General features: G+C 38.2%; 55 protein-coding genes, 2 tRNA genes and 12 pseudogenes (2 of these 69 cut by a window edge). 36 read left to right on the top strand and 33 right to left on the bottom strand.

All coding sequences use genetic code 11. The features are described 5' to 3' along the window. Positions 1-854 carry the 3' portion of a hypothetical protein gene (locus tag AAZO_RS18285; RefSeq protein WP_013192376.1) on the top strand. The gene continues 424 nt to the left of window position 1, outside the view, so the window shows 854 of its 1,278 coding nt (coding positions 425-1,278); the start codon falls outside the window, past its left edge; its stop codon occupies positions 852-854. Between the two features lie 624 nt (positions 855-1,478). Here AAZO_RS18285 and AAZO_RS18280 read toward each other — a convergent pair. The 8 genes and pseudogenes from AAZO_RS18280 to AAZO_RS18250 all read right to left on the bottom strand — a co-directional run bounded on the left by AAZO_RS18280 (position 1,479) and on the right by AAZO_RS18250 (position 6,021). After that, positions 1,479-2,102 (bottom strand): annotated as a pseudogene (locus tag AAZO_RS18280) (exopolysaccharide biosynthesis protein). Between the two features lie 38 nt (positions 2,103-2,140). Beyond that, positions 2,141-3,016: a lipid kinase gene (locus AAZO_RS18275; protein WP_013192375.1), complete on the bottom strand. Its 876-nt coding sequence runs from the start codon at positions 3,014-3,016 to the stop codon at positions 2,141-2,143. Positions 3,017-3,035: 19 nt separating this feature from the next. Continuing rightward, positions 3,036-3,254, bottom strand: a complete 219-nt coding sequence (locus AAZO_RS18270) for a hypothetical protein (protein ID WP_041641399.1) — start codon at positions 3,252-3,254, stop codon at positions 3,036-3,038. A gap of 273 nt (positions 3,255-3,527) precedes the next feature. Then, a tRNA-Thr gene (locus tag AAZO_RS18265) sits at positions 3,528-3,599 on the bottom strand. Positions 3,600-3,687: 88 nt separating this feature from the next. Further along, positions 3,688-3,773: transfer RNA gene (locus AAZO_RS18260), tRNA-Tyr, on the bottom strand. A gap of 314 nt (positions 3,774-4,087) precedes the next feature. After that, positions 4,088-4,228: pseudogene (locus AAZO_RS44000) on the bottom strand (IS110 family transposase); the annotation flags it as partial. A 106-nt stretch (positions 4,229-4,334) separates the two neighbouring features. Next, positions 4,335-4,583, bottom strand: coding sequence for a hypothetical protein (locus AAZO_RS18255; RefSeq protein ID WP_013192374.1), 249 nt, complete (start codon positions 4,581-4,583; stop codon positions 4,335-4,337). 202 nt (positions 4,584-4,785) lie between these two features. Next, positions 4,786-6,021: a glycosyltransferase family 4 protein gene (locus AAZO_RS18250; RefSeq protein ID WP_013192373.1), complete on the bottom strand. Its 1,236-nt coding sequence runs from the start codon at positions 6,019-6,021 to the stop codon at positions 4,786-4,788. Between the two features lie 984 nt (positions 6,022-7,005). On the opposite strand from AAZO_RS18250, the gene AAZO_RS18245 reads away from it, so the two are divergent. Further along, the gene (locus AAZO_RS18245) at positions 7,006-7,968 is read left to right on the top strand and encodes a DUF1517 domain-containing protein (protein ID WP_013192372.1); all 963 of its coding nucleotides are present in this window, start codon (positions 7,006-7,008) and stop codon (positions 7,966-7,968) included. 162 nt (positions 7,969-8,130) lie between these two features. On the opposite strand, the gene AAZO_RS39160 is transcribed toward AAZO_RS18245, so the two are convergent. The 3 genes from AAZO_RS39160 to AAZO_RS39150 are packed head-to-tail and all read right to left on the bottom strand — an operon-like array spanning position 8,131 to position 9,414. Then, positions 8,131-8,460 carry a hypothetical protein gene (locus AAZO_RS39160; protein ID WP_013192371.1) on the bottom strand — a complete coding sequence of 110 codons (330 nt, stop codon included), beginning with the start codon at positions 8,458-8,460 and terminating at the stop codon, positions 8,131-8,133. Beyond that, positions 8,454-8,693: a hypothetical protein gene (locus AAZO_RS39155; protein ID WP_266886020.1), complete on the bottom strand. Its 240-nt coding sequence runs from the start codon at positions 8,691-8,693 to the stop codon at positions 8,454-8,456. The genes AAZO_RS39160 and AAZO_RS39155 overlap by 7 nt, the downstream gene beginning before the upstream one ends. A 22-nt stretch (positions 8,694-8,715) precedes the next feature. Next, on the bottom strand, positions 8,716-9,414 hold the full coding sequence (locus AAZO_RS39150) for a hypothetical protein (RefSeq protein WP_228371278.1): 699 nt from the start codon (positions 9,412-9,414) through the stop codon (positions 8,716-8,718). Positions 9,415-9,840: 426 nt separating this feature from the next. On the opposite strand from AAZO_RS39150, the gene AAZO_RS18230 reads away from it, so the two are divergent. Next, positions 9,841-10,161 (top strand): iron chelate uptake ABC transporter family permease subunit, encoded by a 321-nt coding sequence (locus AAZO_RS18230; protein ID WP_144031330.1) that lies wholly within the window; start codon positions 9,841-9,843, stop codon positions 10,159-10,161. Next, the gene (locus AAZO_RS18225; RefSeq protein ID WP_041641394.1) at positions 10,158-10,415 is read left to right on the top strand and encodes a hypothetical protein; all 258 of its coding nucleotides are present in this window, start codon (positions 10,158-10,160) and stop codon (positions 10,413-10,415) included. The genes AAZO_RS18230 and AAZO_RS18225 overlap by 4 nt, the downstream gene beginning before the upstream one ends. 248 nt (positions 10,416-10,663) lie before the next feature. Here the strand turns inward: AAZO_RS18225 and AAZO_RS18220 are convergent. Beyond that, positions 10,664-11,773, bottom strand: a pseudogene (locus AAZO_RS18220) (ISAs1 family transposase). A gap of 139 nt (positions 11,774-11,912) precedes the next feature. Here AAZO_RS18220 and AAZO_RS18215 point away from each other — a divergent pair. The 5 genes and pseudogenes from AAZO_RS18215 to AAZO_RS18190 all read left to right on the top strand — a co-directional run. Beyond that, positions 11,913-12,781 (top strand): annotated as a pseudogene (locus tag AAZO_RS18215) (RluA family pseudouridine synthase); the annotation flags it as partial. Positions 12,782-12,873: 92 nt separating this feature from the next. Then, a protein-coding gene (locus tag AAZO_RS31270) for an IS5 family transposase (RefSeq protein WP_085940217.1) occupies positions 12,874-13,613 on the top strand; the annotation gives its coding sequence in 2 pieces (ribosomal slippage) (positions 12,874-13,225 and positions 13,225-13,613; 741 coding nt in all). A 74-nt stretch (positions 13,614-13,687) separates the two neighbouring features. Next, positions 13,688-14,348 (top strand): annotated as a pseudogene (locus AAZO_RS18200) (RluA family pseudouridine synthase); the annotation flags it as partial. A gap of 156 nt (positions 14,349-14,504) precedes the next feature. Then, on the top strand, positions 14,505-15,143 hold the full coding sequence (locus tag AAZO_RS18195; protein WP_013192369.1) for a beta-carboxysome protein CcmP: 639 nt from the start codon (positions 14,505-14,507) through the stop codon (positions 15,141-15,143). 10 nt (positions 15,144-15,153) lie between these two features. Next, the gene (locus AAZO_RS18190) at positions 15,154-15,948 is read left to right on the top strand and encodes a pentapeptide repeat-containing protein (protein ID WP_013192368.1); all 795 of its coding nucleotides are present in this window, start codon (positions 15,154-15,156) and stop codon (positions 15,946-15,948) included. Between the two features lie 1,074 nt (positions 15,949-17,022). On the opposite strand, the gene AAZO_RS35620 is transcribed toward AAZO_RS18190, so the two are convergent. After that, positions 17,023-17,190 carry a WD40 repeat domain-containing protein gene (locus tag AAZO_RS35620; RefSeq protein ID WP_187289520.1) on the bottom strand — a complete coding sequence of 56 codons (168 nt, stop codon included), beginning with the start codon at positions 17,188-17,190 and terminating at the stop codon, positions 17,023-17,025. Between the two features lie 392 nt (positions 17,191-17,582). Between AAZO_RS35620 and AAZO_RS27230 the strand changes: the two are divergent. From AAZO_RS27230 to AAZO_RS39140, 4 genes and pseudogenes are all read left to right on the top strand, one after another. Continuing rightward, positions 17,583-18,512 (top strand): annotated as a pseudogene (locus AAZO_RS27230) (GAF domain-containing protein); the annotation flags it as partial. Between the two features lie 126 nt (positions 18,513-18,638). Beyond that, a pseudogene (locus tag AAZO_RS42755) lies at positions 18,639-18,794 on the top strand (GAF domain-containing protein); the annotation flags it as partial. Next, the gene (locus AAZO_RS39145; protein ID WP_338027214.1) at positions 18,792-19,400 is read left to right on the top strand and encodes a sensor histidine kinase; all 609 of its coding nucleotides are present in this window, start codon (positions 18,792-18,794) and stop codon (positions 19,398-19,400) included. The pseudogene AAZO_RS42755 and the gene AAZO_RS39145, both read left to right, overlap by 3 nt. After that, complete coding sequence (locus AAZO_RS39140; protein ID WP_338027213.1) at positions 19,360-19,881, top strand: ATP-binding protein; 522 nt, start codon at positions 19,360-19,362, stop codon at positions 19,879-19,881. The genes AAZO_RS39145 and AAZO_RS39140 overlap by 41 nt, the downstream gene beginning before the upstream one ends. Before the next feature lie 315 nt (positions 19,882-20,196). Here AAZO_RS39140 and AAZO_RS31260 read toward each other — a convergent pair. Further along, positions 20,197-20,724: pseudogene (locus AAZO_RS31260) on the bottom strand (IS701 family transposase); the annotation flags it as partial. A 137-nt stretch (positions 20,725-20,861) separates the two neighbouring features. On the opposite strand from AAZO_RS31260, the pseudogene AAZO_RS18180 reads away from it, so the two are divergent. Further along, positions 20,862-21,972: pseudogene (locus tag AAZO_RS18180) on the top strand (ISAs1 family transposase). 404 nt (positions 21,973-22,376) lie between these two features. Here the strand turns inward: AAZO_RS18180 and AAZO_RS18175 are convergent. The 3 genes from AAZO_RS18175 to AAZO_RS18170 all read right to left on the bottom strand — a co-directional run bounded on the left by AAZO_RS18175 (position 22,377) and on the right by AAZO_RS18170 (position 25,326). Next, a complete protein-coding gene (locus tag AAZO_RS18175; protein WP_013192366.1) occupies positions 22,377-24,134 on the bottom strand; it encodes a HAMP domain-containing sensor histidine kinase in 1,758 nt (585 codons plus the stop codon). 34 nt (positions 24,135-24,168) lie between these two features. After that, entirely contained in the window at positions 24,169-24,300 is a 132-nt protein-coding gene (locus AAZO_RS41615) for a hypothetical protein (RefSeq protein WP_266886007.1), read from the bottom strand. Between the two features lie 531 nt (positions 24,301-24,831). Continuing rightward, positions 24,832-25,326: an alternative oxidase gene (locus AAZO_RS18170; protein WP_013192364.1), complete on the bottom strand. Its 495-nt coding sequence runs from the start codon at positions 25,324-25,326 to the stop codon at positions 24,832-24,834. A gap of 889 nt (positions 25,327-26,215) precedes the next feature. Here AAZO_RS18170 and AAZO_RS31255 point away from each other — a divergent pair. The 9 genes from AAZO_RS31255 (at position 26,216) to AAZO_RS18135 (ending at position 30,931) form a co-directional block, all read left to right on the top strand. Continuing rightward, a complete protein-coding gene (locus AAZO_RS31255; protein WP_081462825.1) occupies positions 26,216-26,425 on the top strand; it encodes an FHA domain-containing protein in 210 nt (69 codons plus the stop codon). A gap of 84 nt (positions 26,426-26,509) precedes the next feature. Then, positions 26,510-26,947 (top strand): protein kinase family protein, encoded by a 438-nt coding sequence (locus AAZO_RS27215; RefSeq protein WP_049790804.1) that lies wholly within the window; start codon positions 26,510-26,512, stop codon positions 26,945-26,947. 306 nt (positions 26,948-27,253) lie between these two features. Next, positions 27,254-27,481, top strand: a complete 228-nt coding sequence (locus AAZO_RS41610; protein WP_266885998.1) for a transposase family protein — start codon at positions 27,254-27,256, stop codon at positions 27,479-27,481. Positions 27,482-27,676: 195 nt separating this feature from the next. Further along, the gene (locus AAZO_RS31245) at positions 27,677-28,054 is read left to right on the top strand and encodes a protein kinase domain-containing protein (RefSeq protein WP_081462824.1); all 378 of its coding nucleotides are present in this window, start codon (positions 27,677-27,679) and stop codon (positions 28,052-28,054) included. Between the two features lie 114 nt (positions 28,055-28,168). Further along, positions 28,169-28,339, top strand: a complete 171-nt coding sequence (locus AAZO_RS35615) for a hypothetical protein (RefSeq protein ID WP_187289518.1) — start codon at positions 28,169-28,171, stop codon at positions 28,337-28,339. 133 nt (positions 28,340-28,472) lie between these two features. Beyond that, entirely contained in the window at positions 28,473-29,264 is a 792-nt protein-coding gene (locus AAZO_RS18150) for a Nif3-like dinuclear metal center hexameric protein (RefSeq protein WP_013192359.1), read from the top strand. A gap of 301 nt (positions 29,265-29,565) precedes the next feature. Next, a complete protein-coding gene (locus tag AAZO_RS18145) occupies positions 29,566-29,781 on the top strand; it encodes a hypothetical protein (protein ID WP_041643405.1) in 216 nt (71 codons plus the stop codon). A 462-nt stretch (positions 29,782-30,243) separates the two neighbouring features. Next, positions 30,244-30,396 (top strand): hypothetical protein, encoded by a 153-nt coding sequence (locus AAZO_RS35610; RefSeq protein ID WP_187289677.1) that lies wholly within the window; start codon positions 30,244-30,246, stop codon positions 30,394-30,396. Between the two features lie 223 nt (positions 30,397-30,619). After that, positions 30,620-30,931, top strand: a complete 312-nt coding sequence (locus AAZO_RS18135; protein WP_013192355.1) for a DUF6679 family protein — start codon at positions 30,620-30,622, stop codon at positions 30,929-30,931. 177 nt (positions 30,932-31,108) lie between these two features. Here AAZO_RS18135 and AAZO_RS18130 read toward each other — a convergent pair whose 3' ends face one another. The 3 genes from AAZO_RS18130 to AAZO_RS18120 form a co-directional block, all read right to left on the bottom strand. Next, entirely contained in the window at positions 31,109-32,824 is a 1,716-nt protein-coding gene (locus tag AAZO_RS18130) for an MBL fold metallo-hydrolase (protein ID WP_013192354.1), read from the bottom strand. 20 nt (positions 32,825-32,844) lie between these two features. Further along, positions 32,845-32,967 (bottom strand): hypothetical protein, encoded by a 123-nt coding sequence (locus AAZO_RS41605; RefSeq protein ID WP_013192353.1) that lies wholly within the window; start codon positions 32,965-32,967, stop codon positions 32,845-32,847. Between the two features lie 151 nt (positions 32,968-33,118). Next, positions 33,119-33,691: a GerMN domain-containing protein gene (locus AAZO_RS18120; RefSeq protein ID WP_013192352.1), complete on the bottom strand. Its 573-nt coding sequence runs from the start codon at positions 33,689-33,691 to the stop codon at positions 33,119-33,121. A 136-nt stretch (positions 33,692-33,827) separates the two neighbouring features. Between AAZO_RS18120 and rsmA the strand changes: the two genes are divergently transcribed. The 3 genes from rsmA (at position 33,828) to AAZO_RS18105 (ending at position 36,152) form a co-directional block, all read left to right on the top strand. Next, positions 33,828-34,661 (top strand): 16S rRNA (adenine(1518)-N(6)/adenine(1519)-N(6))-dimethyltransferase RsmA, encoded by an 834-nt coding sequence (gene rsmA / locus AAZO_RS18115; protein WP_013192351.1) that lies wholly within the window; start codon positions 33,828-33,830, stop codon positions 34,659-34,661. Between the two features lie 46 nt (positions 34,662-34,707). Beyond that, positions 34,708-35,670 carry a 4-(cytidine 5'-diphospho)-2-C-methyl-D-erythritol kinase gene (gene ispE / locus AAZO_RS18110; RefSeq protein ID WP_013192350.1) on the top strand — a complete coding sequence of 321 codons (963 nt, stop codon included), beginning with the start codon at positions 34,708-34,710 and terminating at the stop codon, positions 35,668-35,670. 158 nt (positions 35,671-35,828) lie between these two features. Beyond that, positions 35,829-36,152, top strand: coding sequence for a DUF3082 domain-containing protein (locus AAZO_RS18105; RefSeq protein WP_013192349.1), 324 nt, complete (start codon positions 35,829-35,831; stop codon positions 36,150-36,152). A gap of 198 nt (positions 36,153-36,350) precedes the next feature. Here AAZO_RS18105 and AAZO_RS18100 read toward each other — a convergent pair whose 3' ends face one another. Both AAZO_RS18100 and AAZO_RS18095 read right to left on the bottom strand, forming a co-directional pair. Next, positions 36,351-37,220 (bottom strand): response regulator transcription factor, encoded by an 870-nt coding sequence (locus tag AAZO_RS18100; RefSeq protein WP_013192348.1) that lies wholly within the window; start codon positions 37,218-37,220, stop codon positions 36,351-36,353. Between the two features lie 55 nt (positions 37,221-37,275). Continuing rightward, complete coding sequence (locus tag AAZO_RS18095; RefSeq protein WP_013192347.1) at positions 37,276-38,877, bottom strand: sensor histidine kinase; 1,602 nt, start codon at positions 38,875-38,877, stop codon at positions 37,276-37,278. Positions 38,878-40,455: 1,578 nt separating this feature from the next. Here AAZO_RS18095 and AAZO_RS18085 point away from each other — a divergent pair. Then, complete coding sequence (locus AAZO_RS18085; protein WP_013192346.1) at positions 40,456-40,734, top strand: HetP family heterocyst commitment protein; 279 nt, start codon at positions 40,456-40,458, stop codon at positions 40,732-40,734. Between the two features lie 502 nt (positions 40,735-41,236). Beyond that, positions 41,237-42,112, top strand: a complete 876-nt coding sequence (gene trpC, locus AAZO_RS18080) for an indole-3-glycerol phosphate synthase TrpC (RefSeq protein WP_013192345.1) — start codon at positions 41,237-41,239, stop codon at positions 42,110-42,112. Positions 42,113-42,417: 305 nt separating this feature from the next. Here trpC and AAZO_RS18075 read toward each other — a convergent pair whose 3' ends face one another. After that, positions 42,418-42,720, bottom strand: coding sequence for a DUF2059 domain-containing protein (locus tag AAZO_RS18075; RefSeq protein WP_041641388.1), 303 nt, complete (start codon positions 42,718-42,720; stop codon positions 42,418-42,420). Positions 42,721-43,143: 423 nt separating this feature from the next. Continuing rightward, complete coding sequence (locus tag AAZO_RS18070; protein WP_013192343.1) at positions 43,144-44,610, bottom strand: aminotransferase class I/II-fold pyridoxal phosphate-dependent enzyme; 1,467 nt, start codon at positions 44,608-44,610, stop codon at positions 43,144-43,146. Between the two features lie 194 nt (positions 44,611-44,804). Here AAZO_RS18070 and AAZO_RS18065 point away from each other — a divergent pair, with 194 nt between their 5' ends. Both AAZO_RS18065 and AAZO_RS18060 read left to right on the top strand, forming a co-directional pair. Further along, entirely contained in the window at positions 44,805-44,984 is a 180-nt protein-coding gene (locus AAZO_RS18065; RefSeq protein WP_041641384.1) for a type II toxin-antitoxin system HicB family antitoxin, read from the top strand. A 22-nt stretch (positions 44,985-45,006) separates the two neighbouring features. Then, positions 45,007-45,213 (top strand): hypothetical protein, encoded by a 207-nt coding sequence (locus AAZO_RS18060; RefSeq protein WP_013192342.1) that lies wholly within the window; start codon positions 45,007-45,009, stop codon positions 45,211-45,213. Here AAZO_RS18060 and AAZO_RS31240 read toward each other — a convergent pair. Further along, positions 45,210-46,003: pseudogene (locus tag AAZO_RS31240) on the bottom strand (IS5 family transposase). The gene AAZO_RS18060 and the pseudogene AAZO_RS31240 overlap by 4 nt on opposite strands. A 112-nt stretch (positions 46,004-46,115) precedes the next feature. Between AAZO_RS31240 and AAZO_RS18045 the strand changes: the two are divergent. Genes AAZO_RS18045 through ychF form a run of 3 tightly spaced genes read left to right on the top strand, consistent with a single transcriptional unit; the run spans position 46,116 to position 47,836 of the window. Then, entirely contained in the window at positions 46,116-46,424 is a 309-nt protein-coding gene (locus tag AAZO_RS18045; RefSeq protein WP_013192341.1) for a hypothetical protein, read from the top strand. A gap of 53 nt (positions 46,425-46,477) precedes the next feature. After that, on the top strand, positions 46,478-46,705 hold the full coding sequence (locus tag AAZO_RS18040; RefSeq protein ID WP_187289517.1) for a hypothetical protein: 228 nt from the start codon (positions 46,478-46,480) through the stop codon (positions 46,703-46,705). 39 nt (positions 46,706-46,744) lie between these two features. Beyond that, positions 46,745-47,836: a redox-regulated ATPase YchF gene (gene ychF, locus AAZO_RS18035; RefSeq protein ID WP_013192339.1), complete on the top strand. Its 1,092-nt coding sequence runs from the start codon at positions 46,745-46,747 to the stop codon at positions 47,834-47,836. 88 nt (positions 47,837-47,924) lie between these two features. On the opposite strand, the gene AAZO_RS39135 is transcribed toward ychF, so the two are convergent. From AAZO_RS39135 to AAZO_RS18025, 3 genes are all read right to left on the bottom strand, one after another. After that, positions 47,925-48,080, bottom strand: coding sequence for a hypothetical protein (locus AAZO_RS39135; protein ID WP_228371276.1), 156 nt, complete (start codon positions 48,078-48,080; stop codon positions 47,925-47,927). A gap of 491 nt (positions 48,081-48,571) precedes the next feature. Then, a complete protein-coding gene (locus AAZO_RS39130; RefSeq protein WP_228371275.1) occupies positions 48,572-48,811 on the bottom strand; it encodes a hypothetical protein in 240 nt (79 codons plus the stop codon). A gap of 187 nt (positions 48,812-48,998) precedes the next feature. After that, on the bottom strand, positions 48,999-50,174 hold the full coding sequence (locus AAZO_RS18025) for a DNA double-strand break repair nuclease NurA (RefSeq protein ID WP_013192338.1): 1,176 nt from the start codon (positions 50,172-50,174) through the stop codon (positions 48,999-49,001). 181 nt (positions 50,175-50,355) lie between these two features. On the opposite strand from AAZO_RS18025, the pseudogene AAZO_RS44635 reads away from it, so the two are divergent. Both AAZO_RS44635 and AAZO_RS44630 read left to right on the top strand, forming a co-directional pair. After that, positions 50,356-51,159 (top strand): annotated as a pseudogene (locus AAZO_RS44635) (6-pyruvoyl trahydropterin synthase family protein); the annotation flags it as partial. A 9-nt stretch (positions 51,160-51,168) separates the two neighbouring features. Further along, entirely contained in the window at positions 51,169-51,621 is a 453-nt protein-coding gene (locus AAZO_RS44630) for a 6-carboxytetrahydropterin synthase (protein ID WP_476691481.1), read from the top strand. 85 nt (positions 51,622-51,706) lie between these two features. Here the strand turns inward: AAZO_RS44630 and AAZO_RS31235 are convergent. From AAZO_RS31235 to AAZO_RS18000, 5 genes and pseudogenes are all read right to left on the bottom strand, one after another. Beyond that, positions 51,707-52,981: pseudogene (locus tag AAZO_RS31235) on the bottom strand (IS701 family transposase). A 76-nt stretch (positions 52,982-53,057) separates the two neighbouring features. Continuing rightward, positions 53,058-53,636 (bottom strand): hypothetical protein, encoded by a 579-nt coding sequence (locus AAZO_RS18010; protein ID WP_049790801.1) that lies wholly within the window; start codon positions 53,634-53,636, stop codon positions 53,058-53,060. After that, complete coding sequence (locus tag AAZO_RS43995) at positions 53,603-53,845, bottom strand: PrsW family glutamic-type intramembrane protease (protein ID WP_420807072.1); 243 nt, start codon at positions 53,843-53,845, stop codon at positions 53,603-53,605. Before AAZO_RS43995 ends, AAZO_RS18010 begins: the two co-directional genes overlap by 34 nt. 322 nt (positions 53,846-54,167) lie before the next feature. Beyond that, positions 54,168-55,088 carry a class I SAM-dependent methyltransferase gene (locus AAZO_RS18005; RefSeq protein WP_013192336.1) on the bottom strand — a complete coding sequence of 307 codons (921 nt, stop codon included), beginning with the start codon at positions 55,086-55,088 and terminating at the stop codon, positions 54,168-54,170. Positions 55,089-55,235: 147 nt separating this feature from the next. Continuing rightward, the gene (locus AAZO_RS18000; protein ID WP_013192335.1) at positions 55,236-56,906 is read right to left on the bottom strand and encodes a DUF3352 domain-containing protein; all 1,671 of its coding nucleotides are present in this window, start codon (positions 56,904-56,906) and stop codon (positions 55,236-55,238) included. A 684-nt stretch (positions 56,907-57,590) separates the two neighbouring features. Here AAZO_RS18000 and AAZO_RS17995 point away from each other — a divergent pair. Further along, positions 57,591-57,671, top strand: the start of a protein-coding gene (locus AAZO_RS17995; protein ID WP_013192332.1) for a M1 family metallopeptidase. The gene runs 2,496 nt beyond the window's last position; 81 of the gene's 2,577 nt are visible here — the first part of the coding sequence; it begins with the start codon at positions 57,591-57,593; the stop codon falls past the right edge of the window.

Below are 57,671 nucleotides of genomic sequence, written 5' to 3'. Positions count from 1 at the left end.
AAGCAGCCAAAAATCATGCTTTGGGTGGTCTTAACTCTCAAGGGAGTGAAAATCTCGATCATGAGGGATTAGTAACATCTAGTATTAGAGAATCACAGCCACCCTTAATGAAAGAAGTTCCTATAGATGGACCACCAAGGGATGCTGATGCTTTACCAAATGATCCCATGGGTAGTCCCCATCCAATTCCTTGGCAGTGGATTATGACGACACAAGAAGCAATTGGTGGTCAAGGGCATTCTGGAGTGCGGTACTATCGCAGCATACCAGTGGTTTCTCCTGATGGTAGATATGCTGTTTATAGCCGTGTACAACTGGAAGTCAACCCAGAAATGCACAATAGCCGAGTGACTAGCTTATTGTTTATAGAAGACCGACAAACCAAGAGTTTGCGGGTAATAGCTAAAACGGCTAACGTTAATGATCCTTTATTAAAACAGGCTGTGTCGGAAACACAATCTCAGGCTGAAGGGAAAATAGCGGTCTTAGTTCCGATCAGTTGGTCTCAAAAAGGTGATCGCTTTTTAGCCCGCAAATTTCTAGGCATCTTTAACACAGCAGATGTAACAGACCAGGCTGTAATTTGGGATCGACAGGAAAATAATGCCAAAACAGTTGCTCCCATCCAAGCTGACGATGAGCATGAAAAAATAGCAATATTGTTAGGTTGGAGTAAAAAACAGCCCGATAATGCCCTATTCCGATCTGGTGAACTAGGTCAAGAAAATTGGCCTCTCGTGCAAGTTGCCAGCGATGGTAAGACAGTGAATGTCACCACAGACGGAGATCAGCCAGTAACTTTTGGTGTTACAGAGTCACAAATTTGGGCAGAACCACAAGTTGCTTCCAGATAGCTTGAGTAACAAAATGAGCCTCATTCCTTATTTATTCCCTCTTTCTCAAATTCATCCTGATGTAACAGACACACAGAGGGAAGTATATATACCTTAATTGATTAACCGCCCTCAGGTGGAACTGGGGGTTTAATTAAAACATTTTACGACTTTATACAAAAAACTGTCTGCTTAGTCGAAACCTTCCGGATATACTTATATCCTAGATGGATAAAAAAATAGTAGATGCACCTTAATTAGATTTTAGCCCTCAGCTGAAACCTGAGGGTTTTATTTTAGCAACTCTTAATTGCTTAATTCTGTATTATTGTCAGTAAAAAGGTCCTTTAAAATATAGAACTTTTCTGATTTAAGTCAGGACTCTGATAAAGCAGAAGATGGAAAATTAACTTTTCTGTTCATTGACCTCAGCTTTTTAACCTGGGTGCTATATCATAGCAAGCCTCTGATGGGGATGGTATATTTTTTTTTGTAAAAATATACCATCACAGGAATGTGGATTTTGAATTAGGGACTGACAAATCTAAAATCCCAAATCAAAAATGCCGTAAATGTGAAGGGCTGGCAACTGAATAAAGATAATTATCTAAATCTACCCATATCTAGTCAATAAGTATGCTATACTTATTGACTAGATATGGGTAGATTGACTATATCAGAGAGTAACCCGGGAGCCAACCATAGCGCATAACCAATAAACCCAAAGAACAAGGTAATCAAAGCTGTAATCACATAGCCGATACATATCAGCAAACCATCAGATTCAATAGTTGCAACTGCCAAAAGTAAAATACCAATAGTGGGCATAGGATTGCTAAAAGGAATGGGCGCAATTAGTAATATTGTCAACCAAGAAATACAAAACCCATTGATTTGCCAGCTTAAAGGATGAGAAGCTATTTGTTTAAAGCTGAGACAGCTGATTTTCTCCAATACCCTAGTAACTCGACACAGGTTTTCTAAGATGATTTGAGCAAAAGTCCGAGGAAATTGATAGTTAGCGGTTTTTTTAGGAAGCTAAGGCGATCTTCTGCCTAAAAGCATCTCTACAGATAACAGCAAGCAAGCAGCCCCAAAAGGCCCAGTTAAACCTGGGCGCATAGGGAAGAGAAAAGGTAAGACCAATAATGCAATTACTACACTAAAACTCCGTTCTCAAGTTTGCCCCAAAATATTGCCCAGAGTTAGTGGCTGTTCGGCTAAACGTTGCACTAAAGACTGAATATCTTGAGAAAACCTCAAATTCATTGTCGTGCTACTTTATAGGAATTGCCACATTACACTCATTATAAAGGAGGGACTAAAACACTGATAGCCCTGGGCATCACCCGAAACAAAGCCGGAGTATACCTAGTAATTTCCCCATCTGTATTAATAGGATAGGGTCTAGGAGTATAAATCTCAATTTCCTGACCTTGGATTGCCCGAACACTCCGCCAATGAATATGTCTACCTTGACGTATAGCAGGCAATAACGGTATGATTTGCCACCAATGGTTAATTTCTACACTATAAAGATCCAATCGTTGGTCATCTATAGACGCATCATGAAATACAGCCATCCCACCACCATAATACCGCCCATTCCCCACAGCAATTTGTACAGTCTTAACGTGAAATGATTCGCTATTGGTGCGAATTTCTGCACTAAAAGGACGAGATTTCCAAATTACCTGCAAAGCAGCTGCCGCATAAGCAAATATTCCCCAATGGCGTTTCACCTCTTTAGTTAATTGTTGAGTAATTTTTACACTCAAACCCAGACTAGCAACATTAAAAAAATACTTCCCATTTACCCAACCCAAATCAATACGTCGCAACTGTCCACCAGCGATAATTTGACACGCTTCTGGTAAATAATTAGGAATACCTAAAGTTCTGGCCAAATCATTAGCAGTTCCCAAAGGTAAAATACCCAAAGGTAACTGAGTATCAACTATGGCATCGACAGCAGCATTAAGAGTACCATCTCCTCCACCAATAATTACCAAATCAACTTCCTGCTGGTATCGCTTAATAACATCACCCAAATGTTCAGGATTCTCTGTAAACTCTTCAATCACATTAAAACCCAGCGCCTCCAAACAACGAATAGCAGCCAAGAGACTTTCTTTTCCTTGGCGAGAATGATAATTTACTAACAGCAGAGCGCGGGGATTCATGGGGCGTACCTTTTGTAGTTTAAATATAAGGGTTCTCCATGTCTTTCGACCTTGCTTGAGTTTTAATCTCAAAGCTTGGTAAAGCGATTATCAAAATCAGAAACAAATGAGGTTTGATCTGGTTAAACCTTAAAACTCCCAAGTTTTCCAAGCGTTTCTTAAACTTCCCAGTTGCACCAACAATAATTACTGGACTACCTTTTTCACAATGTTCAGCGAGACTTGTATCGTACAGCAAATAATTTCTACATGAATGCTGACTGCAACGGGGCAGCGAATAGTACGTTTTAAGTTTCACCTACCCACACAGACCGACCACCTCATGGACTATAAGCAAAATCTCAAAATAACCAGGCGAGCGCAAAATGAAAACTTATTAATTAAAATCTCTATCTTCCTCCAATGGTACAAAATTGGTATCATTTAGCCGTTAAGCAAGTACATACAAGAGTATTTCTATAATCAGCCTAGAACCTCCACAAGCCTGTCATAGCAACACTTTACATCAGAAAGCCCGTGACGAGGATTGAACTCGTGACCTCACCCTTACCAAGGGTGTGCTCTACCACTGAGCCACACGGGCATAAATCTGGATTTGGTTTCTGAGTTATAAGTTACAAAGCTGATAAGTTTACTCGGCACTCAGCTATTGTAACTCACATCTCTAGAAGTGGTGGGCCGGGCTGGATTTGAACCAGCGTAGGCGTAAACCAACGGATTTACAGTCCGTCTCCATTAACCACTCGGACACCGACCCGTTTTGTCCCACTTTTTAAAATATTAGCAGCAGGTTTTAGATTTGGCAAGGGCTTAAGAAAAATTTTTTTGAGAAACTTCAGATGCCTTGCAAAAAGATGGTTTTAGGTCAATAGGGTTCAGTTAAGGAAAATTATCTGTTTAGCCGGGATTTCTTCTAAGAAACTTCTTGTGCTGTAGGGTTAACGATATACATACATGGCAACCAAGTTTGTAAGCAGATTTCTTGAGGTTATGAATCATACGCTCCTTATGCTTCTGTTCCTAATAATCAGTACTAAGCTATTGATAAACCTCACTAGTAGACTACAGGTAATAAAAAAGACGAGCTAATTTATGAGCAGTAGCAGTTATCGCCTTGGGAGCGCCAAGTTGAGCTTTTTGACGACTACAGAAAGCGCCAATAGCAGATTGGGAAAGAACTGCAACCGGAAAAGCAGTGACAGCAGGATTAACCCTTCAGGTTCAGCAGTCGCACCCTTCCGGACTGCCTCCCGAAGACTGCGCTGCCTCACAACTTGACGGGTTTTAGAAGTACTCCCTTCCCACTAAAAGAATAAGGTCATAGTAATAGGGTAGAGGGATAATGCTTCTGCGTAATGTGGAATCCCACACCCCTAATTTCATACTGGGAAGGGAGTAAGAACTTTACCACCACTAAATTACGACTACCAGGACATAAACCTAGCCAAGAGACAAAATTTTCGACACTTTTAACACGCCGATCTCGATAGGTAGGCAAAACCTTTGGGTTTCTTTCTCCTGCAATTATCCCTTGGATAACTTTGATTCCTGTCAGACCAGTAGACATATCTGAAAACTATTCAAGCCTCAAGGTATACTGTGAGTTTTTCCAAAAATCAAAGAGGATTCCTCTATTTCTGTTTAAAGATAAAACTGGCTGAGATTATACACCTAAATAATTGAAAAAATTTATATCCTAATCCTCAAGGAGGATAGCTGTAAAAACTCTTTGAATGGTAAGCTGATAACTGGTGAATGATAACTACGCTCTAATTCAATAAACAAGAATAACGAGACTCTGGATTATATAGCCAACGGTGATATGTTTTCCGTTTGGCAAATTCTTGTCCTTGACGACCGAGTTTTTCTCGTAGTTGTTTGTCTTGACATAAGCGTTTAAAAGCTTGCAAAACTGCATAGCCAGAATTGGGATTTACCAACAGGCCATTTTCTTCATGGTGAACTGCATCTAAAATACTCCCTAAACGAGAGGCAATTATGGGCTTACCAAAGTATTCTGCCTCTAAGTAAACCATGCCAAAGTTATCTATACTTTTATCTTTGTCTTCCCACAAAGTTAGCATGGAGAAAATGTCACAGGCTACATAATAACTAGCTAATTCTCGTTCTGGTACATGGCCTGCAAAGTGTACTCGTTTGTCTACCCGCAAGCGTTGGGCTTGGGATTTTAGCTGTTGTTCACAAGGTCCGGTGCCACAAATTATGTAATGGACATCTATGCCTATAGTTAATAGTAAAGGAATGTTATCTATGATGCGGTCAAAGCTTTTGTGTTGAACTAATCTACCAACAGAAAGAATCAGAATAGCTGTTTCAGGAATATTATAAGCTTGACGTAACCGGATACGTAAATCATCGAGATGACTGGGACTGGTAGGAGTACCAAATTTTTCTGGTCTTACTACTGGGTTAATTACATGAGTAGGAGTATCTAGCCGAAAGTTTTTTCTTAAAATATCTCGAATATAGGAACTGTTGCAAACAATTCCTTCGGCTCTTTTGAGGGTAAGTTTAAATAGTGATCGCCACAATGGATTACGTAAATTACTAACTAAATCATTACCGTGGAGGTAGATAAAAAAGCGAATAGGTAAGATATAACTTAGTATAAGTAAGGCGGGGAAATCGTAACCGTGACACCATTCAATGTAGCGGTAATGATAACGGAAATAAAGCTTTATGGCTAGTAATACGGAGCCAATAATATTGAATATGGGCTTCACTAATTTAGTCAATAATGTACTAGTCCAGAAAGTAAAGTTAGGCCAACGATAAACAGGAAAATTTTGAGATTTATCAAATATTCTATCTCCTAAACAACTAGCGGTTAGGACGATTACTCTTTCTGGGTCTTGTAAACAGCGATTATATATATATTCTCCAATGACAGCTTCTTGTGGCTGAAATATGCGGGAGATAACAAGGATATCTGGATAAGCAGTTTTCTCCCTAATATGTGTCCCTATTTGTGAAATATGTTCCATAATTCAGGTTCTAAATAAACTTCAAATTCTCAAGTTGATTGTTAATAGTTTTTGTGAGCTTCGAAATGGTATATTTTGTAATCTTAAACAGATAGGGTGTCAAAAAATGTAGTCAGATTTTTATAAAGTCGGAATGATTTTGATGTACACAATAAATTCACTTCAGCCTGAATGTGGATTTAAATGAGGCTAATACATCACATTACAAATGAAGGAAGGACTATGAATTTTGCATTACCTGATCTTATCGGAGTGTTATCCAGCAATTTCTGAGGATAATACTGATGTCATTAATAAATTTAATCGCTCCAACACTATAGCTTTATACTCATAAATATTCATGCCAAAATGCCAATAAAGATCGGTACTTTGATACCTAAATTAAGGAAGTTTATAACTAATTGATGATGACTATTAGCTCATTGTCTACATCTTTGAATCCTGTATTAGTTAAGATAAAAATAGTATTACTAATTATATTGGTCACTGCCATAATAACTTTAAACCCCTGCCCAACTTTGCTAGGGTTTCTTTCCTAATCCGGAAAAAAATAATCACGGTAAGAAAAGATTTTGACCTCAGATTACGCAAGCTATCGGACGTCAAAATTGTACTACATCTTTATTTAAGTGCTAATACTGAGTTATTATTAAATAATTAATTGATTCCAAAGTTCTGCACTTGCAAAGATGTTTTGCGGTAGGGTTATCAACGCAAGAAATCCCCCCTCTGTTGACTGCCAACCCAAGATAAGACACGGTAGATTGAATATATAGCTCATACCATTTTGGATTTATAATTTTGGACTTTGAATGGTGAAATTGTTGCTATGTAACGTTTTCATATTTTCATCTGTCGCTTTCTTTGTTCCAATGGGTATAAGAATCTCAAATGTATTTGCTTGTAGTTGGTGGTGTCTCCTACGTTGTTAAACTCCTAGCAGTGGGGGAGAAATCTTAAAAATAGTGTTTTTCTGTGATAATTATGCGTAAGAAAATACAACAAATACTCAAACCGCTGTTAAAAATCTCTGTTGTCCTCAGTCTCGTGTTAGGCCTGGCTTTGGGTAATGCTGATAGTGCTTTAGCAGCACGTACAGGTGGACGAATTGGTGGCGGTTCTTTTAGAATGCCATCTAGCCGCACTTACACACCACGCACCTACGCACCTCCTAATGGTGGGGGTTATTATCCTGGTGGTGGCGGTTTTGGTTTTCCGTTCTTGATTCCTTTTTGGGGTATTGGGGGTGGCTTTGGTGGTGTGTTTACAATTTTAATATTCTTAGCGGTCGCTAACTTCTTAGTCCAATCTTTTCGTCGTGTCACCAGTGAACAAACTGAAGATGTAGGTTATGGTAGTAACCCCGAAGTTTCTGTTACTAGCTTACAAGTTGGTTTGTTAGCACAAGCGAGAGAGTTACAAACGGAACTCAACCAAATAGCCGAAAAAGCTGATACCAACTCTCCAGAAGGGAAAGCAGAAATTTTACAACAAGTGAGTTTAGCTTTATTACGTCATCCTGAATATTGGGTATATGCAGGTGGTAGTACACAACAGGTAAAATTAAACTCAGCGGAATCTCAATTTAACCACTTGTCATTAGCTGAACGCAGCAAATTTAGCGAAGAAACCCTATCCAACGTTAACAACCAGCTAAAATCTGTTCTGGCTAAAGAATTAGCAGGAGATGTAGATAACCCTACCCGTCTGATTAGTGAAGGGCCTGGAGAATATATTATTGTGACCTTACTAGCTGCAACTTTGGGTAAATTTGCAATTGGAAAGATTAACAGCAGTGACGAATTGCGTCAAGCTTTACGAAAAATTGGTGGTCTTCCCGGTGAGCAAGTTTTAGCAATTGAAGTTTTGTGGACTCCCCAAGCAGAAGGAGATACTTTGACTTCTGATGATCTATTTGCTGAGTATCCTGATTTGACGTTGGTTTAAATTTGAAACTTTGAACATTACTCGCTTTGTGAGTCTGGAAGTTGTCAATTGGTTTGGGGAAGTGTTCAACGGTAAACCTGAGTCCCTTTCCCCTTCCCCATGTCCCACCAAACTAAAATAAAACCTGTATCAAATTAGGAATTAATTACTTGATGGAGATGGTTATTGATTTTGCTCGGAAGAAGCAGGTTGTTCCAAACGTCGCCGCCGTCTGGTAGATTTAGGAATACTTTCATTATTGGTACTGACGGAGGAAGCTGGAGTGATTTCCCGTCTTCGTCTTCTTTTCCTTATCTCTCCTGAAGATGAAGCAGTATTAGTTGCTGTTTGATCTGTTCTTCTTCTTCTGAGAGCTTCTCGTAAACGCTGTCCTCTATTTGTTGATGGAGTGGAAGCAAATTCCGTTGATACTGCTATATTTCTACGACGACCAATTCTTCTAGTTGCTGTAGTTGATTCTTTGGGAATATTTTCACTAACGGATGTTACCAATCTTCTGCTGCATCTTGGGGTTTCAGCCTTAGTAGATTCAGCGTTTCTTTGTTCTGATTCTCTTTGTTTCTTGCGTTCTTATATTTGGCAATCTCGTTGAGAACCGGCGAGATCGTATATTCAGTACCAATACTGACACCTTGTCTACCCCCTGAACTGGGTTTGAGTTTCCATTTTTGCGATCGTTCCAAATGTTCTGCATCCAACTTCTCGTTACCACTGGAGCTCAACAACCGCATGTTAGTAACATTACCATTAATCCGTATCAACAGCCACTTTAACGCTGCCCTCTACACCTCTTCTCTTCGCCCAATCTGGATAATTTGTATTGCACTCCCGACAAGCAGCACGTCCATTGCCACTACCAGAGTTAGTACCTACTTTGGGAGATGTAGGTGCAGTTCCAACTTCTGAACCACTACCAGTAGCACTACCACGATTATCAGGAAGTCCTGATGAGTTAGATATTCCTACGGAATTTCCACCACCACCGGAAGAAGCTTGAGACGGTTGAGAAACTTCTTGATTTGCTCTCTCATCTCTAATTCCTACCAACAACTGACTGAGATTATAACTGGATTGTGAAGATGGTTGAACGGCAGTTATTTCAGTAGATAAGGGTTTAATAGCAGTATCTTTTGACCAAGAAACTTCTTGAGGCTGAGTATCTACTTTTTTTGGTGAGATACTTTCCTTTGTAATCGAAGGTAAAGGTTTGAGAGGTTCTGTTTTCGGAGCCAGAGTCACAGCAGGTTGAGACGAAACTACTGTGTTTTTTTGTCGTTGCGGCAAAACTACGCTCGGAGAGAAATCAGAATTATTATTTGTACTGGTGAAAATCTGTGAATTATCAACAACTTTAGGTTTTATGTCTTCTTCTGGTTGTTGTATAGGTTTTATTTCTTCCGGTGGAATCTTTACAAAAGTAATTTCTACTGGCTCTTCTTGGGGCACTGTCGTGAGTAGATTCCTAATAGCAGAAGCCAGCAACCCAATATGTAGAGTCAACGAGCCAATGAAACTATAGGTTAAAAAGGTGGTCCGTGTCTTTAATTCGTCTTCTCGCTACTCTAGGTCTGTACTGGAAAAATTCATAATTTATTGCTACCTATTTTCAGTAACTTTAGCAGATTAACAGAAATTATCTACAAATATTAATTAATCACTTTTAGCTTTTATATTTGTGAATGTTAGCTATAATCTCTTGCCGGGAAATAATTACAGCAATTTTAACCACAGGATAGACTGTATCCATTTCCAGAAATGTAACAAAAGATTCATAGAGATTTTCATTTGGTCTAATTTTGAATTGAGAAGTTATAGCAACTATAGTTGCTGAACTAGTTAGGAAATCTACTACCAAGGGCTTGAAAATCGGACATGGATATCAAAAATCTGTTTACAGCAGGTGGTGTGGTGATGTGGCCGCTGCTACTGTCTTCTGTATTGGCGGTAGGGTTAATTGTTGAACTTATTAAGTTTTGGGTAACAATCAGTACCCGTCAGCAACTGGTACTCAGAAATGTGTTGAATCTCTATCGTCAGAATAATGTGGTAAGTACAATTGATACACTTCGAAAGAATCCAGATATTTCTGCCCGTGTCCTCCTAAAACCCCAGGAATTACCTGTAGGTGTCATGACACCAGTGGTTGGTGCTCCCTTTTTTGTCTACTTGGCTAAATCAAAGGTGAAAAAATGAAGGCTGATTGGTTGGTTATCCGTTCCTCAGCGATGTCTTTTCGTATAGATCGGCGTGTACCAGTCATGCTGTTTTTTTTACTAGCAGTGATTGGGGTAGCAATGGTAATGAACGTGCTTAGGGGTGAATATCCCATCTCAGCAGTGGATATTATGAAAACTTTATGGGGTGTAAATACGGGAAATCCTGACCATGGGAATGATCGGTTTTGTCGGTTTGATTGCACCCCAGGGGAAACGCACCTTATTTCCTAATAAAAACTAATGAGGATTTTAAAATCATCTATATATATAAGTGCAAAGCTTAATGGATATATAAACGAAATCAATCAGTTTTTTATTAAGCGATGAATTAGCCTATCTCCAATTGAATAACTCTTAGCTAAGGATAAATGAGCTAACTATTCATCCATAAATAAGTAAACTTATCTGTAAAAATAAGTAGAAGAAAATATTAAGTAAATTGTTGACAAGTTAGTTGAGGCTAAAGCTAAAACTCTTTCTCAAGAGTTATTATCCATTGCTGCCAAAAACTGTTTATTTTTTATCCCCCGCTTCACGGGGTTCTCTTTACCCAAAAGATCGACTGCTATCTGCCGCATTACTGCAAAGTTTTGTGGAGCATTATCTTTCCTAATCCGGTAGTCATCTTGTTTTAAAGCTACATCTAATACCCAATGCAATGAATTTTCTATTGCCCAATGGCTGCGGACAGAATTAGCCAATTGTTCTACATTTGACTCAAGACTACTAATAAAATAACGAGTCTCTACTGTTGTTTTATCATCCACTTGTCCGATAGGTTCTACCATCCCAACACTTTTTAGATTTGACCAAACTGAATCAGGGTCAAGCTGAAATCCCATTCCAGGTAACATCACATAGTTGCGGATTCCATGACGACCATGCCCTATTGCTTCGGGTTTATATGTGCTATGTTGAAGCTCTGGAAAACCTGTACTTATCCCTGACTTAAATAGCTGTTCTACTGACTCATACAGATTACCTTGGTTCTTTTTTAAAGTGATTACATAATCTGCATTTTCTTGCGTAATTAACTTTACTATGTCTTTGTGACACCCGATGGCATCAATCCTGACAATACATCCAGCTAATTCTAAAACCTTTAATAATTCGGGAATTGCTGTAATTTCATGTGACTTCTCATGCACCTTCACCTGTCCCAACACTAATCTATTTGTAGTTGCCCATACACTTACCATTTGGATTGCACTCTAGTCACTATTTTTACCATGAGAACTACATAAAGTTTTCCCGTCAATTGCCACAACTTCACCATCCCTTATCTTATGTACTGATTTGATCCAGTTCAAGAAACAATTTTGAAATTTTTGCGGATTCAATTGTGCAAATACCCTTCCAAATGTGTCCTGGGACCGGAGCCCATTTCCTAGTTCTAAAAAGGTTTTTAACCACTTATATTTTGTGCAGCCATACAGTTCAATTGCCACCTAACTATCTGCTCCACAAATTACTGCACAAATTCCAATGGTAAGAATGTCAATTAACTTGTGTCGTTTCCTCCCCTCTACTCTTGGATCTTCCATCTGTGCAACGTGGTCAGTAATCGTGATTTTGGACTTGAGCTTCACACTTTTTGGGACTTTCTTCTTCTACTTTTACAATGACTTTACCATCAGAGCCTCATTGGTCAACCTCCATATCATCAGCCCCCCCTACCTTTCTCGTTTCTTAATATATATGTACCATATTTACATGCGTTCGCCATGACCCCGCACCCCGATAGCAGAAGCTATAGCTTACGGTTTAATGCGGCAACTGACCCAAAATGAACTTTATGCTCGTGAAGGTAAAATCTATGGAATTTTGCTAGTTGAATTACCTAAGGGTGAACAAAGAGTTATTAAAGCTTTTTCCGGTCTTTTGAATGGTTTTAGTGTAGTTTAACGTTAGGTTTACCCTATTCCCGGACGTCAACAAGTTGCATTAGCTGAAGCTTGTAATTTAGCTGAGTTAGAAATAATTAAACAAGAAATAATTACTCTCAAACAACTTCCAGAACGAGAACAATATCAAAGATTATCTACTGAATTTAAACAGCAGTTAGAATTCATCAACTCGCGACATAGCCTCAGTAAACAACAACGACAGGAAAAAAGCCAACAATACCACGAAACCCTCCTAGGAGAAAACCTAGAAATTGCTTTAACACAACTGGAAACTGAAAGCCGTCAACAGGGAATTGAGCGAAAGTACTTCAAACGTTGTCAAAATGAAGTTTTGCAACCTTTACAGCAGATAATAACAACCTCAGATACGAGAATTAGGGAACTGAAACAAAAGCGGAAAGAAATATCAAGCGTATTACAGACACAAAAGGTATGGACGCTGCATATAGCCTCACTAATTCTTATGGACAATCTCTATCTTTATAACAATTACTACTAGGGGGAACACCCACCGGAACGGGGGAATATTGCGCTCCTAAGTTTTTAAATTATGCAGCGACTCATAAATTAAAACCCCTAGCAATGGCGGAATTTTGGTGGGGTGAATCTTCGGTACAGGATAAAGTACAGGGAGAATTTTATGGTGCTTGTGCAGAAAGATGTCAACCATTAATGGGGTTCTTGCTCTCAGAGGCTATTAATAAAGTAAATGGAAAGGGGAGTAGAAAAGGAATGTTAGAAGGATAGGATACATAAAATGTAGTGTATTTACATAGCTACTGATGGAACGAAAGTCTTACCCCACAGACTTAACTGATATGGACTGGGAAATCCTGGCCCCATTGATTCCACCAGCCAAAGAAGGAGGGCATCCACCCACAACAGATATGGGTGAAATATGTAATGCCATCTATTTTCATTTGAAAACTGGATGTCAATGGAATATGCTTCCAGGTGACTTCCCGCCAAGGTCAACGGTATATAGCTATTACAGGAAATGGCAGGGCCAGGGGGTTTGGGAAAAATTCAACCATACATTGGGTGGTCAAGTTCGCTCGAAATTAGGTAAATCAACACAACCTATTGCGCTCGCCGCAGACAGTCAGTCGGTCAACACTGACCAAAAAAAGGGGATGTGTATGGTTTTGACGGATGTAAAAAGGTAAAAGGAAGAAAGGGGCATACTTTAGTTGATAGCCTGGGACTTATGTTGAAACTTGTTGTTAGTGAAGCGAATGCCCCAGAACGAATACTTGCTGCCTATGCACTAATGGAACTGCTAGAGGAACCCACAGAATTATTGGAGAAAGTCCAAGTTTTATGGGTTGATTCCGGTTATGACGGTGATAAATTTGCACTTGCAGTTTGGTTCATGATTCAAGCTCATGTTGAAGTCATAGGATCTACTGAGCAAGAATTTAAAGTTTTACCACAACCCTGGGTAGTAGAAAGAACATTTGGGTGGTTTAACCAATATCATCGTCTAAGCAAGGATTATGAGCGCTTAACACAAATGAGGTAAGGGGCTATATATGCTCTTATGACTAGAATTATGCTACTTCCTCTTGTCTCCTAAACATTTACTTTATAAATCATCTCTCAGGATTAAAATCGAACTTTGCTAATGAGAAAGAGAACAACATCATTTATGAAGACCAATGGTTAATTGCTGTGAATAAACCAGCTGGATTGCTTTCTGTTCCTGGAGGTTATGCAGACACCCAAGATAGCGTTCTGAGTTGTTTACGCAATGTGTATGATTTGGAACTGATCACAGTGCATCGTTTAGATCAAGAAACTTCAGGTATTTTATTATTGGCACGCGATTGCACCACCTATTCACAACTCAGTCAGCAATTCGAGAAACGACAAATTCACAAAATTTATGAAGCCATGCTTGCCGATTCCCTCACTACTGACCAAGGTATCTTACGATTTACCACTGTGGGGAAATCCAGAAAATCGACCTTATCAACAAGTTGATTTAGAACGAGGTAAACCCAGCGTGACACAGTTTCGGGTCATGGGGAAACAAGGAAAGTATACCCATGTAGAATTGATTCCCCTCACAGGACGCACCCACCAGTTACGGCTTCATGCTGCTGATGTTCGAGGATTGGGAGTAAAGATTTTAGGCGAGCGCTTATATGGTTGCAATGCTGATGCCAGTCGATTACATCTACAGGCCAGAGAAATCAGTTTTCAACATCCCCAGTCAGGGGAAAATATACATCTACAGACAGTCACACCATTTTAACAAGAAGCAAGGGTTTAGGGGTCTAAGGTGATGATAAAATCCTCATCTTCATCCTGTTCATCCTGGAAATCCTGATTCAGAAATATATTATTTGTACAGATGTAACCTTTATCGGTAAACTCAAATATTGCATACTTGTGACTGGAGAGTAAAACTTTGGGTATAGAACTACGCAGTTTCGTATTTCTAGACAATCTGCAACCGCAACATGCCGCATATATGGGAACAGTAGCCCAAGGTTTTTTACCATTACCAGGGGATACATCCCTGTGGATTGAAATTTCACCCGGTATTGAAATCAATAAAATTACAGACGTAGCCGTCAAATCTGCCTCCGTTCGTCCAGGAGTACAGGTAGTAGAAAGGCTGTATGGACTATTAGAAGTGCATTCTGGCTCCCAAGGGGAAACACGAGCCGCAGGCCAAGCCATTTTAGCCATGCTGGGAGTGAAAAAAGAAGACTGTCTCAAACCCCGTGTAGTTTCTAGCCAGATTATTCGCAACATTGACGCTTACCAAACCCAACTCATCAACCGTACACGCAGAGGCCAGCTACTACTGGCAGGACAAACCCTGTACGTGTTAGAAGTTGAACCAGCCGCTTACGCCGCCCTAGCAGCGAACGAAGCCGAAAAAGCAGCCCAGATTAACATTTTAGAGGTGCAAGCCATAGGAAGCTTTGGCCGACTGTATTTAGGGGGAAATGAGCGGGATATTTTAGCCGGTGTAGCAGGAGGGTTAGCCGCGCTCGCAAATGTACTAGGCCGCACACCTCAAAGTCAGCGTCAGGAATAAAGGAGCAAAAATGGCAAATCCAGAGCATTTAGCCCTACTCCAATCAGGTGCAGTTACCTGGATAGAATGGAGAAAGCAAAATCCCCAACTAGAAATTGACCTCAGCACCGCTAACCTGCAAGGGGAAAACTTCCGGGGTGCAAACCTACAAGGAGTCAATTTAACCAAGGTAGATTTCAGTCACGCTTTATTGGTGCGAACCAATTTGAGTGGTGCAAATTTGAGTATTGCTAATCTCCATCAAGCCAAGTTGATAGAAGCTAATTTGAGTGAGGCTAATTTGAGTATTGCTAACTTGCGTAATGCAACACTGACACAGGCTAATTTGAGTCAGGTAAATTTAATCGGTGCTGATTTGAGTGAAGCAAATCTTATAGGTGCAGCAATTACAGGTGCTAACTTAATTGGTACTGATTTCAGAAACGCCAACTTAAAAGATGCCGATTTAGCAGCAGCGAAACTCATCCGTAGTAACCTTTCTTTTGCTAACCTCGTAGGAGCTAATTTAATTACCACTGACTTGAGTGGAGCTAATTTGTATGAAGCCGAATTAATGCAAACTTACCTTTACCAAGCTAATTTGTATAAAGCTAATTTAACGAACTCACATTTAGGAAGTTCATACTTATTCAGAGCTAATTTGAGTGAAGCTAATTTGACGAATGCTGATTTAACTTGTGCAAATTTAACAGGTGCGAATCTTAGAGGTGCGAATCTTAGAGGTGCGAATCTTAGAGGTGCAAATTTAACAGGTGCAAATCTTAGAGGTACAAATTTAACAGGTGCAATTATGCCAGTTATGTAGGGTGTGTTTAGAAACAGCAAAGTTATTACTGCTAAAGATAAGTTATTTCAATGAGACTTTGACGAAAAATGTAAATTTACTGAATTTTATCAAAAATCCCAGCTTGATTCTCAATAATATTAAGAATTAGTTGCAGCATAGTCACGAATTTACTCTGGTCTTGACTTCTTGACTGGTTATGGTAATGTAGGGTTGAAAATAATCCAAGGGGTTTTTATATCCAAAAACCTCTCAATCAGGATTTACTGGATATGAGATATAGGTAGTTACACTAATTGGTGTCAAAGTGATCGCTCATCCCTTATTTAACCAAAGGAAGAGTAAAATAATACTTGCAGTTATTAACACGCCGCCTAAAACAGCAAAGAAAAACTTCAGTTTACTGTAGGGTCTTTCTCCTTGTACTTCTCTAGTCCGAGCATTAATCATCAGCTGAAACCGGCGATTTTCGTAACGATAGGAACTCAGCCAAACAGGTAACAAAATATGTTTAAAAGTAATTTGTTGATAATTAGTAGAAATATCACCAACCCTCTATTCATCACCACCGTTATCTCACCTTACCGCTAAATAAATATTATTATCAATCGTCTTTTTCGCCTTCAAAAATCCTTCTTCTAAAGAAACTTGTGATCACTGTGCCTCAAACCCCTCTAAATAGGATGGTTCGTAAGTTCGCAATGATTCTTTGAGATGCTAAGGTTCCAAAGCATGAAGTCTATTAATCCCAGATTCCATAACCACAACTGTCACAGCCCAACAAAATGGATGTACTTAGTAGATAAGACTAGTAGAACTGCTCAATTGACTAGAATTTATTGGAGCTAAATAGGAATTACTACTATTAAGTTAGATATACAGTTAATAAACACGACTAAGTACGAAATTTCGGTTCTTAGGTTATTTTGATTGAAAACCTGGTTCAAAATCATTGAAAGCTTTATCCTCAATTACTATAAAAAAAATGAAAAAACATTTTGAATAAACAGACAAATGAGAAAATCTAAACAGATACTTTTGTGCAGTTTCTATTGCCATGTTTAGTACCAAAGACCTTAAATTGGACGAAATTGACTATTTAGCGATAGTAGCAGGAATGACGGTTTTATCTACGCTGGCTGTGGCGATTTGCTCGCCGTTGGGACTGATGTGAACCCCTAAAACTGCGGCTTTGTATCCTGTTAAACGGTTATGTTCTTGAATAGTCAAAATTACTCTTTGCAGGGCATAATCTACTTGCATCTGGAGATTTGCATCTGTGCTTTTGAGATATTAGAGAAGTTGTTTGCCTTTAATTATTTGGAGGAGGGTATCAAAGGCTTTGTTAGAGGCATATAATGCTTCTGAGGAGAGGACGAGCACTCTCACCTCACTAATTGCCGTTTGCTGATATTGGTTATAGGCTACCAGTCCCAGTTCGATCCCTCAACTGTTCTAAAGTATAAGCATTACCATCATTTTCCATGATGGATGGTGTTTTTGTGTTGATGATGGAAAAATTGATTTAATTCAGTAAAACTATACTTTATCACTACTGAGAATATTCACATAACATGGACTCTGTAGACTATCCTGTTGCCTATAGTTGCTATGTTTAGGATGGTACTGTTAAAGTATGCAAACAATTTTGGCATTATTCCCGAACATCAATATTTTTCCGAACCCTTGCTCTCTGGTTTGTTACTAATTTAGCAGACAAAATTGAATATAATTTGGCAGGTACTCCTTGCAAAGTCGTGGTTGAAGAGAAATTGCTGTGTTCTTATCCAGATAATTTACAGGAACTGTTTCCAACTGTCGCATTACTACAACACATCAATGCCCAGAGTTATGTAGGTGTCCCCTTACTGGATCTTAATCAACAGGTGATTGGCAATCTCTGCATTATTGATGTCAAATCCTTTCATACCGATGAACGCACCAAAGCACTCTTGAGTGTCTTTGCAGCAGGAGCTTCTACTGAACTACAACGGAAATGGGTAGAGGAGGAAAAACGCCATGCTTACCAGGATCTAGAATTCCGAGTTGAAGAACGAACCGCAGGACTTGTGACAGCTAATAACGCCCTAGAAAGTGAAATTAGGGAACGGATCACAGTGGAAGCAACAATGAGGGTGATGGCAGAACGGGAAAAAGCAATTAACGGCGTGATTCTGCGAATGCGTCAAACCCTAAATCTAGACTCTATTTTTAATATCACCACCACAGAATTAAGGCAGGCAGTTAAATGTGATAGCGTCTTAATATACCGCTTCAAACCAGATTGGAGTGGGGAATTAGTTTCCGAGTTTATCAGTGAAAATTGGAATATTTTGTTACCCAGACGGGCAAATGATCCCAGACTTACGCAGATAGCTGTTGATAAACCTAATTGTATAACCACTCAAATCAGCAGTTTAGAACTACTAAGCAGTGATATCTATTTACAAGACACCCAAGGCGGCATTTATCGCCAGAAAAACCGCTATTGTTGCGTCAACGATATTTACACAAACAATTTTGAACCATGCTATCTTAATAGACCTATTGCAAAATTGTTTCTGTGGTATGATAGAGACTTTTAGATTTATTTTATGTACTTTTGGTGTTCTTTGCGCTCCCTAATTCAAACATAACCGTGTAACTCTAACTTTTGGCTAAAACAAACACATGGCCCCATTATACCATAAAATTAATTCTGCAAGAGGTGTAATATTCTCCAACAATTACAAGCAGGAGCTTATATCATTACCCCCATCTTCTGTGGTAAAAAACTCTGGGGCTTGTTAGCAGTTTATCACAATGACGCTCCTCAAGAGTGGCAAGAAGCAGAAATCGGTATTGTCTCCCAAACTGGCAATCAGTTGGGAGTCGCAGTACAACAAGCAGAACTATTTGGCCAAACTCAACAACAAGCTGAGGAATTCAAACAGGCTAAAGAAACTGCCGATGGTGCTAACGGAGCTAAAAGCAAATTTTTCGCCAACATGAGCTATGAGTTGCGTACCCCACTCAACGCTATTCTCGGCTTTACTCAGTTGATGCAGCAGGATAAATCCCTCAGCATTAATCATCAACGTTATATTGAAATCATTAACCAAAGTGGCGAATACCTACTAGCACTGATTAACGATGTTCTGGAGATGTCAAAAATCGAAGCTGGAAGGGTTACACTCTCGGAAATAGAGTTTGATTTACACAAATTGGTCCATAGTCTAGAAGCCATGTTCCAACTTAAAGCACAATTAAAAGGCTTAAAACTAAGTTTTGACTGTGATCTGACTGTACCTTATTCCATCAAAACCGATGAAAACAAACTGTGTCAGGTACTCATTAACTTGCTGGGAAATGCCATCAAATTTACCGACAAAGGCAGTGTAAAGATGCAAGTAAGAGCAGTGACAGGCGGAACAGAGACTCACAGAAGAAACAATCATCTCTCCTCCTACACCCTCCCATGGCCTCTGCTTTGAGGTTGAAGATACTGGATATGGCATTGCTCCAGAAGAATTTGGTGATTTATTTCTGGCATTTCAGCAAACACGAACCGGAGAAAAATTAAAGGAAGGAACAGGTTTAGGCTTACGGATCAGTCAGAAGTTTGTGCAATTAATGGGTGGTGAAACTACGGTTCAAACCACACTAGGTCAAGGCAGTTGTTTTACTTTTTATATTCAGCTTGCATTAGCTGAGGAAGTTATCAGTTCTAATTCCATAATTCCCATTGATGGTGCAGTTAGTATTGCTCCTGGACGGAAGTATCTAATTCTGATTGTGGAAGATAATTCAGCCAATCGCCTACTACTTAGCCAAATCTTGATGCAATTAGGTTTTGAAGTGCAGGAAGCTGAAAATGGAGAAGAAGCGATCGCACTGTGGCAACAATGGCCACCACACTTAATCTTTATGGATATGCAGATGCCTGTTCTCGAAGGCTATGAAGCTACTCGATAAATTCGCCATCAGGAACAAGAATTAAGCATTGGGCAAAATAAACTTATACAAAAATCATTGCTTTGACCGCAAGTGCTTTCATATAAAAGCATCAAAAAACTTTAGAAGCTGGCTGTGATGACTTTCTCAGCAAACCATTCCTCTGGGAAGGAATTCTCAGAATCTTATCCCAGTATTTACAAGTTGAATATATATACGAATCAAATCCAGTTAGTAAGGTAGCTAATTCTTTTCCTCAAGCATCTGACTTTATTCTTGAACCTGCCGCTTCAGCTATCATGCCAATAGAATGGATTAAGGGGACGTAAACAAAAATCAAGCCCAAATGTAGCCCAAACTGGCTTGATAAGAAGGAAACACGTCCGGATTCAAGTTGAACTAATCAATAAATAGAAAAGATATGACTGTTCTCAACGCTTCTAAAGCTGCAGTAAAAGTATTCAAAGGTTTCTTAGCCCACCTTGGTCTTAATCCTCCAGTCCACTGATGGCAAAGAATAAAAGTGTAGGCACAGAAAACCAAAATAAAATGGCGCAGTCAACTGCTTTTATCTCCAACTTGATATTCTTTGAGTCCTAACCATCCCTTGGCTTCGCTGTAAACAACTTCTACCCAGTTTCTTGGAGAATATGTATCAACTATCCATTGGGGTGTGACAATTGATGAAGAAATATTGGGCATAAAGTAGTCAATATCAGTGGCTTGAGAGAAAGTAGAACCATTGATGATGATAGCAATATTGCCCTTTCCAGTTAAGGGTGATATTTCTACTTCTTTAGTTACTACCCATAATGTTTTGGGTTTATCTAACTCCAGTTGAATTTGTGTAAAAGCCTCTTGGGGTCAGGGCGAACGCATGTAAATATGGTACATATATTAAGAAACGAGAAAGGTAGGGAGGGCTGATGATATGGAGGTTGACCAATGAGGCTCTGATGGTAAAGTCATTGTAAAAGTAGAAGAAGAAAGTCCCAAAAAGTGTGAAGCTCAAGTCCAAAATCACGATTACTGACCACGTTGCACAGATGGAAGATCCAAGAGTAGAGGGGAGGAAACGACACAAGTTAATTGACATTCTTACCATTGGAATTTGTGCAGTAATTTGTGAAGCAGATAGTTGGGTGGCAATTGAACTGTATGGCTGCACAAAATATAAGTGGTTAAAAACCTTTTTAGAACTAGGAAATGGGCTCCGGTCCCAGGACACATTTGGAAGGGTATTTGCACAATTGAATCCGCAAAAATTTCAAAATTGTTTCTTGAACTGGATCAAATCAGTACATAAGATAAGGGATGGTGAAGTTGTGGCAATTGACGGGAAAACTTTATGTAGTTCTCATGGTAAAAATAGTGACTAGAGTGCAATCCAAATGGTAAGTGTATGGGCAACTACAAATAAATTAGTGTTGGGACAGGTGAAGGTGCATGAGAAGTCACATGAAATTACAGCAATTCCCGAATTATTAAAGGTTTTAGAATTAGCTGGGATGTATTGTCAGGATTGATGCCATCGGGTGTCACAAAGACATAGTAAAGTTAATTACGCAAGAAAATGCAGATTATGTAATCACTTTAAAAAAGAACCAAGGTAATCTGTATGAGTCAGTAGAACAGCTATTTAAGTCAGGGATAAGTACAGGTTTTCCAGAGCTTCAACATAGCACATATAAACCCGAAGCAATAGGGCATGGTCGTCATGGAATCCGCAACTATGTGATGTTACCTGGAATGGGATTTCAGCTTGACCCTGATTCAGTTTGGTCAAATCTAAAAAGTGTTGGGATGGTAGAACCTATCGGACAAGTGGATGATAAAACAACAGTAGAGACTCGTTATTTTATTAGTAGTCTTGAGTCAAATGTAGAACAATTGGCTAATTCTGTCCGCAGCCATTGGGCAATAGAAAATTCATTGCATTGGGTATTAGATGTAGCTTTAAAACAAGATGACTACCGGATTAGGAAAGATAATGCTCCACAAAACTTTGCAGTAATGCGGCAGATAGCAGTCGATCTTTTGGGTAAAGAGAACCCCGTGAAGCGGGGGATAAAAAATAAACAGTTTTTGGCAGCAATGGATAATAACTCTTGAGAAAGAGTTTTAGCTTTAGCCTCAACTAACTTGTCAACAATTTACTTAATATTTTCTTCTACTTATTTTTACAGATAAGTTTACTTATTTATGGATGAATAGTTAGCTCATTTATCCTTAGCTAAGAGTTATTCAATTGGAGATAGGCTAATTCATCGCTTAATAAAAAACTGATTGATTTCGTTTATATATCCATTAAGCTTTGCACTTATATATATAGATGATTTTAAAATCCTCATTAGTTTTTATTAGGAAATAAGGTGCGTTTCCCCTGGCTTCGGGGTAGTCTCAACAGTTCTCCTGTTGGCGGACATCTTCCTTTATAGTAATAGCTGGGAGCTGTGGAGGCAATTCCAGAATTAGGGTTGAGGAAATCTGAAAGCTTAATTTAGCATCATGCTAATTTAATTTTTCTGCTTAATCGGAAGTTTAATAATAAATTCTGTTCCTTTTCCGGGTACAGTTATATATTGTAAACTACCTCGATGCGTTGCAGTCACAATTTGATAACTGATTGATAAACCTAATCCCGTTCCTTTACCAACGGGTTTTGTTGTAAAGAAGGGATCAAATATGCGATTGCGAATTTCTGCTGGTATTCCTGCCCCATTGTCTGCAATATGAATTGTAATAAACTTGTTATTTATCATTTTCGTTTTAATGATAATTTTTTTATTAATAGAAGTTGTTTCTATTAAATTGTTATCTGCTGTATAAGAATCCATAGCATCAATTGCATTATTAAGAATGTTCATGAATACCTGATTTAATTGACCAGGGTAACATTCAATTAACGGTAAGTCGCCATATTCTTTAATAATTTCAATTTCCGAGTGCTGGGGTTTTTCTTTAATTCTATGCTGGAGAATTAATAAGGTATTATCAATTCCTTCATGAAGATTGACTTCTTTCATATCAGCTTCATCAAGTCGAGAGAAGTTTCTTAGAGATAAAACAATTTCCCGAATTCTTTTAGTTCCTACTTCTAGAGAAGCAATAACTTGATTTGTATCTTTTAGAATAAATTCCAAATCTATATATTTAATATAATTCTCAATCTGATGAACAGGTTGAGGATAATGAGTTCTATATAAATTTATCACAGTGCTAAAATTTTGTAAATACTCCTTTAGAGGTTCAATATTACCGTGAATAAAGTTAACTGGATTATTAATTTCATGAGCAACTCCGGCTACTAATTGCCCTAAACTTGACATCTTCTCTGTTTGAATTAATTGAGTTTGAGCTTCCTGAAGTTCTTGTAGGGTTTTTTCAAGTTCTTGAGCTTTTAGTGTTAGTTGTGCTTGGGACTTTTTGAGCTTAATTTCTGTTTTCCGTCTATCAGCGATTTCAGTTTCTAAGTCCTGATTGAGTTGAAATAGTTCAGTAGTTCTTTCAGTAACCCTAGATTCTAGACATTGATAAAAATCAGACAACTTGCTAGTCATCTGATTAAAATTATTTGCTAACTGTTCAATTTCATCATTAGTTTGAATATCTAAATGGTAATTCAAATCTCCTGCACCAATTTCAGCTACTCCAACTTGGAGTTTATGCAGCGAGCGAATAACAGGAAGAATAAAAATTAATTGGTATAGCAATATTAAAAATATTCCTATAATAGCTAAAAGCATAAAATTTGTGTTGATTCTTCTGATTTCTCTAACATTTGCATTGGCTATATTATACTCTTTTAGAGTATCTTGAGAAATGGCAGATAAATGAAAGCTAATATCTTTTACATAAGCGTTAATTGCTTTGATATCTTCTTGGGATTTCACTAAAGTGACTATATTATTATCTAGACCATTAGCTAACTTTGTCAAAAAAGTGTGATGACGACGGACAAGTAATACTTCTGGATCTTTGCCCATCAATGTTTCTAACTTATCAAGTTCAATCCGAAAATTAGACATTATTTTCTGAAATTCTATCATATTTTGAATGTTGTGATCCAAAATCACAAAATCCTTAAGAACTAGAACTTGATTTTTTAAAAACTTTTCTAAATTATTAGTAATGTTGAGTACCTGTGCAGTTTCTTTCTGGTTTTTTTCCGCTAATATTTCGGCTTGATATAGATTAAAAATACTGATGCCCATCAGACAGATAAACCCAGCTAATACTGTCGAAGAACCAAGGATTTTTTGCCAAATCTTCATACTATTTATTGAATTTATATTGGATTTGGGGGAATTATTTATTAATTTTTTCATCTAACTTGGTTTGTAATTGCCTAATTGGTTCATAACTCACATCATCTACAAGTGTATATACTGCTGTTTCCACACCAGAAATTGCGACAATCCCTTCTGGAGGGAGGATCAATTAGTACTTTTTTGAGAGCATTGATTAATCCAGGATCGAGCTTATTAGAAATAACAATTGGTGCTGTTGAGAATGGAGATGATTCCCAAATCATCACATACTTTGCTGGATCAAGTTTCTGTTCTTGCTGTGCACCAGTATTCTTACTGATTCCTGGGAATGGGAGATAGAAAATTTGCACTGGTCATAAGTCATAGGTGAAATATTCTCACTGTGACTGGGTATCAACAAGATAAGAGGAGTCAATATTATATGACTTCAACATCTATACTTATAATTCCCTATTCTCTCCAAATGTGAACACTATCCGGGAAAATTACAGCGGATTGTAGATAAATGAAGTACACTATTTCAGTGAAAGGCTTAAGTTATTTTGACTAATACCTGGTAATGACTGATACCTTAATGCTATATGGTATTTATGTGCAGTATATGCTTTTGATGAAAGCAATATCATTCAGGTTGGCTTTCTCTTTACCTCGATTTAAACTACAGTTATGTGCTAATAAAGTTTTGATTCGCTAGTTTTGTTTACCATGTAGTACCAGTTCGCAAATCGAGTGTAACTAAAGTTTGCTTTCGTGGTAAATTTGCTGGTGTAGGTTCTAACTTCAGTTCTGTTTCGTATTCTGTCAAGAATTTTTGATAACTATTATAGGCATGACTTTCTACCAATTCCATGAAATGATAGGCAGAACCAGGAGAGACGATATATAGGGCAACAATAATCCAATAGTAAAGTAATACCGTTGTTCTGGCTAAGATGCGATCTCCCGAAAGTTGTGAACCTTCTAAAGATTCCATCATCAATAAATGATGTAATTCATTCCAAGATTCAGCAAAATCTACCTTTAACCCATCAGCTCTTCTGCAAAATCCTAAAGTTCCGTAAAGATGGGAAATTGAAAGGTAGGAAAAGTAAGGGACTCGTTCGACAGTTTCCAAAACATAAAAGCGAGGATAGGGGCGACCTCGATAAATCGTATTAATAACAAAAACGAGGATGTCCAGAAGTAACTTAATCATTATCAATCTCCATTAAATATCAATTTTCCAGGTATTGCTCAGATTTATTGATTCTTGCTATCACCTTCAAGTCTGTTATAGATGCAAAACGTGAGGAGCTTGTGAGGATTACGGCAAATTGATTTGGAAAATGTATAAAATTTTATCAAATCGTAATAAGACAATACTTGTGGCTTAAGAGGGAAGGGTGCAGAAAAAAATCTACCTCTGATCCTTTTCCTAACATTCGACACTTCTGATAAACGAGCTATTCAGGTAATATACTGAATTTAGTGTATGGTAATGTTGAGCAGAACTATGGATAACGATTTACTAGCGTTTTTTGCAGGTGTGAGTTTACTCATTGTTTATCTCATCTTTTCTGCATGGACTCAAATGGGGACTAAACTCCCTTGGAAGAAATGAGTTAGATTTGCTTTACATTTCCAACTCAACTAAATGGCAAAAAAGTTTATACCTGATTTCGCCGGAGTTAAAGTACCTATTTTTCGGGACAGTACCAAATGAGCGATCCACAAAAAAATCATATTAAAATTGATCCAGCAACTCTAGCTTTGATTGCTTCTGCTTTGATACTCTTACCACTACTGTTTGCTGGTTTTTTCGGTCAATAGGATTGAGGGAGAGTAATAAAGAATACAAAAACAATAGACATGATCAGGTTTTCTATTCGCAGGTAGCGCAACAAACTTTAATTTCTGTATCATATTCAATACTTAAGGCCACTCACTTGAGGTTGAAATTTTTTTCTTTTCTACTCCCTTTTTTTGCCTAAGCAATAAGTATTTATTCCATATCTATTTAGTCTTAGTCTTAATGTTTAAATTTTCTCATGCCATCTGAAATTATACTCACCATTACACAAGTAAAATGATCAGGGAAGAAATATATATTTGAATTCCGTAGCACTTGTTTAATCGGCAGGAATTCTGATTGTAATTTGCAATTAGCTAAGGAAATTGATATGAGGATTTCCCGCTATCATTGTTTACTAGACATTAATTCCCCAGATATTCGGGTAAGGGATTTAGGAAGTTTAAATGGTACCATTGTTAATGGTAAGAAAATTGGGCAAAGGCAACGTAATCAAACGGCATAAGAAGCAGTTAAGTTAGAACATCCAGAGTATTTCTTACAAAATGGAGATTAACCTAAATTAGGTGATACCGTTTTTATCATTGGTATGAAATTAGCAGAACCTGAGCAAATTGGAACAGCCAATATTATAAAACAAGAAGATAAAAAACCAAAAATAACCCCCACTTTTTTAAGTATTATCCAACCCTTACTAGACTTGTCATTAAAAGCCAATAAAAATCTCCCACCTATTGCAGGTTATAAATTAATTAAATCTTTCGAAAAAGGTGGATTCGGTGAAGTATTTTTAGCTGAACATAGTCAGTTAAGAAAATATGTAGATATCAAGGAAATGATACCTGCGGTTGTAGGCAAAGAAGAAGGTATAGAAGTGTGTCTGAAGGAAACAGAAAGTACCAAAATTTTTACACATCCTCATATAGGACAGTTGTTAAATTATGGGTTCGCTGAGGAGACCTTCTTTTTTGCCATGGAGTATTGTGAAGGTGATAATATTTGGGATTTCGTCCAAAAGTTAGGATAGCGTGTACCTATTAATAGACCTGTCAGGAAAATTAACTTGGTGTGAAAAAAATGGTAGAAGGGAATTTTGAGGGTGTACCAAAAGGAAAAATCCACTAAATTAACTATATTCAAGAACATCCACATCGTACAAAACAAATACAGGGAATAACTAACCATCAGTTTAGCCCAAGGTGAAATGCAGCATAAAAAACTTCAATGTGACATAGAAAGTAAAAACATAGGTATAAATCAGAAAGGAGGAGGGGGGAAAGGGAAACTAGAGATAAAAGAACAGGTATGTCTATCCTTGTTCTATTGGAGGACAATGCCAACATTTGAGGTTTTAGGTTTGCATTTCGGTATATGGGAAACGGAAGCAAAGGACACATTTCATTACTGGCTAGAGATATTACGAGATGTTTTCCCTGCTAGTCTCCTTGAACAGCTAGAAAAACATGATAGTGATTATGCCATGGCGACTCAGAACAAAAGGCAGGAAACAAAGAGTTTTCCACCAAGGGTATTGTTGTTGAACACGTCATTAGACTTGTAAAAATATTCCGGGTACCTCAACAAAGATTTCCCCTGAATTCCCCAATTTACTCACAAGTAATTCTTAGTAACTATTTGTGGTTTAGTCACATTAGGAATTGGTTCATTAGTTTTGCCCATTTCATAAATGTTATGGATATGAGGTCAGTTATGAATTAGTTATGAACATCTTCATGGATAGGAACTATCCGTACCTATTGCCAACCCTGATTCTTTCCTTGGCTCTTTCCTCATCTTAACACTATGGAAAGCCAGACACAGACTAGTTTGTAAATTTTCGAACGTCTCTAATGTAGCTGTAGACATAGTTCTCCAAATTCTGGATGGTTTAATATATCCTCATCAAATGCAAGTTTCTGATGTTGAATCAGCCAGTGGGAAAGAAGAAAAAATCAAAGCTTTTGTTCATCAAGATTTAAACCCCAACAATATTTTAATTACCTATATCAATCGAAAAACAGTTCTAAAAATAGCAGATTATGGTTTAGCAAAAGCTTTTGATTTAGTAGGTTTAAGGGAGCACTCTTTGACGGGAACTCAGATGGGTACACCTGCATTTGTTCCCCGTCAGTAGGTACGTGTATTTACCAATACGCTACCATGTGTAGATATGTGAGTAACTACTGCTTGTTTATAGTTTATATAATATGTTAATGGGATATTTTCCACGTAATTTTACGGGTGATCCTTGGTTAGCTGTCTTGCAATGCAAAATAGCCCTGTACCTATTCGCCAGCGGAATAATGCTATACCTCAAAAATTAGCCCAAGTGATAGATTTAGCTTTGGTGGAAAAACAGCAAATTACTTTTCAAACAGTGGAGGAATTCAAGCAGGAGTTGCTAAAAAGCATGTCATGAATTTTTTGCTAGTATTTAAGCGCAGTAATTTCACATACAGCAGAAGTCAGTTATCAGTTATTAGGAGTCAGGATACAATGATTGAATAGTCGCACAACTGTGTAGTTACTTAAAACCATACCTATAACATCTAATGACAATTGCTGATTTAATCACCTGGTTTGAAGAATGGGCTAATCCGGCTTGGTGCGAAAGCTGGGATAATTCCGGTTGGCAGATTGAGCCAGGTGTATTGGAGCAAGAGGCACGAGTTTTAGTATGTTTAACTCCGACTTTGTCCGTAATGGCAGAAGCTATCGCACTCAATGCTAATCTAATTTTTGCTCATCATCCCCTAATTTTTCATCCCCTCAAATCTCTTCGCACTGGGGAAGCACTGGCAGAAATGGCGCGGTTAGCTTTTACTCACAATATTGGTATCTACACCGCTCATACAAATTTTGATCAGGTAAATGATGGCACAGCGGATGTTTTGGCCCAAATGTTACACCTGCAAGCAGTATCTCCCATAGTTCCCACCCAATTAGGTTTAGGATATGGGCGAGTAGGAATGCTCAAACCATCTTTAAAATTGCAGGAATTACTAACCACTATTCAAACTCAACTTCGTCCACCAAAGTTGATTTTTTCACCCACTGCTGATTTACAACAAGAAATTTCACGAGTTGCTGTTTTGGGAGGTTCTGGTGCAGGTTTTATTTCCGCAGTTGTGAAAACCAACGCCCAAGCCTATCTCACCGCCGACTGTAAATTTCATCAGTTTCAAGAAAGTAGAGATCAAGGATTGATTCTAATTGATGTGGGACATTACGCCAGTGAACGCCCATCCTGCGATTGCTTGGCGCAAAAATTTCAATCACTTGATTTAGATTGGGTGCAACTGAGTCAAAAAGATGAAGACTTCCGCCAGTTTTTATCTCATTAAAGATACTTAAAAATTTGTGCTCTTAAATACCAATTATTCCTTTTAGTAAGATTTGTTTGGTATGATTAAATACAGTTTCATTTTTACCACTACTGAGTTTCGTAGTATTCTTGGTACTAACTAATTCTACGTGATTATGCCTGATATTATCTTATACAGGATTTGTCTTTTTTTATCTGTGATTGGGATCACGAAATTAACGTCATGACAATCACTAATATTCACTGTTCTACATCAATGTATTTAGGGAGAAAATGCCTCATTCTGAGAATGATAGATCTTTTATTATGCCCTGTTTATGATGATTCGTACACTTATCGCATCTGCCTTCCAAACTGGATATCTTAGTGTTGAATCAGAGGGTTTACTCCATCAAGTCCTGACTACTAGATGCTATCAATCAGATGATTTGAAAGCTCTTGCAGTTCTATATGAAGCAATCCGCATAGGTACAATTAAACGAGAAGCTTCCTCCAAAAGTCTGATGGAATTGCCTGTACTAAACAGTTTTCACTAGGAAATGTAACATCAAACTTAAGATGAAACCTCTATTACTCGAACCTTGGTTTTTATCACTTGCATCAAATAAACTTTTCATGGGGTAGGACGAAAAGCCTCCCCCAGAAATTTTAGCTATTATAAAACCAGTATTTAATTGTAATTTTAAGCAATCATCATCTAACAGGACTTTGGATTGACCCCAAGGATACATCCAGGTTCTTGTAGCATCAAGGAATGATTGCTCAGTTGTTCAGAAAAAATATAAATATTCTTTCTCATACACCCCTACACCCTTACTTGATATTCGTGGTCGTTTTTGAGTAAAATATTACTGTATTACGAGAGAGTACAAATAAAAGTTTAAAACTATTCACGTATTGTTGTGTAAAACTATGAAGGTCAGGGCGAGAATGAGTTAAGATAAAATACATTAAGGGTTAAAAGTATAGCCGAGTCCCCAGACTTCCTAAAAATGCCAATGACTACAAGTAGGCAACTCGAACAACCGCAATTCTCGCTTGTTTTGCAGTACTATTTATTACATGATGGTAATAAGGAATCACCACCACATCTTAACCTGGTTAGGACAACTCCAGAAATGTTCGACTTCTATGAAGTAGACATTCTCTAGCATCGACCCAAAAGAGATTGAGTTCAACTAATGCAGTAACCATTGGTTTATGACCCAAGATTTCTCTATTTCTGACTACTAAAATCGAGTCGTTGTAAGATTGGGTTATTAGACACACTAGTTTACAAAACATGAAATTAACCTCTGGAGGGTGTATCTTAATGGGTTAAGACCCAGATTTTGACAGGTTAAACTACGTTGTTTAAAAAGGCAGAAGCAGTACATGCTACACCGCAAGATTTATCAACTGTGTTGCGACGGGCGGGAGGTATGTGTTTTTTTGCGGGATCAGCAACGCTGGATAGAGCGCGCCCGCATCATTGATATAGAGGGTGATTTAGTGACTCTACGGTATGAAACAGATGAAGAAGATGAAGTTTGTTCCTGGGAAGAGATGGTTCGCCTAGAAAGCATTGGCGCTGTAACGCAAAAATTAGCTTCCGTACCACGGGGTAACATAGAACCTCTCACAACTGAAGATTGTCCTGAAGCGGAGCGTATCCGCAACCGTTTTACTGACTTGAATCCAGAGTAATTAGGGCTTTCTGATAGCCTAGCTTGGCGTAAGCCATAGCGCCAATCACTTTCCCAAATTCGAGACTATTCTTACCTCCTTCTAATTCTCCCTCCTGACTCCTGACTCCTAGCCCTTACGAAAAGATTTTTTCAGCAAACCCTAATTAATGCTAAATTCTGAGGCATAAATTATGATTCAGGATTCCTGATTTGACAGGTTCTCATAGGCAGGGCAGTAACCTTCTAGAGTAACTTTAAAGTTATACAACGGGGCAGCGGGATTCCAACACCGTTGCCCTCTTTGGTATCTGCACGTACCACAACATTCCAAATCAGACCATGTATAAGGATACCGACTGCGGGTTAGGTCTACACTATTTTGATTGAGGAGTTCTCGCTGAGATAAACCCCGTAATATGAGTTCTTCACCCTGCCAACGGGCTTCTATTAAACCAGTATCGGCAAATTGCTGCCAACGTGGGTCAGATGTAATTGCATCTGGCAGAGAAATGGTAATAACTTTTTCTAGCTCCGTTAACTCGCCTTCATAGTTAGTTTCCGGGGCTGAAGGTTGTAAAAATGTTTCGCCAATGGGCAATTCGACTAAAATTCCCGCCGCTGGAGAATGAATATGGTAACGATTTTGTAATTCTTCTAAGCTAGTGAGGTCAGCTAAATAAGCAGGTGAACCATGAACAAAAACAACGTGCTGGGGTCGTAAATTATGAATTAATTGGGTTGTACCTGGCCCATCACTATGTTGAGCTAAAAGATAGCTTTCAAAAGTCGTGGGTGCTAAATATTCTTGATTAACTTTTATATCAATTTTTTCTGGCAGAAGAATTAGCCAAGGGCCTGTGTTAGGTCGGCAATATTTACTTAAATCCGCTGTAGAGTCGGTGAGGACAATACAGGGTGTGCTGCCTAAAGTAGCTAAGTCTTCTGCTTTTAACCGCCGCACACGGGGGCGGACGCGCTCATCCCAAAAGAGGGGTTGATGACGAGCAAAATTTTGGACTGATGCGGGAAGATGGGGTAAAAGTTCTAAATAGGCATCGCAACCGGTAGCAACGGCACCATCAACCCAAATGTCTAAATCCCGGCCTGTAAAATGATGATGAGAACGCAATAACATCAGCAATTCTTGACCTAAGCCCAAGGCTGGTGTGGGTAAAATGACAGAACAATGATCGGCGTTCATCTCTGGCGCACCAGTCGTGATGGCTCGATTAATTCTTTCTGCTAGTTGATTTTCTTGGTTGCGGCGATGGGGATGACGGGATGTGCCATAACTGCCCTCTATTAACAGCACATTTAAATTTAATCCCCGTAATTCTTCCAAACGTAAGCCTTCTACCAGCCGAGAATTAGATAGGAAAAAATCCCCTGTGTAAAGTAATTTGTAATCGCGGTTTTGGGTATGGTAGGTGAGGAGAATGGCCACAGCCCCTGGTAGGTGTCCGGCGGGAAATAATTCTACAATTAGATTTTCTTGAATTTCTACAGGCGATCGCAACGGCAAAGCATGACAAAATGCAGGAATGTCTTCAGGATCTTGTTCTGGCCAATTTAACGGCAATAACTTACTAGTCACCTCACTAGCATAGATAGGTAACATGGGAAAAGCTTGATTTAGCGACAGCAAACCCCTAGCATGATCTGCATGAGCATGACTAATCAATACTAAATCTACTGGTGGTGGTAAATTACCTCTGTGTACCGAAGTAGTTATTCCCCCATACAGAGATGAAATATCTGCTAAACCACAATCTAATAGAATGCGGTGTGGCCCCATCCGCACTAGTAGACATACACCTTCATCTTCATGCTGAACACTATAGGGCAGACATTCTAATTCACCATTCGTTTCCCCACCATCAGAGTGAGAGGATACGGAAAGATCATCCCTCATGCTCTCCTCTCTAACTGTGCTTAATGTGCAGAACCGTTACCATGATAGTTGTCTGAATCATAAAATCCGTTTTTCGTACCAAAAAATAAACAAGTAAAGGTAAAGATAACTGTTAATCCTACTAATATCAGCTTGACATCCATTGGCTTACATTCCTTAACTAAGGACTTTTTTATATTAATAGTGTGATTCTGTATCTGAACCGAATCGCTAGAAAATCTTTACTATGGGCATTGGGCATTGGGTATTGGGCATTAGGCATTGGCCATTGGTTATTATCCCCCAGCACCCTAATTAAGGAGAAATTTCTTCACCTTTCTCCGTGAGGCGCACTTCTTTAATTTTCCATTGGCCATTGCTGGTCAAGGTTTTGCGGAGACTACCAAATAAAGCAAACTGCTCACAACTAGAAAGAGAAGGTATTTGTCGCTTTGAATCAGGAGCAATTCGCAAATCAATTGTAGCAATATCATTATTAACATTGACACGATACCCAGCCAAGCTAAAATCTGCTGTTTCTCGCTCCTGTAAGACTTTACTAACGGCTTCATTTATGGGTTCATCGGCTGATACTAAAAATGCCTTCGCAACATAATCTTGACATTGGGTGTCACTTATGTATAGGGTGACAGTCGTAGTTTTACCAGAGACGGCTTTGTTAGCTGAAGTAGGTGCTTCGTCACTGGGAGATGGTTGGGTTAAAAATGGTTGAGTTTCAACTTGAGAAGTCTGGGGTCTTGGTGAAGCTGTGCTGTTTGGTGTTGGTACTGAAAGTTCCCTACTGGTATAATTACTGGAATTACAACTGCTAATGCTGGTGCAAACCACTAATAAAGTTAGAGATAAAATATATTTTTTTGGTTGCATAGTAATGTTTTAGAGATGAAGATAAAATTGCCCCAATCCTGTTTTGTCAGGAAGCAGTTGGTTTTCTATAAAACATAAAATGCAGTTAATATCAAGGAAAATGTAAAATTTTATAAATATGGAGCAATGAATATAAATGGTACAACCTCGTAAGCAATTTGCTCAACATTGGTTAAAAAGTGAAAAGGCGCTTAACACAATTGTTAAAGCAGCAGAGTGTCAAGAGACTGATAGGGTTTTGGAAATTGGCCCTGGTACGGGAATTTTAACTCGGCGTTTATTACCTTTAGTTCATTCTCTACTTGCTGTAGAAATTGACCCTGATTTGTGTAAATTGCTGGTAAAACAACTGGGCGAGAGGGAAAATTTTTTGCTTTTGCAAGGGGATTTTCTCACTCTTAATGTCCCTTCCCAACTGACAGCTTTTTCTAAGTTCCAAAAGCAAAATAAGGTTGTTGCGAATATTCCCTACAATATTACGGGTCCAATTATTGAGAAGCTACTGGGTACAATTGCAAGTCCTAACCCAGAACCTTATGATTCCATCGTGCTCCTGGTACAGAAAGAAGTAGCAGAAAGATTATATGCTAAACCAGGGTCAAGAAGTTTCGGGGCCTTGTCGCTGCGGGTGCAGTATTTAGCAGATTGTGAGTTAATTTGTTCTGTTCCGGCTGGTGCATTTTACCCACCACCAAAAGTTGATTCAGCAGTGGTGCGGTTGCTACCCCGACAGATAGAAATTCCAGTGAATGACCCCAAAAAGTTAGAAAATTTGGTTAAATTGGGGTTTGGATCGAAGCGGAAAATGTTAAGAAATAATTTGCAATCGGTGGTTGATCGTGATCGCTTGACTCAATTACTGGAACAATTAGAAATTAATCCCCAAGTACGCGCCGAAGACCTCAGCGTTTCACAATGGGTAACACTGGTAAATTTGGGGACTGGGGACTGGCGACTGGGGACTGGGTAATAAATTCTTACCAATTACCAATTACCAATTACCAATTACCACTGTTATGCGTTCTTATAGCTTAATTGCACCTGCCAAAATCAACTTATATTTAGAGATCATTGGCAATCGCCCTGATGGATATCATGAGTTAGCAATGATACTCCAGAGCATCGACATTGCAGACCAAATTAATTTACAGGCTGCGAGTACTGAAGAGATTCACGTCTACTGTAACCATCCCCAAGTACCGGCAGACCAAAGTAATCTAGCATACCGGGCTGCCGAATTGATGGCAAGACAATTTCCTGATGTTTTTAGTAATTTTGGCGGTATTGATATTACAGTCACAAAACGCATTCCTGTAGCTGCGGGTTTGGCTGGAGGTTCGACCAATGCAGCCGCAGTATTAGTGGGGATAGATTTACTTTGGGACTTGGGATTAACTAAATCAGAATTAGAAGAATTAGGCGCAACTCTTGGCTCAGATGTGTCATTTTGTATTTCTGGAGGAACAGCAATTGCTACAGGTAGAGGTGAACTACTTTCTCCTTTACCAAGTTTAAATCAAATCCATTTAGTATTAGCCAAATATCTCAGTCTAGAAGTATCCACACCTTGGGCATATAAAACCTATCGGCAAGAATTTGGTAATTCTTATGTTAAGAATACTGAAGATTTAGTTGCTCGTGCGAATGCTGTACATTCGGGAGAAATGGTCAAAGCTATTTTAGATAAAGATGCAGCAAAAATCTCTCAAAAACTGCATAATGATTTAGAAAAAGTGGTCTTACCAGCTTATCCTCAAGTCTTGCAACTGCGAGAATTATTTGCTACTCAAGAAGGGGTTTTAGGCACAATGATGTCTGGTTCTGGTCCTTCAGTATTTGCCATTGTTGAATCAAAAGCACAAGCGGAAATAGTCAAACAGCAAATACGGACAGCAATCCCTGACGAAGATTTAGAATTGTTTGTAACTCAGACAATTGCCAATGGCATTCAAATATTACAGGGGACAGGGAATAGGTAACTGGTGACAGGTGACAGGGAATAGGCAGAAGTTTTTGGTTTTTGGATTGTATTTGTTTATGTCTAATTTAAAATCTCAAATCTCATCTCCCTCATCGTCCTCATTTCCCTCATTGTCCTCATTTCGCTCATCGTCGTCATCTCCCCCATCTCCCTATTATGAATGAACCACATATCACACCATCAACGGATACTTATAAGCAAGTAGCAGCAAATCCATTACGCTGTATAACAGGGTCGATAATTTCGGGAGGACTATCATTTGCAATCTATTCTCTCATGATAACGATCGCCACCAATTTTGCTAACAAACCCATCCATTCCCAAAACCCAATAGTATGGAAAATTAGTTCAGCAGTTCGGACCCTAATTGTAGGTGTAGTAGGATTAGGAACAGGAATATTTGCTCTAGTAGCTCTGGGTTTGTTAGCCTTGGGAATACAATTATGGTTCCAGCAGTTAACAAAAACTAAAAATAGTTAACTTAGAGGATATTTCAAAAGTCTAAAATGTCATACTGTAGCTTGCTTTACACAGGGTATGTAGCGAGAGCGAAATGTTCGCGGAGCGTGCCGTAGGCTTTAGTATCTCATAAATTGACGAAAGATCGAGATCCTTACCTCCACTACGTTCCGGTCAAAATGACAAGTTATACGTACCCTCTAGTTTTAAAACATCCTCTTAACTAGTTAAAGGAATAGGATTTACTAATTGAGCGCGATTTTTAATTAATTGCAGCTTAGTAGTTTGAGCAACATGACATGATTGATGTTCTTTTCTCCAAATAGTGGGAGATAAACCATGATGTTGACGAAACTGACGAGAGAAATGACAAGCATTTTGATAGCCTAGTTTCATAGCAATTTCTTCAACTGTCTGATTGGTGCTTTTCAGTAATGTCCGCGCTGCTGCCATGCGGCGCTTAACAATCCAAACATTCACACTTTCTCCCGTTTGTTTCGCTACTTGAGTCGTTAAATAAGGAGAAGAATAACCAACAGCTTCCGCCACATCAGACAAAGTAATTCCTTGATGGTAATGACGCTCAATATAGTCGAAAACTTGTTGAAGGTGGGGAAGATTAGGAAAAATTGATTCTGAATTTTCTGATTTAGCAGCTAGTTCTGATAATGATTGAGAATTATTCGCATACCATCTTTGAAAGATAGCTTGTTTTTCTAGTCGGATAGTAATCGCCTTTAGCAACTCATCTACAGTACAAGGTTTACTCAAATAATCATCTGCTCCCAACTCCATAGCTTTTCTCATAGATGTCTTAGTGTTACTAGCTGTGAGAAAAATAAAAGGAATAATTGCAGTGAGAGGATCTTGACGCAACTTAGTTAAAACACTGTAACCATCTATATCTGGCATCATTAAATCACAAATTACCAAATCAGGTAAATGCTCTTGTGCTTTCTGGATACCAACTAAACCTTTTTCTGATCCTATAGTAACAAAACCTTCAGCCTCAAGACCGTCTATGAAGAGATGGCGAGTGGTAGCATCATCTTCAATTACAAGAATTTTTTCTGACGATTCGCGCATCATTTTGTAACCAATAAAAGTTTTATCAGGGAATGATTAACAAAATTTGTGTTCAAGATTAAGAACTTTCAGGATACAAATAGGGAACGGATGGAAGTACCACAGTAAATGTAGTACCTACACCAACTTTACTTACTACTCTCATTTGACCTCCATGTAAATTAACCAGGGTTTTAACAATAGATAAACCCAGTCCATGACCAGGAACTTTATCAATATTGCTACCACGATAAAAAGGCTCAAAAAGTCTATTCTGATCTTCTTCTGGAATAGCAATACCCTGATCTTTAACGTGAAAGATTACTTCCCCTTCATGACAATCAACTCTTAATTCTACTACACTCCCAATGGGAGAATATTTAATAGCATTTTCTAGTAAATTATTCACAATCGGTTCTACCAATCTTTTATCGATCCATACTTTTTCACAGTTCCCTCGACTGTCAAAATTAATATGATATTCACTATTAATTATCAACATTTTGGAGATTAAATCTTGGCAGAATTCAACTAAATCAATTACTTCTGGTTGAAAACTAAATTGTACTGATTCAGCCTTAGCTAAGAATAAAATATCATCTAAGATCTGGTTGATTTGTTCGACCCCTATTTGAATATGTTTAATAAACGGGAGAATCTTTTCCTCGTCCCATTTATCTATATGTCGTTTGAGCAAGCTATTAGAAAAAGAAATAACATTTAGTGGTGTACGAAATTGGTGACAAACTATAGCTACAAGATGCGCTCTCAGTTCGCTGAGTAGTTTTGTTTTTTCTAACGTCTGACACAATTCAGATTCTACATATTTGTAATTGGTAATATCAATAGCCGTCAATATTTCAACTTCTTGACCATGAAAATCTATCACCCCATTTAAGCGAGCCATCACACCAACTAACCATCGTTCTTTACCATCTTTAGTCAGAATTTTTATCTCCTGATATTCAGAGTTATTTGCTGGAGAATTGTGTGATTTTTTACTCTTGATTACTTGGTTCAAATCAAAACCTGTTAATAATTCTGTTTTCGTGTACCCAGTCAGTAACTCCGCAGCAGGATTTACATAGGAAATCTGTGTACCTTGAATCAAAAAAATACTAGCATTAATAGATTCTAGCAAAAAGCGAAATCTAGATTCTCTCAGATGGAGTAATGTATCAATATGTTGAGGTTGAATAACAGTCAATTCTTGTTGTAAATTCTTTTTGATTTCTCTGCCGTCATCAGTCCATTCTTGAATGCTCAAGTCTATTAATCCATCACCTTTGTCCTGAATAAACGCACAACCAAACTCGATATCTTGGTATTTTATATACCTCAGATTGACTTCTGCTAAAAATACTCTTCCTCCCTTTGTGCGATAGCGGGACTTAAAAGAATCGTGTTCGAGGTGTTTCAGATTTTGCCATAGCTGTAACCAGTTATGTAATGAAAGATCTACATCTAATTCATGTACTTTCATGGAAAGTAATTCTTCACGGGAATATTCTGTTAGGCAGCAGGTGGCTTTATTGACATAAAGAAGTTGGGCATTTTCTCCTAAACAAAATGCAGCATCTCTAACTAGATTGATGAGAAAATCAGCAAATTTTAACTCTACTCCTGGCTGGTAAGTCAATTTAAAATTTGATGGTTCCAACGCGGAATCGCCAGAATTCATATCCCTATGTACTCCTTATAATTAGTTTTTCTTGTAGCCAGTATTTAGTTGATAATTACCTCTTGAATCAAGATTATACAATTAATTTAAAAGGAAAATTGAATAATTATGATTTTAGCAATAAAAAAATCATAACTTCAATTTTTTGCATATAAGAATGCAACTTTTTTTGTTTCAAGTGATTTTTCGGTTAAAAAATCGATATGAAAATTTCGACTCTGTAAAATCACAGATAATACTTAGGTCAATATCTGCCGATTATTAACCTGATGCTGCAGATATAGGTTCAGGAAAATATTCCCAAACATAATCAACTCTTTGTTAACTTTAGATCAGTTTTTACACTGAAACTGTCCTATATAAGAAGGATAAATTTTCCTGATTTTATTGAATTGTTTGAGTTTAGTATTCAAGGCATTCAACTATATATAAAGATGGTCAGTCATCCTTCTTAGGAAATATGTTTTTATTAACCAATATCCAGAATATAACTACATATCTGACTATAGATAGATAAATTCTTAAGAAGGTATGTGTTGAGAAACACAAATAAATTACTTGAAAGTCTTTGGGTTTGTTATCTATGGTATTCCTCAGTTATTCATGAAGTATTGTAACTTCCAGGAAGCATAGATTAATTCTGAATTTCTGTATTGTCTACATGAAAAAATTCTCTTGCCACCAGAGTGAAATCTCAGAGTATATCCCCCCAATTAAGTGGGATTTCAGGGAGCTAGGGGGCAAAAGACATTCAAGAGAAGATAGTGAAAAATCCAGCCTCTCAGAGATAAGGATAATCAAAAAAAATCAACACCGAAAAAATAGACAAGTCGATCGAAAAATAGTTCATGTATCCAGAGTTGAACTTTGAGTAGGCTTAAAAAAGAAGCTGCTTCTGCAACACGGTTAATCTGTGGGGGCGGATTTAGTTAAATGTCTATCAGGTGAATAAAAATGTTGTATGGCCTGGTTAAATCAGCCCCTACTTTTAATAAAAAAACATCTATATTGGATGATTCTTAAATCTGTCTTTGTCTCATCTGGTAATTTTATCGGTTTTGTTTACCATTACTTAGTCTGTATTGAGAATTTTGCAAGCTGCTGAAAATGCTTATTAGCTATTTACCGTAACAATTTTAGGTTTTAGGTTTTGGATTGAGGTGTTTCGGTATTGCTTTTCCAAAAGTAAGCTACATCCTAAGAGTTGGTACAGTTAATCGTAAGAATTCAGAAGTCAGGAGTCAGGAGTCAGAATGTTTGAGAAATAGGTTAATTATCAAATAGGTATTTTTGGCGTTAGTCTGAAAAAGCTGACTACTGATGGCTGTTCACGTAGCGTGCCGTTAGGCATTAGCTGAATGCTTACAGTTAATCTAAAATCCAAAATTGTTTGACTAGTACAGTACGGCGTAAATAAACCAACCATTCCAAATCTCTGACAAGTTCACGCTGTATACATTTTGAATTTTGTTGGCGCAGCCTGCTGGAAGCACTATTTTGTTAGCTTTGCTCTTCTGAAAGAAGCATTTTTAATTCACGGCGGTACTAGTTCTTTAGTTACACATAGGAGTGCATACTATGAGCCAAAATATTGCTGATGATAATAGACAAGTCACTAAAAAGATTAACACCGAACAAATAGAACAAATAGTCAAAGCAATTATAGCTGGTAAGTATTCCTGGGCTTGTGTTTTACTTTTGCGTTTTTCTGGACATAACCCAATTGACTATATACCCTACCGTACTTATATCAGATTACTCAAAAATAATTGCCTTTTGGGTGGTTCTCAGCAAAATCAAACTTCTAAAAAAGAGGTAGAAATGTTGGATATTAAGTCACATTGGATTCATTTCTGATATAGCAGTTGCTAGGTATGTGAGAACATACAGTAATTATAAAACATGGCTAACGTTATGCTGCGTTATCAAACACCAAAAGACTTTCAGGCTTGTGAAGATTTCGGGTGCATCCCAAATGTGTAAGTTTACAGGGATACGCTTCATCCCGTTATGCAATGCCTTCGGCACGCTGCACGTTCACGCGTAGTGTTGGCCATACCTGAAGGAATACAGAATGACAATTTGCGATGTTTTTGCAAAGTTGGGATACTCCTGAAGAGTTCTCTATTCCCTTCTATATCAGTTCAAAAAAGGTTGGTGTACCCCACTCTCCCTATTTGTCATCCTTTTATTGGGAGGGGTGCTACAGCAGCAGTCAGGAGTCAGGAGTAAAACTCTCTTGCTGTGTAGGTTTCAATTTAGATTCTGTACCTCATTAATCTGCAATCTGCTGTATCTATCTGTGCATTTCTTTCCTTTTCAATCAGTATTAATTTTTAGTCGTTAATCCCTTCTCATCATGATTTACCCTGGTACTATTTATAATAGTCGGCTGCAACCCATACTCAGAGAGATTGTATGGCAAAAAAAGCTGGAAGTGGCACAAATGCAGCAGGAAATGTCTTTTGCGTCTTTACAACGTCAATTAACTGCTGCTCCCACTGTACGAGATTTCTTTAGTGCTTTGCAGCAGAGTCTTCACAAACCTGGCTTGATTACAGAGGTGAAAAGATCGGTACCTGATCAAGATATAATTAGTCTAGATTTTGATCCATTAGCGATGGCTAAGTCTTATGAACGTGGTGGAGCAACTTGTATATCTGTTGTTACTGACCAAAAGTTTTTTCAGGGGGGTTTTGACCATTTGCGTACTATCCGGCATCGGATAGCTTTACCTCTGTTATGCAAGGATTTTATTCTTGATCCTTGCCAAATTTATTTAGCAAGATCAGCAGGTGCAGATGCGGTATTATTAATCGCTGCTATTCTTACAGATCAGGAAATCAATAATTTTTTGCGGGTGATTCATTACTTGGGAATGAATGCTATTTTGGAAGTCCATAACTTGACTGAATTAGATCGTTTACTCAAGTTAGAAGATGTTCGCATTATCTCAATTAATAACCGCAGTTTAGAAGATTTTAGTGTGAATCTTAGCACAACTCAGCAATTAATGGCAGCTAGGCGATCGCATCTGCAAAATTTAGGGATTTTGGTTGTTAGTGAGTCAGGAATTGAGACATCTGATCATTTATCTCTCATGGCTGATGCTGGTGTGAATGCAGTTTTAATGGGAGATTCTTTACTGCAACAAGAAAACTTAGAGGAAGCTGTGCGTAGTCTGATTAAACCCAATGTCCCTGTTTACAAAGACCTGGTGAAAAAAGCAGTTTAAACAGTTATCAGTTATCAGTACACTGTAATATCGGAATCCGACTTGATTACTGATAGCTCAGGGTGGCGTAAGCCATATTTACTTGTGTAGGCAGGCAAAAGACAATAGGCAAAAGGGTTTCAGAGGATTCACTTGTACTAAATTTTGTATGGCTACGCCACGCAAGGTATCAAAACTAAAATATGACTCCTATATTAGCTGATGGCTTATATCTGATAACTTATAGCATATTGCAGGTAAATGAGGTACAAATTTATATACCACTGGAATTTCCACCCTTTTATTTGATTATTTTTGTTTATGATTTAAAGATTGTGAATATATCCTTCAGATTTTGATTTTTCTAAAGCTCTTTGGGCAGCTCCTCCGCCATATCTGATCCCAATTGGTGTAGAATCTTGAGTGATTTGAGGAGTTACACCCAAAGTTTTTTGTCTTATTGGTGTTTCATCAAAGGCAATGATTTCTTTGATTTCCTCATTGGCGAAATATTTATCATATAGAGGAATATATTCATTTATCATCTCATCTGGGTTGAGTTCAGCAGCAAAAGTATCCCATAATTTTGTTGGTACTTGAGGGTATTCAGATTTGCTTGAATTTAACATTTGAGTTAATAAGTTAATATAATTTAATATCTGTTGAGTCAGATTGCTTGCGCCTGTTATTTCTAATAATTTCTTGATATTATTAATTTTTTCGGTGTCTTTAGGATTAGCAGCAAGTTCATTTCGATGAGTGGGAGCTTAAACTGGAATTTAAGCCAAAGTTGGTAAACTTACATCTGTTATAAGTGAAATTAGCACCAATGAGGTTAAAAATGTTATCTTCATAAATTTTGCTTTCCAAGAATGTGTGATTTCCATATCAAACCCAAGTTACTAGTTACAAAAATCTCAGTATGTAAGGGACAAAGTTAATACTTATATCCTGCCTTTTATCTGATAAGGGAACCATTACCTCTTGATAGGGGAACGTCGAGTAAGCTATACTGCTAATTCGCAACTTACATTATCTAGATTAATTAGAACTTAGGTTTTGATGACCTTTACGCTGCGGAGGCTTGTATCCATACAACCAGTAATAAATCCTCCCAAAGACTGAATTTGTAGCAGATATTCTAAAGCCGATTTTGTAATGATTTCTCCCGGCATTAATACAGGAATTCCTGGAGGATATGGGCAAATAATTTCTGCACAAATTCTTTCTTCCGTTTTCTCCAAAGGCAATATTTCACTGTTAGCAAAAAAAGCCTCACGGGGAGAAATGCACATATTAAGGCTAATCATAGCATCGTTTGTATATTTACATAATTTGTACTGACTTGTCAATTGTGGTATCCGAGTCAAATTTTTTAATCCTTGTACTAATGCATCTATATCTGTCCAAATATTACCCAAACTAATAATAAAAGTAATATTTTGTAGGGATGAAAATTCTGAGGTAACACCCATTTCATTGAGAATTTCTTCAGCTTCAAACCCTGTTAAACCTAATTCAGAAATATTAATAGTTAACCGTGTTTGATCTAAATCCACAAAGCCCTCCTTAAAAAGGGGGGTTGGGGGGATCTCTAAAACTGATAAACCAGGAATTTGGCTAATTTGACTTCTTGCTGCTTCAGCTAATTGCAAAGTTTGAGACATCAACCATTCCCCATTGATAGCCATTTGTTGACGTGCGGCATCAAGGGAAGCTAAAAGAATAAAGCTGGGACTTGTAGATTGAACTAACTGTAAGGATTTATTTAATCTATCAATATCAATTCTATTGCCTTGGATGTGCAACATTGATGCCTGTGTCATTGCACCCAAGGTTTTGTGAATAGATTGTATGGTTAAATCTGCACCTGCGGTTAAAGCTGATGTGGGTAAATGAGGATGAAAAGAGAAATGTGCCCCATGTGCTTCATCAACAATGAGGGGAATGTGATGTTGATGGGTAATTTGTGCGATCGCACTCAAATCTCCACAAACACCGTAATAAGTAGGATAAACAGTCAGCACTGCTTTTGCATCAGGATATTTTGCTAATGCTGTTTTTACAGCTTCCGGTGTAATACTGTGAGCAAAATCTAAGTCTTGATCATATTCGGGATTTATAAAAGTAGGAATTGCACCAGAAAGAATTAATCCAGAAATTACCGAAGAATGCACATTTCGCGGCAGAATAATTTTATCATTCATACCGCAAGTAGCGAGAATTGCAGCTTCAATTCCACAAGTAGAACCATTAACTAAAAACCACGTTTTTTCCGCACCAAAAGCCACTGCCGCTAATTCTTGTGCTGCTAAAATTGCGCTTTCAGGTGTGAAGAGGTGATCTAATTCTGCAAGTTCTGTTAAATCAGCACGGAAAACTTCTTTACCTAGTAAATCGGTTAAAATAGGCGAAATTCCCGCACCCCGTTTATGTCCTGGGGTGTAGAATGGTGCGTGGGGACGAGAGATAGAGACTTTTAAGGCATCTATGAGGGGGGTTTGGTTTTGATTGAGCATTTCTGCGGAAAGAAAACATTTATATTTGATTGATAAGCTTTATTATTTAGAATAATAGTATAGTGTCACTTTAATTACTACTATCAACTTAGTATACTGTCAATTTTTTAACCTATTCAAGCTATTTTTGCTAATTCAGATGATACTCTGAAAGAGTTGCTTTTATGACTATATAGCTTATTCACTAAACAAAAATTTCAGATCCAGAAACAGGTGATTGGGCTCTATGGTGTCGAGAAATAGCAGGTTGTACTTCAACTGGTGACACTCAAGAAGAAGCTTTGGAAAATATTAAAGAAGCTATTCAACTGTATTTACAGCCAGATTTAATTAAGTTAGCTCCTAGTGTAATGGCTATTACTGCTATACAATAATTTCAACCTCAAAAATATCCCGATGATTGAAATTGTATTTCTCGTTGAAGATGATCCAGATGGTGGCTATACAGCCTCAGCATTAGGCCAATCAATTTCTACTCAAGCTGATGATATAGAAACAGTGCGAGTCATGATTCGTGATGCTGTTCACTGTCATTTTCCTGATGAAGAACAAAGTCCTAAAATCATTCGTTATTCAGAGATGATTTATAAAGTAAATGTTTAGGAGACAAGAGGAAGTAGCATAATTCTAGTCATAACAGCATATATGGACCCTTCCCTCATTTGTGTTAAACGCTCATAATCCTTGCTTAGACGATGATATTGGTTAAACCACCCAAATGTTCTTTCTACTACCCAGGGTTGTGGTAAAACTTTAAATTCTTGCTCAGTAGGTCCTATGACTTCAACATGAGCTTGAATCAGGAACTAAACTGCAAGTGCAAATTTATCACCGTCATAACCGGAATCAACCCATAAAACTTGGACCTTTTCCAATAATTCTGTGGGTTCCTCTAGCAGTTCCATTAGTGCATAGGCAGCAAGTATTCGTTCTGGGGCATTTGCTTCACTAACAACAACTTTAAACACAAGTCCCAGGCTATCAACTAAAGTATGCCCCTTTCTTCCTTTTACCTTTTTACATCCGTCAAAACCATACACATCCCCTTTTTTTGGTCAGTGTTGACCGACTGACTGTCTGCGGCGAGCGCGGTAGGTTGTGTTCATTTACCTAATTTCGAGCGAACTTGACCACCCAATGTATGGTTGAATTTTTCCCAAACCCCCTGGCCCTGCCATTTCCTGTAATAGCTATATACCGTTGACCTTGGCGGGAAGTCACCTGGAAGCATATTCCATTGACATCCAGTTTTCAAATGAAAATAGATGGCATTACATATTTCACCCATATCTGTTGTGGGTGGATGCCCTCCTTCTTTGGCTGGTGGAATCAATGTGGCCAGGATTTCCCACTCCATATCAGTTAAGTCTGTGGGGTAAGACTTTCGTTCCATTAGGAGCTATGTAAATACACTACATTTTATGTATCCTATCCTTCCAATATTCCTTTTCTACTCCCCTTTACATTTACTTTATCAATAGCCTCTCAACATAATGAGCAACAACATGAACTTAAAAGATATAGAAAAGAAACTATTCACCATCATGAAATTTATATCCATACCCCTGATCACCAGTGCAATTGGCTTAGAAATATGGAATATCCAAACAGTAACAACTAACAGCCAACTCCCAAGTATATTAACTCCCGCTTTGATAATTGCTCATATTGCACTCTCAGCGCATTTTGTCGAAGGAATAACTGCCGCTTTTTATGCACCTTCTCAAAATCAGCACCCCCTCAAATATGGAACATATACATTCTTTGTCGGTACAGTTGGTTTATTAGAATTGTGGGAAAATCACGATCGCTAGGATTTCGGTATAACCATTTGGGAAGATGTCAGTCGTTTAAGTTATCATCTAGCTTGGGAAAGTCGGATCGTGCAAAACTTACCATGCTTTATCCCACCGCTATCTCCATACCTGAACCGCAAATACCAACTCCTCAACCTAACCCCGTACCCAATCCCGAACCTCCACCAGAACCAACCATTCCTCCACCATTGCCAGAACCAGTACCAGAAATAGTTCCCAGTCCAATTCCGCAAACAGTACCAGGTCCAATTCCCCAAACCATTCCTAAACCTGTTTGAATTATCCTTATAATTGCAATCAACATCTAAAAATCTATAATGCTAAGAGCCGGAATAGTCGGACTTCCCAACGTCGGAAAATCAACCTTATTTAACGCTGTCGTTGCTAATGCTAAAGCCGAAGCAGCTAATTTCCCATTCTGCACCATTGAACCCAATGTTGGCATTGTCTCAGTACCAGATGACCGATTAAACGTTCTTGCAAGAATTGCTACTTCTAAACAAATTATACCTGCTCGTGTTGAGTTTGTAGATATCGCCGGTTTGGTGAAAGGTGCAAGTCAAGGAGAAGGACTAGGTAATCAATTTTTATCCCACATTCGGGAAGTTGATGCAATAGTTCATGTTGTGCGTTGTTTTGAAAATGATGATATTATTCACGTTGCCGGTTCTGTAGACCCAGCGCAAGATATTGAAATCATTAATTTAGAACTTGGTTTATCCGATTTAGCGCAAATTGAAAAACGCATTGACAGAACTCGTAAACAAGCACGCACCAGCAAAGATGCACAATTTGAAATCACTGTGCTGGAAAAATTAGCTGCTGCTTTAAATGAAGGTAAATCTGTCCGTCAAGTGACTTTAAATGAAGAAGAAGCGGCAATTATTAAAGGCTTAGGACTACTCACAAATAAACCAATTATCTATGCTGCTAATGTTTCTGAAGATGATTTAGAAACAGGTAATGATTTTGTTGAACAAGTGCGACAAGTTGCATCTCGTGAAAGTACCCAAGTTGTGATTGTTTCTGCACAAGTAGAAGCGGAATTAGTTGAATTACCAGAAGAAGATAAAGCTGATTTTCTCGAATCTTTGGGTGTAAAAGAAGGTGGTTTAAAATCCTTAATTCGTGCAACTTATGCGCTTTTAGGTTTGCGGACATATTTCACTTGTGGTCCTCAAGAAACCCGCGCTTGGACAATTAATGCAGGAATGTCTGCACCTCAAGCAGCAGGTGTCATTCACTCTGATTTTGAACGGGGTTTTATCCGTGCAGAAACCGTTGCTTATAATGATTTGGTAACTCATGGTTCGATGAATGGTGCTAAGGAAAAAGGTTTGGTAAGAAGTGAAGGTAAGGAGTATGTTGTGCAGGAAGGAGATGTGATGTTATTCAGATTTAATGTGTAGTAAGCAGTCAGTAGGGTGGGTTACGCTATTGCTAACCCACCATTATTCTTAGGTTACCGTGCGTTACGGACTTTCGTCCTAACACACCCTACATTTGTTCACCTATCATATAAACAGAAACACCCATATTTTCATCATCTGTCTCTACTGTTATTCCTCGTGCTGCACCAGGTTTATTTTCTAAACCTTCAATTTTATGATATTTACCCGATAAATAGAGAAAAGTTGCTGATTTGGTCACCATTCCATTTTATTACTATAAAATCCTAAATAACCTGGAACATAAACAGCAGACTGAAATAGTCCGTTATTTCCTGGATGATTTGCTGAGGTAATATAAACAATTCCAGCATTATCTATTCTCAGATCACAAATATGGAGAACGTTACCACCAGGATATGCTACTTTAAAAGTAGCTGAATCTATGTTAGTGATTTGATATTTAGTTAAATTTAACTTTCCGCAATAAATTCTTGCTGGTTCTTCTCTTTCTCTACCATGTCCCTAAATTGCAATTAATTGATTATCAATTTCTTGTAAACAGGAAGATTCAAAATTGCTATCTTTGGTAATTGCCGGTAAATCAAATTCTTTGAGAATGGAAAGACTTTCTTTGTTACAGTCTAATTGGAAATTAGAACCTTTACCATGAGTCTTGACAGCAATGAAGTCAGAATTTTTGGTATCTGGAATGGATGTTAATGCCTCTAAATCTGTAGGTAGTTTTTCATTTGGCTAATTTAAGGGTAAATATTCAGGTTGATTTTTACCTTGAAGACTAATAATTGCTAAACTGCCTTGATTTGGTTGTTTGTTATCATGGACAATTAAAAAATCTAGTTTATCGCTTTGCTGGTTTATCAAAGCTATCCCACTAATACCAAAGGGAATTCCAGCACGGACAGGTATCCAAGTTTGTGCAAAAACCTGTTGAGATATTAATAATAATCCACCTACAACTACTATTGTGATCATTAATCTGAGAAATTTCGGCATATTGATTTATCTAAGTAGATTTATGATCATACTAAACTTAGGGAAGCTACCTTTGGTACTCAGCTTTAATTATCCTAATACCTAGTGGAAAGCTAAAAGCAATTAGCAGTAAGTCTTTTACAATCCCAAATCTAAAATCTAAAATCTAAAATCTAAAATTGTATGATTAAGGAATACTTCCCCTTTTCCTGGCTTCTTTATAGGAAGTTCCTACGTTTTTTATACCAGCTTTGATCATTTCTCTTTCTAAAAGGGCAAAGAAATGGCTTCTATCGCCACCTCTAACGACTGCCTGGTTATGTGCCTCCGCAATTGCCACAGGATAGCCGTATCCTTTTTGTACTTGTGCCAGCATTAAGCCTAGTGCTTCGTTAAACATGGCTGAATTTTCAGCTACCCAAGCCGGAACTTCAATCCGGGCAATTTCCGTACCAACATGAACGTAACAAAAATAAATGATTTGGTCGCTGTATAATTCTAAAATTTGGGCATTACTGCGCCATAAGGGACTGCGTTGTCCGGGTTGGAGTTGGGTTGCCCATAAGGATGTATCTCGCAAAGATTCAAATATTTTACAGGGCATATATTCTAGTTGATTAGGGCAATAACTGATACAGTCTGGGACTGGATGGGGACAGGCTAAAAACCGTAAAAAGTTCATAGCTTCGATGTTGCGGGAGGCGCTAAGATAACCCATGATGGGAATTTGAGCTTTTCGCATTTGTTGCCAAGCTTCGAGAATAGGGGGTAAAATGTGATCGCGTGCATCCATCGGTAGTTTATCTAAAAACCAGTATATTAACGAACCATCTACCATCGCTAAAGCTGGTGCTTCAGTTTTAGCACTGCAAGCTAATTCTGCTAACACTGTGATTTCCCAAGCAGTACGGCGATAACCCATCCATTCTTCAGTTCTAATGCCCCATGGATGCGACACATACAAATCTTCAGGACGATAAAAAACTTCCGGTAAACTATCTAGGAGAGGGTGGCGATTTTGACCATAATGTAAAACAACCCTACCAATATTTAACAAGTAACAATACGCAATTTCATGATGATTAGGAGCAATTTGCGAACCATCGGTAGAAATGACAGTATGAACTTTGGGAGGGACGGGAATATCAATATAAGTTTGTAGAGGTTCAATCGGTGTAGCATTAGCAAAGAGAATGCGATCACGCCATTTTTCCTGACGTTCAATTAACTCTTGTTGACACTTAAACGCTTGTTTTAAATTTTCCTGTGCCAACTCCAAACGCTGACGACTCGCAGCAGCTTCTAAAGTCAAATGTTGACTTAAACCCTGGATTTGCCGTGCTAATTTTCTCAAATCAAGCATAGAGGATTGGGGATTGGTATTTTAAATAACTGACTACTGGCATTGGATTAGTGAAATGCTGATCTTAGGGAATTGGTATTGTTAACCACTGACGACTGACCACTAACAAATGACAACAAATTAGTTTATGCTGTCAATAGTGAAAGATTAAGAGATATTAAAATCTATTTCTAGTGTAATCATGCAGTGTGTAGTCAATCGTCGCGCTCAGTTTTTAGCTAGTCATCATTATTCGCTACCAGAACTAGGCGAAACCGAGAACTTGGAAAAATTTGGTCGTTCCTCAAAATTTCCCGGGCAAGGCCACAATTATACCCTATTCATCTCTATAGCTGGGGAATTAGATAAATATGGTATGGTGCTAAATTTATCTGATGTCAAACAAGTAATTAAGCGGGAAATAACCGATCAATTAGATTTTTCTTACCTTAATAATGTGTGGCCAGAATTTCAACAAACTTTGTCCAGTAATGAAAATATTGCACGAGTGATCTGGCAGCGTTTAGCCCCTCATTTGCCTCTAATTCGCGTCCAGTTGGTTGAACATACTGGGCTTTGGGCAGATTATATGGGAGAAGGAATGCAAGCTTCTCTCAGCATCAGCACCCACTTTAGCGCCGCCCATCGTTTGGCTTCTAACCTCAGTTCTGAAAAGTATAGTAAATGTAGCCGTACACATGGACACAACTACCATTTAGAAGTGACTGTAGAAGGGGAAATGGACTCACGAACAGGGATGATCATTGATTTAGATGCCCTAAATAGAGTTGTTGAAAATGATGTAGTCAAAATCTTTGATCACTTCTGTGTAAATAAAGATATTCCTCATTTTTCCGAAATTGTCCCGACTACCGAAAATCTTGTACTTTACATTAGCAACCTACTCAAATCACCTATTCAGAAATTAGGGGCAAAACTGTCTCAAGTTAAGCTGTTTGAAAGTCCTCAACTCTGGGTAGATTATCAGGGTAATGGAACAGAAACGTTCCTCACCGTGAAGAGTGAATTTAGTTCTGCACACAGATTAGCTCATCCTGGTTTGAGTTTAGAAAAAAATACAGAGATTTACGGTAAATGCGCCCGTGTGAATGGACATGGACATAACTATCAATTAGAAGTGACAGTGAAGGGTGAAATCGACTCCAGCACAGGTATGGTGGTTGATTTAGGTGCTTTAAATCAGGTAATTGCTAATTTAACTGAACCCCTTGATCACAGTTTCTTAAATAGAGATGTTCCCTATTTTGGGGAAGTTGTACCAACAGCAGAAAATATTGCTCTTTATATTAGTAATATGTTGCGCTTGCCTATTCAAGAACTAGGAGCAGAACTTTACAAAGTTAAACTAGTTGAAAGTCCTAACAACTCCTGCGAAATCTACCCATCTGACATAGAATCAACATCTGTGATCACAGTACAGAATCAGCCTGTTTTAGCGACAGTTTAAAGTACCTATATCCTCGACTTCTCAAAGGAGTCGGGGGTCTATAGTTGTGAACTAAAAAAATCTCCTAGCGGGACTTCAACAAAAATCAAGCCCCAATGTAGCCCAAACTGGCTTGATAAGAAGGAAACACGTCCGGATTCCAGTTGAACCAATCAATAAATAGAAAAGATATGGCTGTTCTCAACGCTTCTAAAGCTGCAGTAAAAGTATTCAAAGGTTTCTTAGCCCACCTTGGTCTTAATCCTCCAGTCCACTGATGGCAAAGAATAAAAGTGTAGGCACAGAAAACCAAAATAAAATGGCGCAGTCAACTGCTGTTATCTCCAACTTGATATTCTTTGAGTCCTAACCATCCCTTGGCTTCCCTGTAAACAACTTCTACCCAGTTTCTTTGAAAATATGTATCAACTATCCATTGGGGTGTGACAATTGATGAAGAAACATTGGTCATAAAGTACTCAATATCAGTGGCTTGAGAGAAACTAGAACCGTTGATGACGATAGCAATATTCCTCTTTGCACTTAAGGGTGATATTTCTACTTCTTTAGTTACTACCCATAATGTTTTGGGTTTATCTAACTACAGTTGAATGTCTGTAAAAGCCTCTTGGGGTAAACCTTGTGCTAATTCATCTAACCTAATTATTTGTGGACTATCCTCTTGGTCACTGGCAAGGACTTTGGGATTTTTAGCTAATCCTCCTCAATACTTTCAATGGCGATTTTCTATCCTTAATAAGGAAGACCTATTGTGGCCATATCCAGGATCTATAATTACTATTCCTGGTTGATAACCACGGCTCAAGGTCAGATCTATTGGTTTAATTCCTAACTCAGGTTTATTCTCAAATCGAGGGTCTTATTTCCCTTTGGGTAAAGAATCACCGTGGTGATATAACTCTATATCTAATGGTAAGCTTTTACTGCCATCATAATAGATGTATGTGTTGTTACTACTACTATTCCAGTATCCTTTTTCCCAATTTCTCCAATATATATATTTTCTTCCTACGCCATCCCTAAAATTCCCCCTTTTTCTATGGTCATAATCCTCAATTATTAAGCTAAATCCTCTGGTGATTCTCCTCTAACTACACTTGTTCATAATCTCTAACCGACGGTCATTGACTTGGGAACTGGACCAAGGTGCTTCAGTTAAAACGTGGTGTAATCGGTGGTAGGTCACCCCTAGGGCATTCTCTGCCATTTGAAATAGGTTTTTCCTCTCACTTTCACCCAATCATCCCCCTAAATCATGTCTAAACTCTCTTCTTTCCCCTTGATGAGTAAAGACATCATCAAACCTTTAACACCATCTTTCAAACCATGGTGCCATTGCTGGGGCAGTGGTTTTTTTCATCAGCCTCTTTTAACGTGAAAGCTACACCGAAACCGCACCATACTCCTTTTTACTCTTAACTTTTCTTTAAGTGGCCTTAGTATTTTGCTAACTTTAAAAAAGACCGACGACGGGCTAAATTGCGTAAATGGAAATACATTAACCAAGCCAAAACTCCCAAACAGATAATTAGTAATATTTTTTCTAGTATAAACCTAAAAATATCCGGTTTAAACCAATACTCCAACCTCACTAAGATCAATAACTCTAAAATAGCATTCCCACCAATAAATAGACTCAGCAATACTAAACCCCTGTCCCAATAACGAACTAGAGGTTTGTTACTATAAATTAACATCATAGGAAGTTTACCCTCTACTTTTCTTAGTAATTTTTCCCACCGCCAAAACATCCAGAATAACAACGGAAATAAACCATAACCGAGAAAATGTATTATTTTTGGAAAACCCCAAGCAGCAGGTAAAGTATTCACCAGAGTATGAAAAAAGATAGGATTTAGCCAAGTCGTAAGAATCAAAATTATGTGTCTATTCAACCGTCTTTTAGAACCAAAATATCTTCCCAGGGCATACCGCCAAGCTGCAAACAACATACCATGAACTGGTGTACCAGTAATCCGTTCTAAAGGTAATGCTTGATCGTGAAATAAATCCAATTTTCTTCCGCTCTAAACCCCAAAGTCACTGCTATGGTAAACGGGAAAACTTTAGTGGGGCGAAATTTATACCTACGTTCTATAAAAAGAAATAGAGGAATAATTACCCGTATAAACTTACAACCTTCTTCAATAGGAGCTATTACTAATATTTGCCGTAAAACCGCACGAAGAAAAAACGCTGTATTTCTTGCCAGAGTAAATCCCACTCTAGAGAGCAGCAAAACCCGATATAGCGCCAATAATGAATGAAGAAAACAAATATATTGAATAGACCCCTTCCAAAATTGTTTCTGTGGTATGATGGAGAGTTTTAGATTTTATGTATTTTTGGTGTTCTTTGGGCTCGCTAATTCAAATCATAACCCTGTAACTCTAACTTTTAGCTAAAAAAAACACAAATCCCCATTATAACATAAAATTAATTTTGCAAGAGATCTAATAAAGAAGGGGCAGCAGGAGTGCGGCGGTAATAAAACAGCAGCAACAACAGAGGTGGAATAACCGCCCAAACAAAGCAGCAGAAATATATTAGCCACTCACCTGAGTAATAATAGTGCGATGACGGGGACTATTGCTAGTAATGGTAGGAGTTTGAAAACCTGCCCCAACTAAGGTTTGCTCAATATCTAAAGTGAAATATTCATCTAGATAAGGTTCTGTACTTTTGAGCAAAGTAAAAATATATTTAGGCATTTTTTTGTAAACTTCCGATTTTGGATTCATGTCCATAATTGCTAAATGACCACCTGGACGTAAAACTCGTCTCGCTTCAGCAAAAATCTTTCGCGTTGCTAACTGGGGTAATTCATGACACATCAAGAAAATAGAAACTAAATCAAAGGAAGCATCTGGCATACCTGTAGATTCAGCGGCAGCATGAACCCAATTAATTTTAGCTTGATGTTGTTGGCAACGATAATTAGCAACAGCTAAGAAATATGGAGATAAGTCTAAACCTGTAATATTTGCATCGGGATAAATTTCTTGTAGGGCAAAGGTACTCATGCCCACACTACACCCCAAATCTAAAATATCTTTTGGTGGTTCGGAAATAGAACTGGTGAGAATATTATGGTAACTTTGGCGCAGTTTGGCATCACCTTGAACTTCAGCATCTTGCCAAATTTTAGCGTGGACAGCATGAGCAGCAGACTCTACTTCAAAAGCTGCCTGCCAACTCAGATTACCGGTTTCATAAGCGTGGAATGAGATAACGTAATAATCTGGGTAGGTTAGCTGAGGATTTTGTACTTGAGCTAAATCATTTGTCCAATCTCGTGCTTGCAGTTTTTCTGCTTCTTTTGTCCAAAACACGCCAATTTTCTCAGCGCGTTTAATCATCATTTGTCTGGCTTGGTGTTTGGCTAGGTTCGCTAAAGGCTTGATGGCCAAAATACCATTTACCATCTGGGAAGCAAAGTCAGGAGTAGTTTTGAGAGCAGTAGTCATAAATTGTAGTTGTGTTTAAGAGCCTTTTTAACTTATGACATATTTGCTGCAGTGGAGTCTACTAGAGGAATGGTGATAGAGGATAGGGGATAGGGCATTGGTAGGAGTTTGAATTAATTTCCCCTAGATCCTTACACCCCTACACCCTTATTTACTACTACTTGGTTTAAGAGCTAACAACATTTCCATTTGACTGGTGGATTTATCGGGGCTATTCACTGTCACACCCAAACCACGAATGGATGATAGGACAGCATTGGTTTCCAGGGGAAGAGGTTTACCTTGTGTGGCTAAACGGGTAATTAAAGAAGAGGTGTTTTCTAAATCCAAGTATAAATAACCACCGTTGGGTTTTTGCAAGGAACTCGTTACAGCTTTAAATGTGTTCGTATTATCCAGGGGTTGACCTTTTTTGTCTGCTAGCGCTTCACCAACTGGTCCACCAATAGCGAGAAATACGGTATCCTGATCTAGCCAACCATGTGCTATGAAAGTGCCTTGTTGGGTAATTTGCCATTCGGTGATATTTTTACCACCAATGCTTCTTTTGGTGATGTTGAGTGATTGCTTTTTGGCTAGGTCATCTAGTTTAGTGAAGGTGGCTTCCGCTGTTTTGCGATCACTGGTGTCAAATACCATCGCTCCCCCAAAACCAACATTGGCTAACCAACCTTGACTAGATTTCACCGCACCCAAGGCAAATTCTTGATCCATCCAACCAAAAATTTCTTTATCTAAATCCAGATTGACCGCTTGTTTTAGTTGTCCTCGTGCTTGTTCCACACCTTGCTTAATTTCAGGATAATCTTTTGACTGTTCCAGGAAGGTTTGCCAGCTACGATTTATGTTCTGTCCGGTGACTAAAGCAAAAGTATCACTGGGAAATTGTGCCACTATCTTAGCCGGAGTATTTTGATATTGAAATTTGTTCAGTTGCGGATCTAAGTTCACTACTACTTTCATTCTCACTCCAGCATCATCGACACCCACAGCCGCTACCATTGATTTTACTTGCTTGAGTTGTGCGAATGTTTCTGGGGGTAATGGCCTGGACTGTGGATTGAAAGCTGTTAACTGTTGTGCCATATTGGCGTAATCAGGCACATAAATTTGAGCAAGGCTGTTTTGAACATCTACACCTTTAGCTAAAATACTACTTGCGCCTTCTTTGTTGGCAAAGGATGGCTTACCTTTATAGGTATCAATAGCTTTTTCTACAGCTTGTTTTTCTGGTGTCAACAGTATACGAGTGTTATTCAAAACAACCATGTAAGTCGATTTAGTCTTGCTTGTACTAGCAATAATTTTCTCACCTTTGTATTCTGATTCTTGAATTTGTAAGTTTTTTTGCTCCTTCAATTTAGTAGCAAATTTCAAGGCATTGAGTTTATCTTTTATACCTACTACCAACAAAATATTTGGCTCTGGCTGTACTGGAATTGGTGGATTTGGTGGATTACGTATAGTAGAATTTGGTGGTAGCACAGCAATCATGACTCCACCAATCCAAGGTTTTATGTCTGTTTCATAAACAATATTGCTATCACTTAATAGTTGTTTGTTGATATCCTGTAGACCTTTGGATACTAGTTGTTGTGCTTGTGGAGTTCCAAACTGCTGTAACTTACTCCAAGATTGGGAATCTGTGTTAATATAAGTCGCCATCAAGGCATTAGCCGGTACTACTTTAGCAATTCCCAGAGGACTGGAAACATCTTCAGAGGGCACTTTAAAATATACATAAGCAGCTATCCCACCTGCGACGACTATAGCAGTGCTAATAACAGGGACTAAAAATTTAGACTTACTTTCGGGCATTGTTATTATCCTCTTTTGTTTTGATCAAATTATTATCAGGGAGCTAGAACTGCGATAGCTAAATTTTTGGATTTTTATCACCCATTTTTCCTCATTCAGCGGTTTTTACTGATGAAATTAGTATTTCTACACACTACTACTTTTTAGTGACTCGAAAAAAGACTTCACTGGAACAAAGAGTAAATCCGCAAATGGTATCTTAAGTCGATATCTAAAAAAGAGTGGGATTCTCAGCCACAAGTTATTCTAAGCTAGAGTAATAATTGCTAGTATTTGTGCCGTTAGGCTCGCTATGCGAACACAGTGTGGTGTAAGAAGTTCTTGTGTTAATCACGCAAAAGCGCAAAATATCAGATTACATCAAGACATGGAAACTTGGGAGCAAAATGAGAAGATTGAGTTAAATCATTCCATCCTTGAAAAATCCTGATCAAATAACTAAGTAGGTGGGCGGAAAAATTTATAACTATGTCATGGCGAATGCAGCAAAGGGGAATCAAGCAATCCCAAGGGTTTCAAGTAATTTACATTTTGTTACATAGTTATGTTTATTTGTGTCTACCTACTTATTCTGATTGGGGATATGCATCTGCGGAGCCGGTGCCGTTTGCCTAGCATCTCGAAGAGAGCGAAGCTATCGCTATTTTTGTGAAAATTTCAGGATTACAAGGTCAGTAATAATCAATGTCGCATCTTTACTTCGATACAGAGAATAACGGACATAAATCTTTTGAGTTACCAGGGGCTAAACCTCACTACAATCCT

It is taken from the genome of 'Nostoc azollae' 0708 (assembly GCF_000196515.1).
GTDB lineage: Bacteria > Cyanobacteriota > Cyanobacteriia > Cyanobacteriales > Nostocaceae > Trichormus_B > Trichormus_B azollae.
Note: the sequence above shows the minus strand (reverse complement) of the source record. Positions and strands in the feature narration are given on the sequence as shown.

Bases quoted from the DNA above. Each gene is read 5' to 3' on its own strand.
- AAZO_RS18275 (WP_013192375.1), bottom strand. From the start codon at position 3,016: ATGAATCCCCGCGCTCTGCTGTTAGTAAATTATCATTCTCGCCAAGGA.
- AAZO_RS18255 (WP_013192374.1), bottom strand. From the start codon at position 4,583: ATGTCTACTGGTCTGACAGGAATCAAAGTTATCCAAGGGATAATTGCA.
- AAZO_RS18250 (WP_013192373.1), bottom strand. From the start codon at position 6,021: ATGGAACATATTTCACAAATAGGGACACATATTAGGGAGAAAACTGCT.
- AAZO_RS18245 (WP_013192372.1), top strand. From the start codon at position 7,006: ATGCGTAAGAAAATACAACAAATACTCAAACCGCTGTTAAAAATCTCT.
- AAZO_RS18230 (WP_144031330.1), top strand. From the start codon at position 9,841: ATGGATATCAAAAATCTGTTTACAGCAGGTGGTGTGGTGATGTGGCCG.
- AAZO_RS18225 (WP_041641394.1), top strand. From the start codon at position 10,158: ATGAAGGCTGATTGGTTGGTTATCCGTTCCTCAGCGATGTCTTTTCGT.
- AAZO_RS18190 (WP_013192368.1), top strand. From the start codon at position 15,154: ATGGCAAATCCAGAGCATTTAGCCCTACTCCAATCAGGTGCAGTTACC.
- AAZO_RS35620 (WP_187289520.1), bottom strand. From the start codon at position 17,190: ATGCAAGTAGATTATGCCCTGCAAAGAGTAATTTTGACTATTCAAGAA.
- AAZO_RS18175 (WP_013192366.1), bottom strand. From the start codon at position 24,134: ATGAAGATTTGGCAAAAAATCCTTGGTTCTTCGACAGTATTAGCTGGG.
- AAZO_RS18170 (WP_013192364.1), bottom strand. From the start codon at position 25,326: ATGATTAAGTTACTTCTGGACATCCTCGTTTTTGTTATTAATACGATT.
- AAZO_RS27215 (WP_049790804.1), top strand. From the start codon at position 26,510: ATGAAATTAGCAGAACCTGAGCAAATTGGAACAGCCAATATTATAAAA.
- AAZO_RS41610 (WP_266885998.1), top strand. From the start codon at position 27,254: ATGCCAACATTTGAGGTTTTAGGTTTGCATTTCGGTATATGGGAAACG.
- AAZO_RS18150 (WP_013192359.1), top strand. From the start codon at position 28,473: ATGACAATTGCTGATTTAATCACCTGGTTTGAAGAATGGGCTAATCCG.
- AAZO_RS18145 (WP_041643405.1), top strand. From the start codon at position 29,566: ATGATTCGTACACTTATCGCATCTGCCTTCCAAACTGGATATCTTAGT.
- AAZO_RS35610 (WP_187289677.1), top strand. From the start codon at position 30,244: ATGACTACAAGTAGGCAACTCGAACAACCGCAATTCTCGCTTGTTTTG.
- AAZO_RS18135 (WP_013192355.1), top strand. From the start codon at position 30,620: ATGCTACACCGCAAGATTTATCAACTGTGTTGCGACGGGCGGGAGGTA.
- AAZO_RS18130 (WP_013192354.1), bottom strand. From the start codon at position 32,824: ATGAGGGATGATCTTTCCGTATCCTCTCACTCTGATGGTGGGGAAACG.
- AAZO_RS41605 (WP_013192353.1), bottom strand. From the start codon at position 32,967: ATGGATGTCAAGCTGATATTAGTAGGATTAACAGTTATCTTTACCTTT.
- AAZO_RS18120 (WP_013192352.1), bottom strand. From the start codon at position 33,691: ATGCAACCAAAAAAATATATTTTATCTCTAACTTTATTAGTGGTTTGC.
- rsmA (WP_013192351.1), top strand. From the start codon at position 33,828: ATGGTACAACCTCGTAAGCAATTTGCTCAACATTGGTTAAAAAGTGAA.
- ispE (WP_013192350.1), top strand. From the start codon at position 34,708: ATGCGTTCTTATAGCTTAATTGCACCTGCCAAAATCAACTTATATTTA.
- AAZO_RS18105 (WP_013192349.1), top strand. From the start codon at position 35,829: ATGAATGAACCACATATCACACCATCAACGGATACTTATAAGCAAGTA.
- AAZO_RS18100 (WP_013192348.1), bottom strand. From the start codon at position 37,220: ATGATGCGCGAATCGTCAGAAAAAATTCTTGTAATTGAAGATGATGCT.
- AAZO_RS18095 (WP_013192347.1), bottom strand. From the start codon at position 38,877: ATGAATTCTGGCGATTCCGCGTTGGAACCATCAAATTTTAAATTGACT.
- AAZO_RS18085 (WP_013192346.1), top strand. From the start codon at position 40,456: ATGAGCCAAAATATTGCTGATGATAATAGACAAGTCACTAAAAAGATT.
- trpC (WP_013192345.1), top strand. From the start codon at position 41,237: ATGATTTACCCTGGTACTATTTATAATAGTCGGCTGCAACCCATACTC.
- AAZO_RS18075 (WP_041641388.1), bottom strand. From the start codon at position 42,720: ATGTTAAATTCAAGCAAATCTGAATACCCTCAAGTACCAACAAAATTA.
- AAZO_RS18070 (WP_013192343.1), bottom strand. From the start codon at position 44,610: ATGCTCAATCAAAACCAAACCCCCCTCATAGATGCCTTAAAAGTCTCT.
- AAZO_RS18060 (WP_013192342.1), top strand. From the start codon at position 45,007: ATGATTGAAATTGTATTTCTCGTTGAAGATGATCCAGATGGTGGCTAT.
- AAZO_RS18045 (WP_013192341.1), top strand. From the start codon at position 46,116: ATGAACTTAAAAGATATAGAAAAGAAACTATTCACCATCATGAAATTT.
- ychF (WP_013192339.1), top strand. From the start codon at position 46,745: ATGCTAAGAGCCGGAATAGTCGGACTTCCCAACGTCGGAAAATCAACC.
- AAZO_RS39135 (WP_228371276.1), bottom strand. From the start codon at position 48,080: ATGGTGACCAAATCAGCAACTTTTCTCTATTTATCGGGTAAATATCAT.
- AAZO_RS39130 (WP_228371275.1), bottom strand. From the start codon at position 48,811: ATGATCACAATAGTAGTTGTAGGTGGATTATTATTAATATCTCAACAG.
- AAZO_RS18025 (WP_013192338.1), bottom strand. From the start codon at position 50,174: ATGCTTGATTTGAGAAAATTAGCACGGCAAATCCAGGGTTTAAGTCAA.
- AAZO_RS18005 (WP_013192336.1), bottom strand. From the start codon at position 55,088: ATGACTACTGCTCTCAAAACTACTCCTGACTTTGCTTCCCAGATGGTA.
- AAZO_RS18000 (WP_013192335.1), bottom strand. From the start codon at position 56,906: ATGCCCGAAAGTAAGTCTAAATTTTTAGTCCCTGTTATTAGCACTGCT.